This window comes from Neisseria sp. P0008.S004, from assembly GCF_051962755.1.
Taxonomy (GTDB): Bacteria; Pseudomonadota; Gammaproteobacteria; order Burkholderiales; family Neisseriaceae; genus Neisseria; species Neisseria subflava_A.
In genome coordinates this window covers 1-57671 of record NZ_JBQCUZ010000004.1, presented here as the reverse complement: position 1 = coordinate 57671, position 57671 = coordinate 1, and the positions used below count along the sequence as shown (strand labels likewise).

The 57671-nt window shown below is 48.7% G+C and carries 53 protein-coding genes, 1 tRNA gene, 2 pseudogenes and 1 CRISPR repeat array (1 of these 57 running past the window's edge); of the genes and pseudogenes, 26 read left to right on the top strand and 30 right to left on the bottom strand.

What is annotated here, in order from left to right; all coding sequences use genetic code 11:
- Window positions 1-19 carry the start of a YdcH family protein gene (locus ACTHSW_RS05330; RefSeq protein WP_003685475.1) on the bottom strand. Its footprint begins 200 nt before the window's first position, so only the first 19 of its 219 coding nucleotides appear in the window; its start codon is at window positions 17-19; its stop codon lies off the left edge, out of view.
- A gap of 221 nt (window positions 20-240) precedes the next feature.
- Here ACTHSW_RS05330 and ACTHSW_RS05325 point away from each other — a divergent pair, with 221 nt between their 5' ends.
- Window positions 241-615 carry a hypothetical protein gene (locus ACTHSW_RS05325; RefSeq protein WP_070461683.1) on the top strand — a complete coding sequence of 125 codons (375 nt, stop codon included), beginning with the start codon at window positions 241-243 and terminating at the stop codon, window positions 613-615.
- A gap of 133 nt (window positions 616-748) precedes the next feature.
- Complete coding sequence (gene glyA, locus ACTHSW_RS05320; RefSeq protein ID WP_107723412.1) at window positions 749-1999, top strand: serine hydroxymethyltransferase; 1251 nt, start codon at window positions 749-751, stop codon at window positions 1997-1999.
- A gap of 71 nt (window positions 2000-2070) precedes the next feature.
- Here glyA and ACTHSW_RS05315 read toward each other — a convergent pair whose 3' ends face one another.
- Window positions 2071-3381, bottom strand: a complete 1311-nt coding sequence (locus tag ACTHSW_RS05315; RefSeq protein ID WP_440373785.1) for a sulfate adenylyltransferase subunit 1 — start codon at window positions 3379-3381, stop codon at window positions 2071-2073.
- A gap of 129 nt (window positions 3382-3510) precedes the next feature.
- Window positions 3511-4425 carry an aromatic amino acid DMT transporter YddG gene (gene yddG / locus ACTHSW_RS05310; protein ID WP_070646442.1) on the bottom strand — a complete coding sequence of 305 codons (915 nt, stop codon included), beginning with the start codon at window positions 4423-4425 and terminating at the stop codon, window positions 3511-3513.
- A gap of 179 nt (window positions 4426-4604) precedes the next feature.
- Between yddG and ACTHSW_RS05305 the strand changes: the two genes are divergently transcribed.
- From ACTHSW_RS05305 to ACTHSW_RS05280, 6 genes are all read left to right on the top strand, one after another.
- A complete protein-coding gene (locus ACTHSW_RS05305) occupies window positions 4605-5030 on the top strand; it encodes a MarR family winged helix-turn-helix transcriptional regulator (RefSeq protein ID WP_314512840.1) in 426 nt (141 codons plus the stop codon).
- Between the two features lie 11 nt (window positions 5031-5041).
- Window positions 5042-5911 carry an ABC transporter six-transmembrane domain-containing protein gene (locus tag ACTHSW_RS05300; RefSeq protein WP_070461674.1) on the top strand — a complete coding sequence of 290 codons (870 nt, stop codon included), beginning with the start codon at window positions 5042-5044 and terminating at the stop codon, window positions 5909-5911.
- 27 nt (window positions 5912-5938) lie between these two features.
- Entirely contained in the window at window positions 5939-6262 is a 324-nt protein-coding gene (locus ACTHSW_RS05295) for a DMT family transporter (RefSeq protein ID WP_003678624.1), read from the top strand.
- A gap of 190 nt (window positions 6263-6452) precedes the next feature.
- A complete protein-coding gene (locus tag ACTHSW_RS05290; protein WP_440373784.1) occupies window positions 6453-8243 on the top strand; it encodes an assimilatory sulfite reductase (NADPH) flavoprotein subunit in 1791 nt (596 codons plus the stop codon).
- Window positions 8244-8692: 449 nt separating this feature from the next.
- Window positions 8693-9199 carry a hypothetical protein gene (locus ACTHSW_RS05285; RefSeq protein WP_107791809.1) on the top strand — a complete coding sequence of 169 codons (507 nt, stop codon included), beginning with the start codon at window positions 8693-8695 and terminating at the stop codon, window positions 9197-9199.
- Window positions 9200-9289: 90 nt separating this feature from the next.
- Window positions 9290-9877 (top strand): hypothetical protein, encoded by a 588-nt coding sequence (locus ACTHSW_RS05280; protein WP_070461669.1) that lies wholly within the window; start codon window positions 9290-9292, stop codon window positions 9875-9877.
- 53 nt (window positions 9878-9930) lie between these two features.
- Here ACTHSW_RS05280 and ACTHSW_RS05275 read toward each other — a convergent pair whose 3' ends face one another.
- From ACTHSW_RS05275 to ACTHSW_RS05250, 6 genes are all read right to left on the bottom strand, one after another.
- The gene (locus ACTHSW_RS05275) at window positions 9931-10362 is read right to left on the bottom strand and encodes a hypothetical protein (protein ID WP_039406457.1); all 432 of its coding nucleotides are present in this window, start codon (window positions 10360-10362) and stop codon (window positions 9931-9933) included.
- Between the two features lie 15 nt (window positions 10363-10377).
- On the bottom strand, window positions 10378-10782 hold the full coding sequence (locus ACTHSW_RS05270) for a CdiA family toxin C-terminal domain-containing protein (RefSeq protein ID WP_264081763.1): 405 nt from the start codon (window positions 10780-10782) through the stop codon (window positions 10378-10380).
- Between the two features lie 259 nt (window positions 10783-11041).
- The gene (gene cysI / locus ACTHSW_RS05265; RefSeq protein ID WP_070461667.1) at window positions 11042-12799 is read right to left on the bottom strand and encodes an assimilatory sulfite reductase (NADPH) hemoprotein subunit; all 1758 of its coding nucleotides are present in this window, start codon (window positions 12797-12799) and stop codon (window positions 11042-11044) included.
- Window positions 12800-12968: 169 nt separating this feature from the next.
- Window positions 12969-13502 carry an inorganic diphosphatase gene (locus tag ACTHSW_RS05260; protein WP_003678634.1) on the bottom strand — a complete coding sequence of 178 codons (534 nt, stop codon included), beginning with the start codon at window positions 13500-13502 and terminating at the stop codon, window positions 12969-12971.
- 84 nt (window positions 13503-13586) lie between these two features.
- The gene (gene nudB, locus ACTHSW_RS05255) at window positions 13587-14051 is read right to left on the bottom strand and encodes a dihydroneopterin triphosphate diphosphatase (RefSeq protein WP_070461666.1); all 465 of its coding nucleotides are present in this window, start codon (window positions 14049-14051) and stop codon (window positions 13587-13589) included.
- Between the two features lie 137 nt (window positions 14052-14188).
- Entirely contained in the window at window positions 14189-14842 is a 654-nt protein-coding gene (locus ACTHSW_RS05250) for a metallophosphoesterase (RefSeq protein WP_070461665.1), read from the bottom strand.
- Between the two features lie 89 nt (window positions 14843-14931).
- On the opposite strand from ACTHSW_RS05250, the gene ACTHSW_RS05245 reads away from it, so the two are divergent.
- Window positions 14932-15375, top strand: a complete 444-nt coding sequence (locus ACTHSW_RS05245; RefSeq protein WP_070461664.1) for an RpiB/LacA/LacB family sugar-phosphate isomerase — start codon at window positions 14932-14934, stop codon at window positions 15373-15375.
- 32 nt (window positions 15376-15407) lie between these two features.
- Here the strand turns inward: ACTHSW_RS05245 and ACTHSW_RS05240 are convergent, their stop codons facing one another.
- Complete coding sequence (locus ACTHSW_RS05240; protein WP_070461663.1) at window positions 15408-16886, bottom strand: RNA ligase; 1479 nt, start codon at window positions 16884-16886, stop codon at window positions 15408-15410.
- Window positions 16887-16975: 89 nt separating this feature from the next.
- On the bottom strand, window positions 16976-18550 hold the full coding sequence (locus tag ACTHSW_RS05235; protein ID WP_070461662.1) for a vWA domain-containing protein: 1575 nt from the start codon (window positions 18548-18550) through the stop codon (window positions 16976-16978).
- Between the two features lie 1118 nt (window positions 18551-19668).
- Between ACTHSW_RS05235 and rtcR the strand changes: the two genes are divergently transcribed.
- A complete protein-coding gene (rtcR, locus tag ACTHSW_RS05230) occupies window positions 19669-21297 on the top strand; it encodes an RNA repair transcriptional activator RtcR (RefSeq protein WP_070461661.1) in 1629 nt (542 codons plus the stop codon).
- A 152-nt stretch (window positions 21298-21449) separates the two neighbouring features.
- Here the strand turns inward: rtcR and fghA are convergent, their stop codons facing one another.
- The 15 genes and pseudogenes from fghA to pip form a co-directional block, all read right to left on the bottom strand.
- Window positions 21450-22277: an S-formylglutathione hydrolase gene (gene fghA / locus ACTHSW_RS05225; protein ID WP_107810904.1), complete on the bottom strand. Its 828-nt coding sequence runs from the start codon at window positions 22275-22277 to the stop codon at window positions 21450-21452.
- Window positions 22278-22285: 8 nt separating this feature from the next.
- Window positions 22286-23422 (bottom strand): S-(hydroxymethyl)glutathione dehydrogenase/class III alcohol dehydrogenase, encoded by a 1137-nt coding sequence (locus ACTHSW_RS05220; protein WP_070461659.1) that lies wholly within the window; start codon window positions 23420-23422, stop codon window positions 22286-22288.
- A gap of 93 nt (window positions 23423-23515) precedes the next feature.
- Window positions 23516-23776, bottom strand: a pseudogene (locus tag ACTHSW_RS05215) (CRISPR-associated helicase/endonuclease Cas3); the annotation flags it as partial.
- 276 nt (window positions 23777-24052) lie between these two features.
- Window positions 24053-26020: direct repeats of the CRISPR family, unit length 32 nt; unit sequence GTTTCAACACACAGCAGCCCGAAGGCGGCTGG.
- 189 nt (window positions 26021-26209) lie between these two features.
- The gene (cas2, locus tag ACTHSW_RS05210) at window positions 26210-26503 is read right to left on the bottom strand and encodes a CRISPR-associated endonuclease Cas2 (protein ID WP_070460254.1); all 294 of its coding nucleotides are present in this window, start codon (window positions 26501-26503) and stop codon (window positions 26210-26212) included.
- A 74-nt stretch (window positions 26504-26577) separates the two neighbouring features.
- Window positions 26578-27591 (bottom strand): type I-C CRISPR-associated endonuclease Cas1c, encoded by a 1014-nt coding sequence (cas1c, locus tag ACTHSW_RS05205; protein WP_070460256.1) that lies wholly within the window; start codon window positions 27589-27591, stop codon window positions 26578-26580.
- A 118-nt stretch (window positions 27592-27709) separates the two neighbouring features.
- On the bottom strand, window positions 27710-28522 hold the full coding sequence (locus tag ACTHSW_RS05200; RefSeq protein ID WP_070460258.1) for an FRG domain-containing protein: 813 nt from the start codon (window positions 28520-28522) through the stop codon (window positions 27710-27712).
- A gap of 22 nt (window positions 28523-28544) precedes the next feature.
- Window positions 28545-29201 (bottom strand): CRISPR-associated protein Cas4, encoded by a 657-nt coding sequence (cas4, locus tag ACTHSW_RS05195; protein ID WP_070460260.1) that lies wholly within the window; start codon window positions 29199-29201, stop codon window positions 28545-28547.
- A 13-nt stretch (window positions 29202-29214) separates the two neighbouring features.
- On the bottom strand, window positions 29215-30081 hold the full coding sequence (gene cas7c, locus ACTHSW_RS05190) for a type I-C CRISPR-associated protein Cas7/Csd2 (protein WP_070460262.1): 867 nt from the start codon (window positions 30079-30081) through the stop codon (window positions 29215-29217).
- Between the two features lie 11 nt (window positions 30082-30092).
- On the bottom strand, window positions 30093-31871 hold the full coding sequence (gene cas8c, locus ACTHSW_RS05185; protein WP_440373783.1) for a type I-C CRISPR-associated protein Cas8c/Csd1: 1779 nt from the start codon (window positions 31869-31871) through the stop codon (window positions 30093-30095).
- Window positions 31868-32542: a type I-C CRISPR-associated protein Cas5c gene (cas5c, locus tag ACTHSW_RS05180; protein WP_070460266.1), complete on the bottom strand. Its 675-nt coding sequence runs from the start codon at window positions 32540-32542 to the stop codon at window positions 31868-31870. Before cas5c ends, cas8c begins: the two co-directional genes overlap by 4 nt.
- Before the next feature lie 142 nt (window positions 32543-32684).
- Window positions 32685-33551 carry a DUF4231 domain-containing protein gene (locus ACTHSW_RS05175; protein ID WP_070460269.1) on the bottom strand — a complete coding sequence of 289 codons (867 nt, stop codon included), beginning with the start codon at window positions 33549-33551 and terminating at the stop codon, window positions 32685-32687.
- Window positions 33552-33560: 9 nt separating this feature from the next.
- Entirely contained in the window at window positions 33561-34037 is a 477-nt protein-coding gene (locus tag ACTHSW_RS05170) for a TIR domain-containing protein (protein ID WP_440373782.1), read from the bottom strand.
- 12 nt (window positions 34038-34049) lie between these two features.
- A complete protein-coding gene (locus ACTHSW_RS05165) occupies window positions 34050-34454 on the bottom strand; it encodes a TIR domain-containing protein (RefSeq protein ID WP_070460273.1) in 405 nt (134 codons plus the stop codon).
- Between the two features lie 146 nt (window positions 34455-34600).
- On the bottom strand, window positions 34601-36889 hold the full coding sequence (cas3, locus tag ACTHSW_RS05160) for a CRISPR-associated helicase Cas3' (protein ID WP_440373781.1): 2289 nt from the start codon (window positions 36887-36889) through the stop codon (window positions 34601-34603).
- A gap of 122 nt (window positions 36890-37011) precedes the next feature.
- Window positions 37012-37941: a prolyl aminopeptidase gene (pip, locus tag ACTHSW_RS05155; RefSeq protein ID WP_308904227.1), complete on the bottom strand. Its 930-nt coding sequence runs from the start codon at window positions 37939-37941 to the stop codon at window positions 37012-37014.
- Window positions 37942-38065: 124 nt separating this feature from the next.
- Between pip and yciA the strand changes: the two genes are divergently transcribed.
- Window positions 38066-38506, top strand: coding sequence for an acyl-CoA thioester hydrolase YciA (gene yciA, locus ACTHSW_RS05150; protein ID WP_036491440.1), 441 nt, complete (start codon window positions 38066-38068; stop codon window positions 38504-38506).
- A gap of 240 nt (window positions 38507-38746) precedes the next feature.
- Window positions 38747-39538 (top strand): formate/nitrite transporter family protein, encoded by a 792-nt coding sequence (locus ACTHSW_RS05145; RefSeq protein WP_440373780.1) that lies wholly within the window; start codon window positions 38747-38749, stop codon window positions 39536-39538.
- Between the two features lie 154 nt (window positions 39539-39692).
- Here the strand turns inward: ACTHSW_RS05145 and ACTHSW_RS05140 are convergent.
- Together ACTHSW_RS05140 and ACTHSW_RS05135 are read right to left on the bottom strand one after the other, a co-directional pair.
- Window positions 39693-39769: transfer RNA gene (locus ACTHSW_RS05140), tRNA-Pro, on the bottom strand.
- Window positions 39770-39923: 154 nt separating this feature from the next.
- On the bottom strand, window positions 39924-41447 hold the full coding sequence (locus tag ACTHSW_RS05135; protein WP_049323434.1) for a fumarate hydratase: 1524 nt from the start codon (window positions 41445-41447) through the stop codon (window positions 39924-39926).
- Window positions 41448-42299: 852 nt separating this feature from the next.
- On the opposite strand from ACTHSW_RS05135, the gene ACTHSW_RS05130 reads away from it, so the two are divergent.
- The 5 genes from ACTHSW_RS05130 to trkA all read left to right on the top strand — a co-directional run bounded on the left by ACTHSW_RS05130 (window position 42300) and on the right by trkA (window position 48988).
- A complete protein-coding gene (locus ACTHSW_RS05130; protein ID WP_063068720.1) occupies window positions 42300-42938 on the top strand; it encodes a 2Fe-2S iron-sulfur cluster-binding protein in 639 nt (212 codons plus the stop codon).
- Window positions 42938-44566 carry an FAD-binding protein gene (locus ACTHSW_RS05125; protein WP_070585538.1) on the top strand — a complete coding sequence of 543 codons (1629 nt, stop codon included), beginning with the start codon at window positions 42938-42940 and terminating at the stop codon, window positions 44564-44566. Before ACTHSW_RS05130 ends, ACTHSW_RS05125 begins: the two co-directional genes overlap by 1 nt.
- Window positions 44563-45816, top strand: coding sequence for a complex I 51 kDa subunit family protein (locus tag ACTHSW_RS05120; protein WP_070460286.1), 1254 nt, complete (start codon window positions 44563-44565; stop codon window positions 45814-45816). The genes ACTHSW_RS05125 and ACTHSW_RS05120 overlap by 4 nt, the downstream gene beginning before the upstream one ends.
- A gap of 213 nt (window positions 45817-46029) precedes the next feature.
- Window positions 46030-47481, top strand: coding sequence for a DASS family sodium-coupled anion symporter (locus ACTHSW_RS05115; protein WP_070460288.1), 1452 nt, complete (start codon window positions 46030-46032; stop codon window positions 47479-47481).
- Between the two features lie 94 nt (window positions 47482-47575).
- Complete coding sequence (gene trkA, locus ACTHSW_RS05110) at window positions 47576-48988, top strand: Trk system potassium transporter TrkA (RefSeq protein ID WP_070460290.1); 1413 nt, start codon at window positions 47576-47578, stop codon at window positions 48986-48988.
- Window positions 48989-49065: 77 nt separating this feature from the next.
- Here trkA and lgt read toward each other — a convergent pair whose 3' ends face one another.
- The gene (lgt, locus tag ACTHSW_RS05105) at window positions 49066-49926 is read right to left on the bottom strand and encodes a prolipoprotein diacylglyceryl transferase (protein WP_070460292.1); all 861 of its coding nucleotides are present in this window, start codon (window positions 49924-49926) and stop codon (window positions 49066-49068) included.
- Window positions 49927-50000: 74 nt separating this feature from the next.
- Entirely contained in the window at window positions 50001-51131 is a 1131-nt protein-coding gene (locus tag ACTHSW_RS05100) for a M14 family metallopeptidase (RefSeq protein WP_070592169.1), read from the bottom strand.
- Window positions 51132-51305: 174 nt separating this feature from the next.
- Here ACTHSW_RS05100 and argB point away from each other — a divergent pair, with 174 nt between their 5' ends.
- The 9 genes and pseudogenes from argB to ACTHSW_RS05055 all read left to right on the top strand — a co-directional run.
- On the top strand, window positions 51306-52193 hold the full coding sequence (gene argB, locus ACTHSW_RS05095; protein ID WP_070585531.1) for an acetylglutamate kinase: 888 nt from the start codon (window positions 51306-51308) through the stop codon (window positions 52191-52193).
- A gap of 261 nt (window positions 52194-52454) precedes the next feature.
- On the top strand, window positions 52455-53741 hold the full coding sequence (eno, locus tag ACTHSW_RS05090; protein ID WP_107810907.1) for a phosphopyruvate hydratase: 1287 nt from the start codon (window positions 52455-52457) through the stop codon (window positions 53739-53741).
- A gap of 23 nt (window positions 53742-53764) precedes the next feature.
- Complete coding sequence (gene ftsB / locus ACTHSW_RS05085) at window positions 53765-54040, top strand: cell division protein FtsB (protein WP_003679613.1); 276 nt, start codon at window positions 53765-53767, stop codon at window positions 54038-54040.
- A 101-nt stretch (window positions 54041-54141) separates the two neighbouring features.
- Window positions 54142-54633, top strand: coding sequence for a DUF1841 family protein (locus ACTHSW_RS05080; protein WP_070460299.1), 492 nt, complete (start codon window positions 54142-54144; stop codon window positions 54631-54633).
- A gap of 112 nt (window positions 54634-54745) precedes the next feature.
- Entirely contained in the window at window positions 54746-55453 is a 708-nt protein-coding gene (locus ACTHSW_RS05075; RefSeq protein ID WP_070460301.1) for an SIMPL domain-containing protein, read from the top strand.
- 9 nt (window positions 55454-55462) lie between these two features.
- Complete coding sequence (locus tag ACTHSW_RS05070; RefSeq protein WP_141743126.1) at window positions 55463-56092, top strand: hypothetical protein; 630 nt, start codon at window positions 55463-55465, stop codon at window positions 56090-56092.
- 237 nt (window positions 56093-56329) lie between these two features.
- A complete protein-coding gene (locus tag ACTHSW_RS05065; protein WP_070460305.1) occupies window positions 56330-56755 on the top strand; it encodes a hypothetical protein in 426 nt (141 codons plus the stop codon).
- Between the two features lie 35 nt (window positions 56756-56790).
- A pseudogene (locus ACTHSW_RS05060) lies at window positions 56791-57246 on the top strand (IS1595 family transposase); the annotation flags it as partial.
- Window positions 57247-57326: 80 nt separating this feature from the next.
- Window positions 57327-57671, top strand: a 345-nt coding sequence (locus tag ACTHSW_RS05055; RefSeq protein WP_440373779.1) for a hypothetical protein, incomplete at its 3' end; no start/stop codon positions are given.

Here is a 57671-nt window from a genome sequence, read left to right as displayed (position 1 = left end):
CGCGATATTCTGGAAACATTTTGTTTTCCTCTCTTGTTAATTAAATAAAAAAGTACTGCGGTCAAAAACTAGGACGAATCAATCTTTAGCTTCATTATAACAAACACGGGCGTTTTATCCAGTCTTTTTTAAGTCGAAACTGTTTTACATCAAAATTAATAATATCAACATAAGTTAGCGCCAAAATAGAAAGAAACGGCTTTATAGACGGCTTACCGACTTGGGCATACAATCGGGCTTATGCGTTTACACAATGGCCGAACCACCCTATTCCGTCATATCAACGGCATGGACGGACAATTTATCCTGCTTGAAAACCATCCTTCATGGATGCCGGTCAATGATGCCGATTTCAACCATGCCGCCCCCTTGCCCGACGGTTTGGCCGTACACGAAGAATCGTTTTATCCATTTGAAAAAATAGATGCTGCCGAATCGGCAGACAATATCAAAATCTTCAGCGAAGAAGCTCTACGGCTGGAGAAAGAACGATTAAATGCGGTAGCCTTGGTAGAACTGGCAAAAAATCTTAAAGCCGCCCAAGCCGAAGCCGATTTGGTCGCGCTTCTGGAAAAAATGGATTTTCATTTAAAACAAGATGATATTTTCAAATAAACCCTTCAATCTCAGGCCGTCTGAAACCAAACACCCGACACAATTGTTGACAATGCAAGAAAAATAGTTCATCTTGAACCAATTCGCAGCACTCCATCCTATATTTTCAGCCCATCACAAAGGAATCGAGAACATGTTTTCAAAAAGCGTTACCCTCGCACAATATGACCCCGATTTGGCAGCAGCCATCGCCCAAGAAGACAAGCGCCAGCAAGACCACGTCGAGCTGATCGCCTCTGAAAACTACGTCAGCTGTGCCGTCATGGAAGCCCAAGGTTCGCAATTGACCAACAAATACGCTGAAGGCTATCCTGGCAAACGCTACTACGGCGGCTGTGAATACGTTGATATTGTTGAACAATTAGCGATTGACCGCGTAAAAGAACTGTTTGGCGCCGCCTATGCCAACGTTCAACCGCACTCCGGCTCCCAAGCCAACCAAGCCGTGTATGCTTCTGTTTTGAAACCGGGCGACACCATTTTGGGCATGTCTCTGGCACACGGCGGCCACTTGACCCACGGCGCAAGCGTTAACATCTCCGGCAAACTCTACAACGCCATTACTTATGGTTTGGATGAAAACGAAGTTCTCGATTATGCCGAAGTGGAACGCTTGGCTCTTGAACATAAACCTAAAATGATTGTGGCCGGTGCATCTGCCTACGCGTTGCAAATCGACTGGGCAAAATTCCGTGAAATCGCCGATAAAGTCGGTGCATACCTCTTTGTCGATATGGCGCACTACGCCGGTCTGATTGCAGGCGGCGAATATCCTAACCCCGTGCCATTCTGCGACTTCGTAACCACCACCACCCACAAAACCCTGCGCGGCCCTCGCGGCGGTGTGATTTTGTGCCGTGACAATACCCACGAAAAAGCGCTGAACTCTTCCATCTTCCCAAGCCTGCAAGGCGGACCGTTGATGCACGTTATTGCTGCCAAAGCCGTAGCGTTTAAAGAAGCGTTGCAACCTGAGTTCAAACAATACGCAAAACAAGTGAAAATCAATGCTGCCGCTATGGCGGAAGAGTTGGTTAAACGCGGTTTGCGCATCGTTTCCGGCCGTACCGAAAGCCACGTTTTCCTCGTTGACCTGCAACCGATGAAAATCACCGGCAAAGCCGCTGAAGCCGCTTTGGGCAAAGCGCACATTACCGTCAACAAAAACGCCATCCCGAATGATCCGGAAAAACCATTCGTTACTTCCGGCATCCGCATCGGCTCCGCCGCCATGACTACACGCGGCTTTAACGAAGCCGATGCGCGCGTATTGGCAAACTTGGTTGCTGACGTATTGGCCAACCCTGAAGACGAAGCCAATCTCGCCAAAGTCCGCGAACAAGTAACTGCTTTGTGCGATAAATATCCGGTTTACGGCGCATAAACATTTCGCCTTGGATAAAATAACAGGCCGTCTGAAACTTCAGACGGCCTTTTTTTATTTCAACTTTTCTTTTAAATTTCAAAACTGTTTGCTTTGCTGACTTTGCGTATCATGCCTGCCGCGACAGTATGGTTGGTGGCTTCGTCAATCAAAATAAACGCGCCTTGTGCATGGTTGTCTTCGTATGCGGCAGCAGCGAGCGGCTGTTGGGTTTTGAAGCTGATGCTGCCGATATCGTTGAGCTTAAGCGTTTCGGTGGATTCGACGCGGCTGAGGGTGTTCACGTCCCAAACGTAGGCAATTTCGCTGATTTTTACGGGCGTGGTTTGGGTAGTGTGCTTCAGCAAATATTTGCGGCGCAGATTAAGCGGAATATCGTCAAACCAGCAAAGCGCGGCTTGAAATTGTTGTTCGGGAACAATGGCGCTGTCTGCTGAAACAATGCTGTTGCCGCGTGAAATATCGATGTCGGTATCCAAAACAACAGTCAACACCTCCCCTGCCTCGGCAGATTCGGTTTTACCGTTGGCATTATAGATTTCGGCAACTTTGGCAACATGGCCGCTGGGCAGGACTTTAACTTCATCGCCCACTTTCAGACGGCCCGCTTCCAATCTGCCTTGATAACCGCGGAAGTCGTCACTGCTACTGCCATCTTGGCGCGCCACGCGTTGCACGGGAAAGTGCGCGGCTTGGTCGGCGGCATTTTGACGGTTGACAGGCAAGCTTTCAAGCAAAGGCAAAAGCGGCAAACCTTGATACCACGGGGTTTGGCTGCTGGCATTGACGATATTGTCGCCTTTCAAGGCGCTGATGGGCAGGAAGTGGATTTGTGCTTGGAGGCCAATTTGTTCCGCCAGTTTGCGGTAGGCTTCGGTAATGGCTTGATATTTGGCTTCGTCAAAGTCGAGCAAGTCGAGTTTGTTGACGGCAACGATGATGTTGGGGCAGCCCAAGAGTTTCAGAATTGCGCTGTGGCGTTTGGTTTGGGGCAGGAGGACAGGTTCATTACCTGAAAAATCGACGCGTGTGGCATCAACCAAAATAATGGCGGCATCGGCAGTCGATGCGCCGGTAACCATATTACGCGTGTATTGCTCATGTCCCGGCGTATCGGCAATGATGAATTTGCGTTTGGGCGTGGCGAAATAACGGTAGGCCACGTCAATGGTAATGCCTTGTTCGCGCTCGGCGGCAAGGCCGTCTGTCAGGCTGGCGAAGTCGGGCGTTTCGCCGTTTTCAGCAGCGCGGTTGAGCTTGTCAAGCTGGTCGGTCAGTAAGGTTTTGCTGTCGTAGAGCAGGCGGCCGATGAGGGTGGATTTGCCGTCATCGACACTGCCGGCGGTAATGAAGCGTAAAAGCGGAGCGGAAGCTGCAGTCATGATTCTTTCCCATTTCTCGTGATTTCTCAAACTGACTGCTACTTTAAACAGGCCGTCTGAAAATGGGAAAGAATGTTTGGTTGTTAAAAAAGCTGTTTTCGTTATATCGCGAAGCTATGGGATATTGCCTCACGCCATCTGTTTTCTCCGGGTCGCCAACCAACATACAATCGACCCTAAGCACACCATTCCCGCCCCCTGCCAAAACGTCATGGACAAAGGCGCGCTAATCAAAAATGATGACACTACCGCAGACAATACCGGAATGAAATAAGATGCGCCTGCCAATACGGTCAGGTTGCCGCGTGAAATACCGATATTCCACACTGCATAGCCCAAACCCATGCAAGCTGCAGCGGCAACGGCATAGCCGAGCGATACGGAATCAAAACTCAACGTATCCGCGCCGCTGAGAAAATACTCTATCCACAATAGTATCGACACCAGTGCAAAGAAGAAGCCGACGCTGCTGCCTTCTGCTTTCACGCGCGCCGTCAGCGTACAATATGCCGCCCAAAACACCGCATCCGCAAATGCCATGATGTAGCCGCCGGGATTGGTGCGGACATTGTGGTAGATGCCGGAAATCGACAAGCCGACATCGCCGCCCAATACAGTGGCAATCCCTAAAAACGACAGCACAAAGCCGATGACTATCCACCATTTTGACGGCTGTTTGTTGAAATATACCGCTCCGACGATGGTAAACGTCGGCCACAAATAATTGACCATGCCGATTTCCACCGCCTGTCTCGCGTTTTGCGCAAAACCGACCGAGAGCGACAAACACAGTTCGCAGCCGACAAAAAACACACTCGCCCAAAACAGATAGCTGCGGTTGTAATTGCGCAAATGCGGCCGGCCGAAAATCAGCCAAATCAATACGGTGGACAGGGTGTACATCATTGCCGCGCCGCCCACTGCCCCCATATGCAGGCTCAAAGAGCGTATCAGAGAAATGACAAAGCTCCACAAAGCAACGGCAAGCAGCCCGATGGCAGTGGCTTGTTTGGATGAAATATTTTGAGATAAGAAATGAATCATGGCGTATGTGTTGAAGATGTTATTAGGTTTATCGTAGTTTGAATATATCGTTTCTACATTAATTATTTTAACGGTTTCAAGGCCGTCTGAAAATGATTGTTTCAGACGGCCTTCTATTTGCAATTAGTCCTAAACATGACTATAATCCGCATCCAATTAGTCAATATTGAGACCAATTTATAAATCAGCTCGATCAACTCGGTATGCGCATCAGCCACATAGACAGCGCATTTGACCAATGGATTAAACAGCAAAACACCAACTACAATACCTTCGCCGTGCTATATACCTTAGCCACCGAAGGCAGCCGCACTCAAAAATACATAGGCGAAGAATGGAGCCTGCCCAAGCAAACCGTTTCCGGCACATGCAAAACGCTGGCGGAACAAGGCTTGCTGACATTTCACGAAAGCGAACAAGACAAACGCGAACGCTTATTATCGCTGACCGAGCAAGGCAAGGAATACGCCACACCATTGGTGCAAAACATGCAGGAATTCAGCAAACGAATTTTTACCGCCTTCGGTGAAAAACGTGCAGCACGACTGTTTGCCGATTTGGACACGTTGGCCGAATTAATGGCACAAACCCTCAATACTAAATAAGGAGGGCAACCATGTGGAAAATGTTGAAACACATCGGTCAAACACACCGCCGCAAACTCATCACAACCTTCTCTCTCGTCGGCTTGGATAATCTGCTCTTACTGGTATATCCCGTGTTTGGCGGCTGGGCGATTAATGCAGTTATGGAAGGCAAAGTCTGGCAGGCAATGTTGTATGGTGTGGTGGTTTTATTAATGTGGATAATCGGTGCCGCCCGCAGGATAGCCGATACGCGCACATTTACCCAGATCTATACTGAAATAGCCGTCCCGGTTGTCTTGGAACAGCGCAAACGAGAAGTACCGCATTCCGCCATTACTGCACGCGTCGCCCTATCGCGTGAGTTTGTTAGTTTTTTTGAAGAACACCTTCCCATCGCTGCTACTTCGCTGGTCTCCATCTTCGGTGCATGTATGATGTTGCTGATACTGGAATTTTGGGTGGGCGTATTGGCTGTCGCGATACTTGCCTTGTTTTTATGGTTGCTGCCGCGTTTTGCCGCCATCAGCGAAAACCTATATTTCCGTTTAAACAACCGGCTTGAACGCGACAACCACTTTATCCGCGACGGCAACGAGCATCAGCTCTACCGCCACTATGGCTGGGTTGCCAAACTACGCGTGCTGATTTCCAACCGCGAAGCCTTAGGCTATCTCAGTATCGGCATGGCGATGAGCGTATTGTTCGGCTTCGCCTTTATACACATGACGCTTAAAGGCTATGGCAGCGCCGGCCATATCTATTCCGTCAGCACTTACTTATGGATGTTTGCAATGAGCTTGGACGATGTACCGCGCTTGGTCGAACAATACTCCAATCTAAAAGATATCGGACAACGTGTTGAACTCTCGGAAGAAAACAATCTTTCCAAGGCCGTCTGAAACCTTAACACACCATCAGGATATATTATGAGTTGGTTTTATTTAATCTTAGCCGGTATGCTGGAAATCGGCTGGCCATTGGGCTTAAAATTGGCACAACAGGAAGGCTACCGCTGGCATGGCTTTGCAGCCGCGCTTGCCTGCATCGTCGGCAGCGGATACTTTCTTTACCTTGCCCAAAAAAGTATTCCAATGGGTACAGCCTACGCCGTCTGGACAGGCATAGGCGCGGCAGGAGCGTTTTTGGTAGGTGTTGTATTTTTCAACGATGCCGCCAACATCGGCCGCTGGCTCGGCGCATTTCTCATCATCTCCGGCGTCGTAGTGATGAAACTCTCCAGCGGAAACTGAAAATCTCGTTTCTATCCAATCCAAGGCCGTCTGAATGAGCATGTTCAGACGGCCTAATACCTTCCCGAATATAACGAAATCATCTTAAATTAAAACCAAGCATTCTTTCCTTTTTTCAGACGGCCTGTTTAAAGTGGCGACTGTCCATTATTCAAACAATCGGTTATAGCCGTCCAACAAAGGAATCCAAATGAGCCAAGCCAATCCGCTTCCCCCCGAACTCTCCGCCCAACTCTCAACCCTATCCCCTACCCAACTTGCCTGGCTCTCCGGCTATTGCTGGGCGCAAAGCCAAAGCGTATCCGGAGCAGCAGCCGAACCATCTACCCTGCAAACAGCCGCCTCGACAGTCAGCCGCCGCGTATTAGTCCTCTCCGCCTCACAAACCGGCAATGCCCGCAGCGTTGCCGAATCATTACACGCCAAACTTCAAGCCGCCGGCGTAGAAGCCCGCCTCAGCAGCGCAGGCAATTTCAAAAGCAAAACCCTGCCCGACGAAGACATCGTCCTTTTGGTTACCTCCACCCAAGGCGAAGGCGAACCGCCCGAAGAAGCCCTGCCCCTGTACAAATTCATCTACGGCAAAAAGAAACCTGATCTCAGCAAACTGACCTTTGCCGTCTTGGGCCTTGGCGATTCCTCCTATCCCAACTTCTGCCAAGCAGGCAAAGACTTTGATGCCAAATTTGCCGAACTGGGCGCAGGCCGTCTAAACGACTTGGGCATTTGCGACTTAGAGTTCCAAGCGAATGCCGACGCATGGGTAGCCGCCGTCGTACCCAAAGTCGCCGAATTGACCGCCCAAGCAGCAAGCCCTAGTGCAAACACCGCAGCACACAGCCCGGCCCCCCCAAGCAGCGGCACCGCATACACCAAAGAAAACCCCTACACAGCCACCCTCTCCGTGCGCCAAAAAATCACCTCCCGCACCGCAGAAAAAGACGTCGAACACATCGAAATCGACCTCAGCGGCTCAGGTTTGTATTATCAGGCAGGCGACGCACTCGGCGTATGGCCGCTGAATGCCGCCGACCTCGTTCAAGAAATCCTCGACCTCAACCAACTGACCGGCAGCGAAACCGTCCAACTTTCAGACGGCCGCGAAACCGACATCCGCACCGCCCTGACCGAATCCGCAGACATCACCCAAAACACACCGGCATTCGTCCAACAATACGCCGAATTAACAAACAACGAAGAACTCAAAGCCATAGCCGCAGATAAAGCCCAACTGGATGCCTACCTCGCCGCCACACCGCCCGTAGGCGTATTCGCAGCCTATCCGCACCCACTGGACGCACAAACCCTATACAGCCTCTTCCGCCCACAAACCCCGCGCCTTTACTCCATCGCCTCCGCACAAGACGAAGTCGGCGAAGAAGTCCACCTCACCATCGGCGTCGTCCGTTTCGACCACCACGACCACACCTACACCGGCGCAGCATCCGGCTACTTGGGTGAACGCCTCGAAGAAGGCAGCGAAGTCCGCGTCTTTGTCGAACCCAACCCCAACTTCCGCCTGCCGCAAAACAGCGATACACCCATCATCATGATCGGCGCAGGCACAGGCGTCGCCCCCTTCCGCTCCTTCATGCAACAACGCGCCGCCAATGGCGACAGCGGCAAAAACTGGCTCTTCTTCGGCAACCAACGCCTGGCTGACGACTTCCTCTACCAACTCGAATGGAGTGATTGGCGCAAAGACGGCCTCCTTACCCGCGCCGACCTCGCATGGAGCCGCCAAGGCGAACACAAAGTCTATGTCCAACACAAAATCACCGAACGCGCCGCCGAAGTTTGGAACTGGCTGCAACAAGGCGCACACATCTACGTCTGCGGCGACGCAGCACGCATGGCGCGCGATGTCGAAAACGCCCTGATCGAAGTCATCGAAACCCAAGGCAAACTCAGCCGCGACGAAGCCGAGGACTACCTCAACGACCTGCGCGAAGACAAACGCTACCAACGCGACGTTTATTGATTGGACAAGCCAAAATAAAGGCCGTCTGAAAGCTGAATTTCAGACGGCCTTTTTAAGGAACTTGCTCGGATTGTTATCAATTTATCTTGTCTTGCATTATAATTATGCAAATTTGACTCACTCGAAAGAAAATAAATTGGAAGGATTACAACAACTTGTAGATTTATTGGTGGGTTTTATCGATTGGATATTGAAATTACTGGCCTTCTTGTTTTAAACTACGTTCCATACTTTTATACATTAAAGACGTATTTTCATCATGCAAACCGCGCAATGCTCCGCTACTTTCTTCTATTGGTACCACACAAACGTGCGGTACTTTTTTGCGCTTGTCTGAAACAGACCAAATTGAAAATACGCAAATCAGAGCCGCCTCATTTGAGCGGCTTTTTTTATACCCACCATGGCCGCTTAAATCCACCCATTTTTAAGAAATAAGGAATACAGCCATGACCGCTTCAACTAAAATCCACAGCCAAACTCAAATGTTACACACCTGCCGCATGGTCGTTGACAGCAACAGCCACCACAGCATGTCCAACACGCTCACTTTGCCTGATACGCCCGACAACCTCATCAGCGAAGCCTTAATTCCGCAAGTACGCACCATCGCGACTTTGATTGCCGCAGAGCGTCACGATTTCAATCAAAGCAGCCCCAGCGTTTTTACTGATGAAGCGGATTTCTTCGCGGCGCGTATTTTGGTTTTGGGCGTACGCCGTTTCCATTTGGACATTACCCTGTTGCCCATGCTCAAAACCGCCAACAAACGCGCCGAAGCCTTCGCCAAACGCCATCACATGCCCTTCTCTCCCGCTGAAATGCAAATGTCCCTGCACACCCGCCGCCCTGCCAACCTGCTGATTATCGAAACCGAACACGAGATGCCTACACTGGGCAATCTGGCCGCCAACAGCCGTGCATTTGCCGCGCAACTTTCCAATATTATTTTGTAAAACCACTTGAAAAACAGGGAAATGGTTTAATATTAGGCAAACACACTCCGCCGAAATCTCGGCAAAGACAAACTTCTCTCAGGAAAAACAATGAAAAAACTGATTGCCTTAGCCGCCCTTTCCACTTTTGCCCTCGCTGCCTGCAAAGACAATACCCAAGCGCAGCTTGAGCAACAACAAAAACAAATCGAAGCATTGCAACAACAGTTGGCACAACAAAACGGCCAACAAGAAGACAATACGGTTTACCAGCTCACGCCTGAAGCCGTGAAAGACACCATTCCTGCCGAGGCACAAGCCAACGGCAACAACGGCCAACCGGTAACCGGTACAGACGGTCAACAATACATCTACGACCAATCCACCGGCAGCTGGCTGCTGCAAAGCTTGGTGGGCGCGGCAGCCGGTGCATTTATCGGCAACGCATTGGCCAACAAATTCACACAGGCGCGCAATCAAAACAGCCCGATTGCCCGTCAAGCCCGTACCAACTATTATCAAACCGCACGTCCAAACGGACGCACCAGCCAACAGCTGAATACGCGCACCCTGCGTGCCCAACAGCAAAATGCGCAACAACAAAACGCTCAACAGCAACAGCGTTACCGCGAAACCGCGCGTCAGCCTTCCAACTACCGCCGCCCAAGCATGGGTCGGGGCTTTGGCCGCCGTCGCTGATTCGGTTTAATATTCCATCTTTCGTGCTGAAGCACACACTTTACGCATGGATTTTAGGTTTCATGCAGGCTACAGTTTGTTTGAGAATATGTTTTTTGTATTTCTTTACACTTTTTTTGATATTCAGGGTGAGCTATTAAGAAATCAGATATTGCAATATTAAAGTAATGATATGCTAAATTAATAGGTATAATTAATTCTTCAGGATTGAAATCATCTCCAACTGAAAAATAAATAGAAGGAGCTTTATCAATATACTCAAATCCATTTACCTCTTCATAATCTCCAATCCATCTGGTAGCATCTATTTTTTCATATTGAGCACCTATTACTCCAAAATGTCCGGTAGTTGTAATATTTTTAAAACACTCTAAAAGCGTATCTTTAGTTTCAAATTGGTAAATTGTTTCAAAAAAAATCGAAATAACAAAATGGTTGTTATTTATAGATTTTTTCTTTAAGTTTAGAAAAATATTATTTTTCATAATTTTTCCTTTAAATTATTCTGGGTGAATGTTTGTAATTCTTCCTGTATTTACATCAAAATATGATCTAAATTTGATTCCGTCAAAGGTTTCTGAGAATTGAATGACATTTTTTCTTTCCGATATTGATTTAGTTCTTTCATTTTGAGCAATTTTAGAGGCTTTTGAATATCCTTGTGAAGCAGCTTTTTGAGCCATTTGAAGTATTTTATCATCAGAAAATTTTTTAGGATCATAAACAGTTTTTATACTTGAAATTTCCTTAAATCCACCATCAGGTTTACCTGTCCTGTCTAGTGTAGGAATCTCATATTTAATTCGGGTAATGCCTTCAATATCAGTTTGGGTTTCAGATTTTACGCGTCCTCCTCGTGAATTTAGTTCTGCCATAAAATTGGTGCGGTTATGGGCTCCTTTAATGCCCTGTTTTTGACTAAAACCATCAGCATTTGCCAGATGTCTTTTTAGGTTTGTATCGAAACTGATGCCTTCCGGGTATTTGACATTAGTAATAGGTGTATTTTGTTTTACAAACCCTCTTGGTATTGGAATGAATCTAGGATTAACTCCTGGATATAAACGCTCCCAATATAAAAGGCCGTCTGAAAATCAGATTTTCAGACGGCCTTTGGTTTTCTCTATTTTCTTATTGCAGACTTGTCAGGTCTGTTTGTATGCGTTATGCCCAAAAGTCTCGCGGAGCGTCCAATACAGGTTTGACGATGCCGGTACGGATGGCGAAATCGCCAAAACCTTCATCATCTAAACGGTTTCGAGACCAATCTGCTACCCAGCCTTCGACAATTTCAAGGATTTCAGGTTCGGTAATGTTTTCTTTAAACAGACGCGGGATGCGTGTGCCTTCACGGTTGCCGCCTGCGTAAAGGTTGTAGCGGCCGACGGCTTTGCCGACCAACCCAATTTCCGCCAGCATGGCGCGGCCGCAACCGTTGGGACAACCAGTTACGCGCAAAACGATGTATTCGTCTTCCAAGCCATATTTGGCGAACATTTCGTCGATTTTATCGGAGAATGTTGGTAGGAAACGCTCAGCCTCCGCCATCGCCAGCGGGCAAGTCGGCAAGGCAACGCAGGCCATCGAGTTCTCACGCTGGATGGTAATCGATTTGCTGATTAATCCATGCTCTTTGGCGATTTTATCAATCGTATCTTTTAATTCCGGCGGCACGTTGGCAACCACCAGATTTTGATTGGCCGTCAGACGGAAGTCGCCGGGATGGATTTTGGCAATTTCGCGGATGCCTGTTTTCAACGGTCTGTCGGGATAATCGAGCAGGCGGCCGTTTTCAATAAACAAAGTCAAATGCCAGTTACCTTCATGCCCTTGCACCCAGCCGATATGGTCGCCGCGATGGGTAAACTCGTAAGGGCGAATGGGCTCAAACTTAATGCCCATGCGCCTTTCGACTTCCTCTTTGAACACATCTACGCCGACGCGTTGCAGCGTATAGCGTGTACGCGCTGCTTTGCGGTCGCTGCGGTTGCCCCAGTCGCGCTGTGTGCTGACGACGGCTTCGGCGGCATTGAGGGTGTATTCCAGCGGAACGAAACCAAATTCGTAAGAAGTGTTCGGATAAGTTTTGGTATTGCCGTGTTCGCTGGATAAACCGCCGCCGACCAATACATTGAAGCCCACCAACCTGCCGTTTTCTGCAATCGCCACGAAACCCAAATCATTGGAATGAATGTCCACATCGTTATCAGGCGGAATCACAACGGCAGTTTTGAACTTGCGTGGCAAATAAGTTTTACCCAAAATCGGCTCGACCTCATCGGCAATTTCTTTATTGCGCGGCTCGGTCGGCTCGGTCGTGAACACTTTTTCACCGTCCAACCATACATCGGCATATGCCATGGTGCGCGGCAGAAGGTGCATACTGATGCGCGCCGCCCATTCATAGGCTTCTTGATGTAAAGTGCTTTGCACAGGATTGCTGGTACACAACACATTGCGGTTGACATCGCTGGCTGTGGCAATGGAATCCAAACCAAGTTTGTGCAATGCCTGATGCGCCTGTTTTAAATCGGTTTTCAGAATACCGTGGTATTGGAAGGTTTGACGGTTGGTCAGGCGGATGGAGCCGTAAATCGTGTTTTCACCGGCAAATTTGTCGATACCCAGCCACTGCTGCGGCGTAATGATGCCGCCGGGCAAACGGCAACGCAACATCATGTTTTTTAAAGGCTCAAGTTTTTGTTCGGTACGCTCGGCACGAATATCGCGGTTGTCCTGTTCGTACATGCCGTGGAAGCGGATAAGCTGAAAGTTGTCGGCAGTAAAGCCGCCGGTAAAGTCGTCTTTCAACTCTTCCTTAATCGTGCCATGCAGATAATCGCTGCGCTCTTTCAAGGCTTCGTTGCCGGACAAAGGCGTCTCAGGCAGCTTGGCTCGTGGGTCGGTTGTGGTAGCAGTCATTGAAGCACTCCTTATTTTTGGTATAGGCGTTACTTTAATGAGGCCGTCTGAAAATGAGAAAGAATGGTTTGTTTGTTTTAAAGACGATTTTGTTATATCGGTTTGAAACATAAAAAGGCCGTCTGAACTTTGCTTTCAGACGGCCTTTATATTGGACGGGACAAACCGATTAGGCTTGTTTGTTCCAACGTTCGATGGATTCTTTGATGACTTGTTTCGCTTCTTCTACATCACCCCAAGATTCAACTTTAGTGGTACCTGCTTTTTTCAGGTCTTTGTAGTGGTTGAAGTGGAACTCGATTTGTTTGATCAGTTGTTGCGGCAAATCGGCCAAAGTTTTGTAGGCGTTGCCGTTGTTGCGGTCGTCGGCCGGAACGCAGACGATTTTGTCGTCCACTTCGCCGTCGTCAACGAATTTCATCACGCCGATAACGCGTGCTTCCAGGAAAATACCGGTTGCCAAAGGCTGCTCGGTCACCAGCAATACATCCAATTCGTCGCCGTCTTCGTCCAAAGTTTGCGGAATGAAGCCGTAGTTGGTCGGCTTGGCGAAAATTGCCGGTTCAACGCGGTCGAGTTGGAAAGCGGCCAGTTTGCGGTTCCATTCGATTTTGTGGTTGCTGCCCGCTGGGATTTCGTTGACAACGTTGATGATGCCGCCATCCACATCGCCCGGGGTCAGGATTTTGTTGAAGTCTGCCATGATGGTTTCCTTTGATTTTAAAGAGAGTCAAACGGCGAAAGTATAGCAAACCCAAGGCCGTCTGAAAATGTGAAACTGTCGTATTCAGACGGCCTTTTTGGCATTCAGCCTTTTAATCAATTCTAAAATTGCGCGTTTATTGGAAGGCGAAAACACTTTTTCCGCCGCTTCTTCCGCACCAAACCAACCGTAGGCAACGTGTTCGTCCGGTTGCAGGACAATGGGCGTATCACGCGGAATTTGGGCGGAGAAGATGTGTTCGCGGTTTTCAAACACACCTTTGGGATAGCGATGGCGCCAGTGATGATAGATTTCATAAACGGTGCTGTCGTGCCAGTTTTCCAGCAGACCGTCTGCAAGGCGGATACCGGTTTCTTCCCACACTTCGCGCCATGCGGTTTCTTCGATACGCTCGCCTTCTTCCAAGCTGCCGGTAACCGACTGCCAAAAACCTTGCGGCGCCGTGCGTTCAATCAGCAGGATATTGCCGTCTTCATCATGCAAGACAACCAAAGCGGAAACGGGATACTTCAAAGGCTTACCGCTCATGACTTGTCCTTGCCGGTTTGGTTGGGGAGGCTGATTTTTTGTAGTAAGTAAACCAAAAGGTTTTCCATGTATCACTCAAAAATGGGAAATTGATATTCAGACGGCCTTTGCCGTAAATCCGCAAAGGCCGTCTGAAATTATACCTGATTTAATTGCGCCAGTTTCCGAGACACCAGCTCTGCTGCTTCTTCCGGCGACTTGGCCTTCAACCCTGCTTCGCCAAAATACGAAATTTTAGGCAAATCACACAAAAACTTATCGACATCTTCTGCCGTCAAAAAGCGGCCGTGCAAATCGAATCCGACATTTAAAGCACGCCCTTTGATTTCCGCCACCCTGTCATGCAAATGGCCATACAAGTGATACCAACCCTGATAGCAGCCGTCCCATTCCTGTATCGGATAGTGAAAGAGAACCAGCGTATTCTTAATTTCCGGCAATTTGAGTTTCAAATACGGCCGTATGGACGACAGCAGCGGATGGCCGTCATGCTTGGTTTGGCTGCGGAAAAAATCGGCATGCTGCCGAATCACATGATCATGATTGCCGTAAATCAAGTGATGCTGCCCGTTCAAACGCGACAAAACGCGCTCTATCTGCTTATGGTCTTGGGCAAAGGAAAAATCGCCCAAGTTGTACACCGTATCTTCAGGCGTAACGGTTTCATTCCACGTTTGGATTAAAAATTCATCCATCTGCTCCACGTTATCAAACGGTCGAAATTGCGGGCAGAATTTGGCAATGTTTTTATGTGAGAAATGTAGGTCTGATGTGAAGTAGGTTTTGCTCATGCCGTGCTCTCTGCGTTGCAAGCTTGAATCGTATCACGCGCGGGCGTATGCTGAGGAATGTTTATTATTATATGCTTCAAGGAGTTTTTATGCGTTTGGTTATTGCCGCGCCGGCCAACGGCGCAATATTGAAAGACGCGCTCAAAGCGCATCTGCAAAACGACCCGCGCGTCAGCAGCTTGGTCGATTTATCCTCGCCAGAAGAAACCTATCCGCAACTCTCGTTTGCCGCGGCCGAAGAAGTCGCGGCAGGACGTGCCGACCGTGCGCTGTTGATTTGCGGCACCGGCGTGGGCACGGCAATCGCCGCCAATAAGGTGCGCGGCATACGGGCAGCAACGGCGCATGATTTGCTTACTGTCCGCGGCTCGGTGGAAAACTATAACGCGCAAGTTTTATGTATGGGGCAAAACGTGATTGCCGCTCCGGCCGCTTGGGCATTGGTCGATATCTGGTTGGACTTGCGTCACGACACAAACAGCGGCTATGCACCTAAAGTCGGCGAAATTGAAGCATACGAGCGCGGAAAATAAATACATGTTGCTCCATATATTTTCAGACGGCCTTACAGTTGCCGCAAGAATGCTTGGATAAACGCAATCTTATCCAATTCCGGTATGGCGTTGAACGCTTCGCGATGCTCGCGGATGTGGTCGATTAAAGGGTAAAACTCTTCGTCGACGTGGCGTTTGTCGAGCTTGCGTCCGATGTTGCCCTCGTTGCTTCGTCCCAGAAACTTGGAAATCAGGTAATACGGCGATTTGAGTTTGAACAGCATTTCGCCGTTTTGTGCATCAAATACCATAAAGCCTTCGTGTTCCACATTTTTCAGACGGCCTTTCAGCTCGCCGAATGTGATGTTTTTCAACATTTCAGGACGGCGAACGCCGTATTGCTTGCCAATTTCGTCCAATTCGGCTTCGGTAAACTGACGGCCTGTCGCCACGTCAATGCAGCCGATTAAGGTTTCCCCCAATTCTTCGCGGATGATGTGCACGTCTTTTGCGTCTGTGATTTCAAACAAAAAAGTGTGGTTCGGATAAGCGCGGAACAGGGTTTCGTATTGCGCACAGTGTGCGGCGGTCATGTCCGCGAACGCGCTATCAAGCGAACCGGTAGTCGAATACAGCACTTTGCCGTCAAACGCCGCGCCGTGGGACGGGTGGCCGTCTGAAAGCGAGACGAAAGTGCAGCAGCCAAGGAAGCCGTTTACTTTTACGACCGCATCCACCAGTCTCTCATCGCTGATTCGGATCGGATAACGGCTGCCTTTGGCAATACGTTCCGAATAATTGAACACTTTTTTAAATGGGCGCACGATGATTCGATTATGCGCATCGATAATCAAACCGCGCATTTCCAGCAAAGCATCATCAAAGCGATTGTTGTAGAACACGCTGCGGGCGTATTTCAACACGCGCAATTCGGGATAACGCTTGGATGCTTTGGCAGTAAAGTTACGGCTGCTGTGTTGCAGATAGTGATCGGTCACAAAGGTTTGCTGCGCCTCATCAAACACCAGCGGCTTATGCTCGATAGCCTGCATCTGTTCGATTTTTTCTAACTGCTCCGCATTTGCCGGCTGCTCGGCATCGACGTGGATTTCGTTTGCCACGCGGTTTTGGTTCAACTTGATATAAGCCGCCAACACGTCATGCTCTTTCACACCGTGCAGGTTGGGATAGAAATTGTGCATACGGTAGATTTCTGTTTCAAAACCGCTTTTTTTCGCCAAATCCAACAAATGGCGGCAACGCGAAGCTTTTTGGTTGGTATTGGAATTAATGATCAAAATATTTCGATTCGGATTTTGGCGTCCAAGTCTCAAGGTTTCAGTCATCAAGGCATTGCCGCATTTCTGCGCCTTATCCACCGCTTCGCCCGACCAACGATATTCACCGTATTCATCGGTAATAAACAAATCGTTTTCAATACGGACAACTTCCGCATCCTGATACTGCGCTTTAAATTCGGCGGCTTTTTGTTCGGCAAAAGTCGATTTTCCCGAACCCTGATGACCGCGTATTAAGATAAATTTTTGCATTTTGTTTCCTTATTCTTGTTCTCAGCTTGTCCTGAATAAATAGGCCGTCTGAAAAAATATTTCTACCCTTTTTTCAGACGGCCTTAGCTTCAGTTCACAGCTGCCAGCGGCGTTTTCTCAATCTCATCTACCCAGAAATCTGTACCCATACCTCGTTCGGCAAAGGAACCAATCAGGGCAAACACTTGGTCGGAGAAGCCGCCGATGTTCAAGATATCGTGACGGTTTCGTGCTTGAGCCTTGGTGTAAGGCTGGATATCCAGGCAAACGAGTTTGGCTTCGGGACAGCGTTTTTTCAGGATGTCCCATTCTTTCATCAGACTGGTTTTACCACCCCATCGTTGGCTGTCATCTGCCCAACTTTCGTTGTCTGACACGATGACGACCAAATCCACTTCAGCTTTTTCACGGTTCAACATGGCAAGCGGTGCGCTACATGCTGTTCCGCCTCCACCGATATTGGCGAGTTTTTCGGCGTTGGTCATGATGCTGTCGCGTGGGTTGAGCTTCACGTTTACCGTGATTTGCTCAAACGGTATCACGCGGGCTTGCGGATTAGTACGCAACATGGCAGCGGACACAAGTGCGGCAATGTCGATACAGCGGGTTTTGGTGGACGCACTGCCGCGATAGCCGGTAACCGGGCTGTGCATGGAGCCGGATACATCCGGGCAAACCACGACTTTGCCTTGGATTGCCGGTACGTTTTGTACGGCAGTTTCCATCGCATCTTGCAGGGCTTCGCGGATTTCAAACGGCATTTGGTCAGATGTTGCCTGATACGCGGTCAGCAATTGGTAAGGCAGGACGCGGGCGCGGGCAATGGCGGTTTCGTCACGCAGTTTTTCTGCCACCATTTTGATGTTTTTGCTTTTGGCAAATACTTCATGGCGCAGGAAAGTGTTCAGGTTTTGGCGAACCTGCTGCCATGAGCCGTTGCGGGCGATTTGCGCCCAGTCACCGCAGTTCAAGTCTAAAGCTGTAAGCATTTGGAAAGGAACGTTGGGCAATTCGCCTTCTCGGCTTTGTTTGTAATCTTCAAAAGCACGGGTAATGGGCGACAATGCTTCGCGATCGTAAGGTTTGCCGATCAGCCATGCAAACCATGCGGCACGCCATGCCTCTCGCGGTTTGGGGTGCACCATTTTGACCACGTCTGCCAGCGACGGCGAATTGCCGATGGCGGCGTTCAACAGTTGTTTTTCGGTGGCAGTCAAAAGCCAAGTCTGCATCAGCTTTTTCGGACGGTTGCCGAAAGATTTTCTGCCGACTGCTCCGCTACGGATAATTTGTGCGAAGTTACGCAACATTTTACCGTTGTCCACTACTTGGTCGAATACGCGGGCGAGCATGTTCACGTCTTTTTGCGCCAACACGGCAAGCAACAGCGCAGGCATATCTTTCATCAAACCTTTTTGACGGGCATATACGGCAGTTTTGGCGATAAACTCGGCATCCAGGCTTTCTGCCAATTTCAACACTTGGTCAAGCTGACTTTGGGCATCGGCATAGTAGGTATTGTTCAGACAACCGGTAGCGGCAAGTTGGGCCAGCTGTTGTTTGGACGTCAGCGTGTAGGCGATGCCGCCGGCTTCATTATAGGTATCGGTTTTAGTAAAACGGTTTTTAATCGATTGAAACAAGGTAGTATTAGCCATTTTCATTTTCTTTCATATTGTTGGTTTGAGGCCGTCTGAACTTGTTTTAGCTTTGTTTTTCAGACGGCCTTGAATGGGTGGCAGTGTGGCGGCTAAAGATGAAGAGAAGCGTTTTTAACTGAAAGCTAATGTATTCTCTTCCGGGCATCCGCCTACTGCCGTAGGGCGACCAGTTTAATTAGGATCATTCGGGTTTGTAGCAAGGAAGGAATGTAATCCTAATGGCATTCGCCCATAAGGGGTGGTACATTGGGCAACAAAGAGTGGAGAAATTTTTACGCGCTCTATCCACTGAACTACTCTGCCATAGTTGGCGGCAGAGACGGGACTCGAACCCGCGACCTCGCGCTTAGCAGGCTTTAATTCCTCCGGCATTTGCCGTTTGCACCAAAAACAGTTTTTATATCAGCCCGCCTGAATATTTCAGACGGCCTTGCATGGGTGGCAGCGTAGCGGCTAAAAGTGAAGAGAAACGGTTTTAACGTGATAAGTTAATGTACTCTCTTCAAGCATCCGCCTGCTGCCGTAAAAGTAATATGGCACGCAACAAGTTTTTAAGGGAAACATGCCTTGGCTCTACCAACTGAGCTACTCTGCTATTTGGAACAACAGAGACAGGACTCGAACCTGCGACATAAGGATATCCATGTTGTAGTTTCCCCAGGCATTTGCCTGCCATATTGGAAAAGGGTGGGCGACTAAATAAACAAGACGTTCAACGTCTATCAGACGAGACAGGATTCGAACCTGTTAATCCAAATGTAGTCTTGTTGGCATTCGCCCTGTAACCACACAGCAACTAAATTTACGGAAAATTTTTCTCCGGTAACTGTATTTCCCGAAGCATCTGCTGTATCGTTACATTCACAACACAGCCAACAGTGTGCCAAGAATAAAATTTTTATAAAAATAATTTTTAATTGATTGAATATAAAGAAAATATATTTTAAAGTAGCTTTTATCGACAAGAAGCGTAGAATACTAAAAAATATATTTATAGATAGTTATATAGAAAATAAAATATATAAGGATATATAATGAGATTCGATGATTTGGACAAATGCTTGCGGTTAAATAAACAGCAAATTTGTATTGGAAAAAATAATTTAAAGGCCGTCTGAAACATGAATACTATCCCTAAAAAACAAGTCGCCGTCAGCTTTCTCGGTACGGTATTGGACAGCGGTTTCGGTCAAGGGCGTTGGCAGAAGTGGCGGCCGAATGTCGCCATGAATCAGCGTCAGGATTTTCATCTTGACCGCATGGAGCTGTTTTATGCGGAAAAATACCGCGAACTGGCTGATCATGTAAAAGCCGATATTCAGCAGGTATCGCCGCACACAGTCGTCAATCTCGTGCCTATGGAGCTGGCAAACCCGTGGGACTTCTCCGAGGTTTATACCAAGCTGCACGATTGGGCGGCGAGCTATCCATTTGATACAGAAGAAGAAACCTATCTCACCCACATCACGACAGGTACACACGTTGCCCAAATCTGCCTGTTTTTATTGGTGGAATCGCGTCAAATCCCCGGCGTACTGTTACAAACCGCCCCTCCCAAAAACCAAAGACGCAGTATGGAGGACGGCAATGTCGGCAGTTATGAAATCATCGATTTGGACTTGGCTCGTTACGATGTACTGGCCGAACGCCTTGCCGCCGTACGCGACGATGCAGTGCGCTACCTGAAAAGCGGCATTTCCACCCAAAACGCCGCCTTCAACCGCATGATTGCCGAAATCGAACAAGTCGCACTCAACTCCCCTTCCCCCATTCTGCTTTCCGGCCCGACAGGCGCAGGCAAATCCATGTTGGCACGCAGGATTTTTGAATTGAAAAAAGCGCGCCATCTGATTAAAGGCACATTTATCGATGTAAACTGCGCCACCCTTCGCGGCGACGGCGCGGCATCTGCCCTGTTCGGCCACAAAAAAGGCGCCTTTACCGGCGCCGCAGAAAAACGTGAAGGCTATCTAAAAACTGCCGACGGCGGCGTATTATTTTTAGATGAAATCGGAGAATTGGGCTTAGACGAGCAAGCCATGTTGCTCAAAGCCATTGAAGAAAAACACTTTTATCCCGTCGGCAGCGACAGCGAAGTCAAAAGCGACTTCCAACTCATCGCCGGCACCAACCGCGACCTGCGCCACGAAATCCGCGCCGGACGCTTCCGCGAAGACCTGTTCGCCCGCATCAACATCTGGAATTACCCACTGCCTGCACTCGCTAATCGTCGCGAAGACATCGAGCCCAACGTCGAACACCAGCTTGCCCTAGCCTCGCAAGAACTCGGCCGAACCACCCGCTTCAACAAAGAAGCCCTGGCCGCCTACCTCGACTTCTCCCACTCAGACCAAGCACCATGGCGCGGCAACTTCCGCGACCTCGCCGCCAGCATCATGCGCCTGGCCACACTCGCACCTCAAGGCAGGATACAGGTAGAACAAGTCCAAGCCGAAATCGAACGCCTCAAATGGTTATGGTCGGAAGAACCCTTTTCAGACGGCCTCCTACATAAAAGGCCGTCTGAAAAAGCACAAGACTACCCCGATAAAGTCGATTGGGACACATTGGATTTGTTCGACAAACTACAACTGCAACACGTTATCGATGAATGCCGCAAACACCCCAACATGGCCGCTGCTGGTCGTGCATTGTTCAACGTCTCCCGAACAGAAAGGGCAAAAGTCAATGACAGCGACCGATTGAGAAAGTATTTGCAACGGTTTGGACTGGAATGGGGGGATATTTGAATAGAGTGTGCAAGCTAGCTCATTTTGATAGCATCATTTTTCATCATTTATAAAAAAATAAAAGGCATCAATCCGATGCCTTTTATTTTCGTTAACATAAAAAATTAACGTTCATACCAACGTTTGGTCGATTCACGAATCACTTCTTTGGTTTACTTCAAAAATGCCGCATGATAGGCAATATGCTCGCCAATAAAACTGGCGATGAAGTAATAGCTATGATCATAGCCTTTGTGGAAGCGCACATCGGCCGGTTGATTTGCCGCACGACAGGTTTCAATAAAATCTTCGGTACGCAATTGTGTCGGCAAAAACTCATCTTCCAAGCCCTGATCAATGCGCATACCTTGCACTTTATAGCCTTGTTGAATGAGCGAGTTGGCATCATATTGCTGCCATTTTTCGCGATCTTTTCCTAAATAGGCAGAAAAGGCTTTCTCCCCCCAAGGCACGAGACTTGGCAACAAAATGGGCGAAAAGGCAGAAACACTTTGATAACGTTCCCGGTTTCGCAGTGCCAATACCAATGCGCCATGTCCGCCCATTGAATGTCCCATAATGGAACGTTTGCCGTTGGTAGAGAAATTTTCCTCAATCAGACCAGGCAACTCATTCAAAATATAATCATACATTTGATAATTCGTCGCCCAAGGCTGCTCGGTCGCATTAAGATAAAAACCCGCACCCTGCCCTAAATCATAAGCAGCATCGTTCGGCACTTGCTCTCCGCGAGGGCTGGTATCGGGGGCAACCACAATCACTTGATGTTCTGCCGCATAACGCTGAAAGCCCGATTTGGTAATGAAATTTTGTTCCGTACACGTTAAGCCGGAAAGCCAATAAATCACACCAAGCGGTCGATTCTCTGGATTATCCGGCAAATAGACGGCAAATTTCATTTCGCATTGAAGCGTTTGGGCATCATGTGCCCAAACTTGTTGCGAACCACCAAAAATTTGATGTTGTTCAATCAGTTTCATCGCATACCTTAGTAATGAATAACAGCGCGGATCGATTTACCTTCGTGCATTAACTCAAAGGCTTCATTGATTTGATTGAGTGTCATTGTGTGGGTCACAAATGGTTCCAACTGGATGTCGCCTTTCATTGAATCTTCCACCATTTTCGGAAGTTCAGAGCGACCTTTCACGCCACCAAATGCCGTGCCTTTCCAAACACGACCTGTTACCAACTGAAACGGACGAGTTGAAATTTCTTGTCCCGCACCCGCTACGCCGATGATAATGGATTGTCCCCAGCCACGGTGCGCACTTTCTAATGCTTGACGCATTACGTTTACATTGCCGATACATTCAAAGGTATGGTCAATGCCCCATTTATTGATGTCTAACAACACATCTTTGATCGGTTTATCGTAATCGTTCGGATTTAAACAATCCGTTGCACCGAACTTTTTTGCCAACTCGAATTTTGAAGGATTGGTATCAATAGCGATAATGCGACCCGCTTTGGCTTGACGCGCACCTTGCACCACCGCCAAACCAATCGCCCCCAAGCCAAACACGGCAACAGAGTCGCCTTCTTGCACTTTTGCCGTATTATGTACCGCACCAATACCTGTAGTAACGCCGCAGCCGAGCAAACATACTTGTTCGTGGTTGGCTTCTGGGTTGATTTTTGCCAGTGAAACTTCGGCAACAACTGAGTATTCGCTGAAGGTCGAACAGCCCATATAGTGATAGATCGGCTGACCTTGATAAGAAAAACGCGTCGTACCGTCCGGCATTAAACCTTTACCTTGTGTATCACGCACTGAGACGCACAAGTTAGTTTTACCTGAACGGCAAAACTCACATTCGCCACATTCAGCGGTGTAAAGAGGAATGACATGATCACCCGGTTTTACGCTTGACACACCTTCGCCCACAGCAACGACCACACCCGCACCTTCATGCCCAAGCACCACAGGAAATACGCCTTCCGGATCGCTTCCTGATAACGTAAATGCATCAGTGTGGCACACGCCAGTGTGCGTGTTACGAATTAACACCTCGCCTTTGTGCGGCATTTCTACGTCGATTTCCACAATTTGTAAGGGTTGATTTGGGGCGAATGCCACCGCCGCACGCGATTTGATGGTTGAATTGGTTTGTTTCGTTTCCATTATTTTTGCCTTTTAATTCATTAATAAAGTTATCTAGCCTAAGTAAGATAACCACAGGTTATACTTTGACCTCCACTCTAAAGCAAGCATTTTTGCAATTTTCGCTCCGGCGGTAGCATGATCACCTGAAGGATCGCCATGCAATCGATAATTAAAGGCTTCCGAATATTTCCCTAAGTCATGAATCTGTCCCGTTTAACAGGTAATTTCCTGTGCCCCAAAAACTCGGGCAAACTCCGCCACCATTTCGCCAACATTTACCGAATCGCTTTATAAGGTTTGCCAATGTTCGTAAGGTAAGAGATTGCCGAGTTCATATTGGACGGAATGGACGTAGTAAATTAGGGGTTTCATATTGAAATTCTAAAAAATTCAAATTGATACAGATACAATGATAATATGATATTAAATTTAATATGTAAATAGAAAAAATGCCGTCTGAAACTTTTTCAGACGGCATTGTTATTGATTAACCTTTATAACTTGCTTCTAATATCCTCTACTGCTTTCACTAAGGCCTCGGAAAGCGAAGGATCAAAAGAAGAGCGGCCTGCTTGGACGATATTTGAACACACAGCCTCCCGAAGGCTGCTGACGGGATAGGTCGGCATAAAGTTTGTAGCTGCTAGAGTTTTAACACACAGCGACCCGAAGGTGGCTGTCAAGCTTTTCCAAGGTTGCTTTAGCATCATGGGCGGTTTCAACACACAGCCACCTGAAGGTGGCTGGACGGTTGGAAATCACGATCATATCGCCCTTGCGGTTTCAACACACAGCCGCCCGAAGGTGGCTGGGTTCACGCGCATCGGCACGCGCCTGATGCGCGAAGTTTCAACACACAGCCGCCTGAAGGCGGCTGACTCTATAAGCTGGTTAATTTGCTGCAACAATTAAAAGTTTCAACACTCAGCCGCCTGAAGGCGGCTGATTGTCTTTTGCGGTTGTTCTTTAGAGGAATCACAAGTTTCAACACACAGCCGCCTGAAGGCGACTGGGTCCATTTTTATATCTGGCTTTACCTCTAAATGACGTTTCAACACACAGCCGCCTAAAGGCGGCTGGGTGGAGAAACTGCAAAATCTGCCTTCCTCCGCCCCGTTTCAACACACAGCCGCCTAAAGGCGGCTGGTCAGTTAAAAACGCTTCTCTTCATCTTTAGCCGCCCCCGTTTCAACACACAGCCGCCTAAAGGCGGCTGGGAAATGTTTAAAAAATGTGTTTGCGGGCTATGTGTTTCAACACACAGCCGCCTAAAGGCGGCTGGGGGGATATATTGCGCATGTATAAACCCTATATTAAGTTTCAACACACAGCCGCCTAAAGGCGGCTGGGGGGATATATTGCGCATGTATAAACCCTATACTAAGTTTCAACACACAGCCGCCTAAAGGCGGCTGGCTTATATTGCTGATACGCAAAGCACTGAAGCAACTTGTTTCAACACACAGCAGCCCGAAGGCGGCTGGTTGTACGCAATCTCGTTTCAAAACATACACACCTTGTTTCAACACACAGCAGCCCGAAGGCGGCTGGGTCACTGGCCACATCTGCTTATGCTGCTTTGCCTGTTTCAACACACAGCAGCCCGAAGGCGGCTGGCAAACCATAGCGAGTTGACAAACCAATTTTTTGAGTGTTTCAACACACAGCAGCCCGAAGGCGGCTGGCCGGCTTAGTCGATAAAGCTGCTTTCGAGCATTTGTTTCAACACACAGCAGCCCGAAGGCGGCTGGGATTTTTGTAATGCGTATTCAGGCTATCTTGTTGCTGTTTCAACACACAGCAGCCCGAAGGCGGCTGGCGTTATCCGGGCCAAGTTGGTAACAGCTTTTATAGTTTCAACACACAGCAGCCCGAAGGCGGCTGGACAAATCAGCTATGAACCGCTCTGCGTTTTTATGGTTTCAACACACAGCAGCCCGAAGGCGGCTGGGTAAGTGAAATTATGAGTAAGGAGAATCTCCAATGTTTCAACACACAGCAGCCCGAAGGCGGCTGGATATCTCTTAACTGCCGACCTTTGCACCATTTTGGTTTCAACACACAGCAGCCCGAAGGCGGCTGGGCGGGATTATCCAGGCTCGTTACACACTTATACCAAGTTTCAACACACAGCAGCCCGAAGGCGGCTGGGGGATTATCCAGGCTCGTTACACACTTATACCAAGTTTCAACACACAGCAGCCCGAAGGCGGCTGGGGGATTATCAAGGTTTGTAACACATTTATACCAAGTTTCAACACACAGCAGCCCGAAGGCGGCTGGTAGTCTCCCCTGCAAGGCTTTTACTCTGCACGCCCGTTTCAACACACAGCAGCCCGAAGGCGGCTGGGCTATTTGTCAAAACAGACTGTAAGTGCAACTGTTGTTTCAACACACAGCAGCCCGAAGGCGGCTGGGATGCCCGATGGCGAATCAGTCGGTACGGATTGGGTTTCAACACACAGCAGCCCGAAGGCGGCTGGTTGACGGATTCCTTGTTCAGCATGGCGTTGACAGGTTTCAACACACAGCAGCCCGAAGGCGGCTGGCACACCAACATTATAACCGCCACGAATCAATGCTTGTTTCAACACACAGCAGCCCGAAGGCGGCTGGGGCCTCTCTCAAAAGCCTTGCTCCATCAGGTTTCACAGCACCAATTTCGCTAAGCTCCCAAGAAAAGCAGAAATGCGAGTATAACACAGCCTTTTCCGTTGCGTCCGTATTCGCAATATCCTGATTGTTAAAGAACAATCCCAGTTCGCCAACCCTGCCGCATTTTCATGAGAACCGCAGGTTGGCGATTCACACAATCAACGTATCCTTAAACACATCTACTGCCGGTCTTGCGCCGTGGTGTTCTACTTTCCGCCTCCATTTGCTGCCTAAATGGTAAAAACGCAGACTGTCGGTTTCAGGGTTGTAGATTTTCAAGAGTTTGTCTTTTAAAACAACCCACTGGTCGGGCGCGATGTCGCATTCGAACACCGAATACTGCACGCGCACGCCGTAGTCCAAACACAATTTCGCCACGCGCCGTAGCCTTGCCTGTCCGTCCGCGTCTTCCAACGAAATATCGTAAGTAATCAGCATTAGCATTTTGTATTCCCATATACAGGCTGCTTTAAAGGCCGTCTGAAAATATCCGATCCGTTTTCAGACGGCCTGCAAACCTATCTCATCAAAAACGGCGGATATTCCGCCAAATCTCCTCGCAAGTGCCGCGCCAACAGCATCGCCTGAATATACGGCAGCAGCCCGATTTCCACTTCCTCGCCCAAAAACGGATGAACGATTTTCTCCTGCTTTTTCGCCTGCAAAGCTTGGAACAACAGCTTACGCGCCTCTGCTTTTAAGCTTACCGCGCCGCTTGCCTCGGCAACAAAATCCTGTGGTTTTATTTGCCCGCGATTAATCAGTGACAACACCAACCTGTCCGCCCACCACGCGCGGAATTCTTCCAAAATATCCTGCGCCAAACTGTCGCGCCCCGGTCGGTCGGCGTGTAGAAAGCCCACCTGCGGGTCTAGCCCCACGCCTTGCAGCGCGCCGCTGATGTCCTTGCCCAACAGACTGTACACAAACGACAACAGCGCATTCACCCCGTCTCTGGGTGGACGGCGGTTACGCCCGTCAAAAGAAAAGCCGCTTTTTTCGCTCAAAAGCTGCCCGAACACGCCGAAATAACGCGCCGCCGCATCGCCCTCAATACCACGCACCACGTCCAGCTCCGCCGCGCCCTTCAACTGCCGCAGCGAAATGTTCAAAGCATCGACTGCACTTTGAATCGCCGCATTCTCGCCATAATTGCGAATCTGCCGCTGAAGCACCCGTTTACTCGCCTGAATCTTTGCCGCAATGATATTGCGCGCAATCGGCACGGGGTTTTGTTCCGACACCCGATACTGCGCCCGACGCAGCAACACATTACCACTTTGCCGTCCCTGAAGCCGCCCTAAGAAACGTCCGTTTTCGGTAAAAAATGCCAAATTCACATTATTTTCGCCGCAAAACCCCAGCAAAAACGGCGACACCAGCACATTCCCAAAACAGAAAATATGCCCGATGGAATGCACCGGCAACTGCGCCACCTTCTTACGCTCCTGCTCCACCACCAGCGTCTCCCGCTCCTTATGCAAATAACTGCCTTGGGTGGTGATGTAGAGCGTGTTTTGCAGTTTGCGCATGGGAAACTCCTTGGATTTTGACCGCACTTTTGGGACAAATAGTTCGTGTAGGCTACCTGAAAAAATAAATAAGTAGGATTAGGCGGAATACCGTAACCAAGTATCACATCTTGCTTAATTATTTGTATAACACATGATCTTTCAGCTGCTCATCATTTTTTTGTGAAGATACATGATTCAGCATTTCTAATTGTGATAAACAATATTTTGAAGCTCCAATTAAATCTGGATATATGGTTAAATGACTAATATTCATCATGAATAGACCTTTCAAAATTTTCTCTCTTTCACAATCTGGAATATTAATTTTAAACATTGAAGGACGTTTTTCTTCCCCCTTTAGTTCATTTTCAACCCATTCCCGAACATTAAAATTTAATGGCTGTTTAGTAAATATCCCTGATTGAGACAGAAGTCTAGAATTGGAATTTGTCATCAAATCAACAAATTTAAATTCAGAATATTTATCTTTCCCTTTATTAAAATTCTTCATTCTTTCAGCTAAAAAATGATGTATTCCCCAAACTGTTCTGTATCCAGTACTAGATGGTTTTTTTTCCTCAAAGGCAAAAAATAAAGCTATAAAAATTGCAGAAGTCCAATCTAAAAATGGTGTTGCTAATCCATTATGTTGCCCTAAAGCCCATATTTCATCCTCATCATCTTGAGAAATTACAACCTTTCCACGGATTGCCTTCATGAAATCATTAAAAATCTTGTCGTATGTACCACCAATCCTTGGATCCAATGTTGCTGAAAATCTATCTAATGTGGTTGTTAGACCCCAGCTAGAATCTCTTTGTCCACGGAAATATACTCTACTCATGTTATCTGAAAAAAATGTACTGAATTCTAAAAATTCAAACCAATTATTTAAAGTTACTTCTAATACCCCATTATTAGTGGTTGCACGAGACCATACATCGCTCATAAGAATCTCCTAAAAATATTTATTAAATTTCATTATTAAACAACCCTGCCACATATCCCACACTCCTATCCCGTTCCCCCAGCAACTCAGGCTGGCAAATCTCCACCAGAGAGCAGGCTTTGCAGCGTTTTTCGTAGTTGGGCGGCGGGGTTTGACCGCTGTTTAGAAGTTCGCGCACGGCGGCGATGGTGGCGTGTGTTTGGGCGCGCAGGTCGTCTGAAAACACGACGGGGACGCGGTGACGGGTTTGCATATACCACAGCGCGCCCTCAGAGACGGTTTGCCCCGTCATTTCTTCCAAGCACAAACCTTGGGCGCAAAGCTGGATTTCGTCCATCGGGTCGGGTTTGGGCTTGCCGCGTTTGTATTCCACGGGTTTCAGACGACCTATTTTCGTGTCCACTTCCACCAAGTCCAACACGCCGCTGATGCCAAGCTTCTCCGCCGACACATGCACCGTTCGCTCAAAGCGCACACCCTTGCGCGTTTCCGGCTCACCCGAATCCACCCGCTCATGCAACGCCTTGCCCTGCGCGGTCAAATAGTTCTCCGCCCACGCCTGCTCGTTATGAATCAACGCGCATTGGCGCGGGCAAAAAGCGTAGTGTTGCAGGGCGGAAAGGGGAATCAGGCGCGTGTCCCGATTTTCCCCTTGGGTTTCGGTTAAAAGTGCGGTCATTTTTTTAAGTGTTTTAAAGCAATTCTTCCACACTCACGCCATTCAGGCCGTCTGAAACCACGCTGATTTTGTAATCGCCAAAACCGCTTGCGGGCGTACCTGATTCGCCGTTTACGCGTTCGACTTTCACGGCATCAAACAATTTATGTGCAGGCTGGCTGCCGAGCGCGCTGTCGTGTTTGAAAACAATCAGTTTACGTGCTGCCATTTCGCCACGGGCGGCGGAGCGGTCGTGTTCAAACATCAACGTCAGGGCTTGCCAGAGTTTGGCTAAGTCGTCGTCTGAAAAACCGGTTTTAGCGGCAAGGTTGGCGGAGATAAAGCCATGCACGCGGTAGAGCGCATAAGGGACGATGTATTTGCGCCCCATGGTGCGTTCTTTTTCCAAGTCTTTTTCGTTGGTTACCGCCATGCGGGTGATGGAAACTTCCAGCGGCACAATCGGATCAATGGATTGGGCAAATGCCAGTTGCACCGGGCCGCGCACTTGTCCGCTGTTGACTTCGGTGGTCATCACGGCGCCGAAGGTGCGGATATCAAAGAAGTTTTTGCACATCCACGCGGTAATATCGCGGGCTTTGGCTTCGTCTTTTGGCAGTTTTTTGGCCTCAGATTCAATGCCGAGCGCTTCATAAGCGCGTTTGTTTTGCAGGTTTAACACGCTCTTTTCTTTGACGTAGATTTCGTAACCGGCTTCGTTTTCACTGCTGATTTCGACAAAATTACGAATTTTGCGTTTCAGGCAGACATCGGTTACCAAGCCTTTGCTGGATTCGGGATCAAGACGCGGCATATTGCCCGCGTCGGGATCGCCGTTGGGGTTGCCGTTGATTACGTCAAAAAAGTAAACAAATTCATAGCGGTTTTGAATGGCAGACATTTTCTGGCTCCTTAGTTTTCAATGGTTTCAGCGGTTTCTTTTTTAGCAAAATAGCTTTGTTTTTGATGGTAATAGCCGATGGCGAAGCGGCCTTGTTCGTCAATGCTCAAATGGCGCGGAAAGGTTTCTGGCAGTTTGGCAATGATTTCACCCAAATCTTTATCCAAATTCACCGCCATACCGGCCTTGTCTTTACGCAGGCGCGATAAATGGTGTTTTGCACCCGACAAAAGGCGCGGAAAAACGGAAAACGGCACGGCGGATGCAGAGCCGTAATAGCGGTCGGCAATGCCGGCATTTAATTCGCCCAACGCCTGATATTGAATGCGCTCCAACACGGCAAACAGCCGCCCTAAAAGATAGGCGCGATTCGGGCTTTCATTGTTCAAACTCATAGGAACTCCTTCTTCGATAAAACCTTTTCTAAAACGCCGCTCTAATACGGCTTTCATCATTGCCACGCGCAGACCGTTTACATCGCCATCGGCGCGGATTCGGGTAATCAGTTGCGACAGCAAACTTAAGGGATACGGCGTGCCACAAATCACGGCGCGGGTCATTTCACCTGCCAGCACAGGCGAGATGTTTTCGCTTTTGCCCAATACGGCAGTTTGCAATAAGAGCCGCCAAATAGACGGCGGCGTTTTCCATGCACACGGCTCAAGGGCTAAATCTTGCCAATGCTGCGCCAAATTTTCCGCCAGCTGCCCAAACGTAGTATCCAGCCAAAACCGAACAGAAATCCGCGCGGCATTGGGGGCAAGCCCCAAGATATAAAAACGGGTATTGGGAGAGAGTTCGGGTGCAATTTCTTGCAGCGGACGACCTTTGCCCATTTGTTCCAATACGTTGAAAACTTTGGCACTTTCTTGTTCATCATCCGGCGGCGTAAACACTTGCGCGAAGAAGCCTTCGGCAGCCTGCGCCATGGCGCTATCGTCCGCTTCCGCCCAAAAGACCGTGCTGGCATCGCCTATGGTCAGGCAGTGATCATTTTCGCGACGCAACAGATAGTTCAGCGCGGTGGTGTAGGCAAACGCGGATTGTTCGGAAACAGGCGAATTTGCGCCTTGCTCTTTGCCAAAAGAGGCAAAGGCTTCTTTGTTGAATGAAATAATCGAACCGCCGGAGCTTTGCCCGCCAAACACGCCTTTAATCGCCGGATGCAGCCGTGCAATCGGGGCGGTGTCGCCGCTAATCAGGCACAAGCCTTCTTCAGCCTCATCACTTTTCAGACATTTAGCCCATATGGTCTGTGCTGCTTCTCGCTTATGAATACAAGCGGTCGGTTTTTCAAAAGAAAATGCAATATTAGCATCGAGCATTTCGGCAGGCAGATTTTCGGTAGCGAAATTATCAGGCTGCCAGTTTTGCAGAAAACGGCACAAGGCTTGCAAGCCTTCATCTTCGCTGTTTTGCAGTAAATCGAGATGGTATTGCTTAAAGGCGTCAAAAGTTTTTTCAGACGACGTAAAGGGTTTTTCTTTCGCTTCGGCTTTGTTTTTATTGGCTTCCACGCCAAGCGCGTAAGCGGTTTTATCCCACAAAAAATTCGGTTTGATACCCGACGTGCGTTTTTCAGGGCGCGGCACGCTCATCAGCTTCGGCTGCGGCTTTTTATCGGCGGTCAGATTCGGCACAACGGTTTTCAGACGGCCTTCTTTATCCAACACCAAAATCCAGCCGATTTTTTCCTCGCTAAAGCCATAAGGCGGCACTTTCGGGTTGCCCATTTCATCGGTTTCCGCTGCCAAACGGCGGTAATAGCGGGCAAGGGACGCAAGAATCATGCTTTCACCTCCTCGGCGTAAAACGGCGGCACATCAATCACGCCCTCTTTCATTTGCGCGCGGAAAAAATGCGGCGTGTTGCCATGGTCAAAATCAATATCGTGCAACATCCAGCCTAAATCACGGTTTGCCTCGCTTTCCAATAATGCCGATGGCGGCAGCGGCTCGCCTTCGTCAATCAACGCAAAATCGGCAGGAAATTCACGCACGCCCAAACAAGGTTGCTGAAAACACTGCCCCTTTTTCGCTCGGCGTTTAAACATCTCGATATGCTTGGTAACGGTCTCATCCGCCCCCGCTTTTGCCGTCAGCACCGCATGAGCTTCAATTACATAAGCCACGTCTTTAAGCACCGTTGCTGCGCGCTGCTGGCGGTCGTCTTCAATCAGCGTATATAAATCGGCAACGCTCTTACGCTTCATCGCGCCGCTGACCTTACCCACTGAAATCTTGCCGCCTAACTCATTGCGCCGCACCGACTCAAACCGAATCGGTTTCAACACATAAATCCGGTCTATCACCCACCGAATCGCCGGTTTCCAATGCACCGCCGCCAAAATCCCGCGCGCCGCCGACGGCGTGATGACATCATAAGACACCCGCTCCACCTTCATCTCCGGACGGGTAAAGCAGGCATAATCGCCCCAAATATGTAGGCAGATTTGGTTCATTTGGTTCTCCTTTTTGTACACACGCCCCTTCACAAAGAAGGGGCGGATTAGCTGACTAATCTAACTACTTTAGTTTCAATCCACGCACGGTTAAGTGCGAAAAGGGTCCAGACAACGTTAGCAATTAACAACTCTCAAAACTCTAAACATCTCTCCGTGCAGCCCATTGAGTATGTTCTCGACTAAAAGCATTTTCTGCATCGCCTACAAATTTAGAAAAATCTTCTTCACTTTGTATTGTTGCAGATTTCTCATTTATAAATCCTATTTCATGAGCAGTGAGTGCATAGGATGCTGAAAGCTCAGTAAATCGTTTTGCTTGGATCCAACTTAAAACACCTGCAGCTAAAGCGATTGTTACATCGACAGGAAGATACGCAGGATTGATACTGCTTATTATCTTTAAAATTGCTAAAAAAACTGCCATGGCATTGCTAAAAACTAATCCTAAAAAGAAGTAATTTCCCATTCTTTTATTGTATATCGCTTTCTTGGCATACCAATCACGTTGGTTTTTAATCCTATTTTCAAAGTAATTATTTTTACGTTCCTCTAAAGATGAACATCGCATCTGATTCATTGCTGCTGTAAATTGCTCTTCATTAGAATGATCCGTCAATTTACTGCATACATCACGATTTTGTTCAAAGATGAGCTTAAGGGAATTCTTAAACTCATTTTGAGCAAAAGTATCTTCAGTATGGAATGGCTCAGCTTTACTAATATATCGCCAAGTAATTGTTTTAACTGATTCAGCAACCGCACGCCCTGCATACCAATAACGATCAGGTCGAAAAGCCCATAAATAAATGGAGCAACCAAATGCAGCAAGAAGGGTGATCAATTGTGCAGCGGTCCCCAATTTTATAGAAATAGGAACAAAGGAAAATATAGCTGCAATTACCAATACCGTCAGATGGGCTAATAGTATTCGGAAAAAATGCTTCTGTGAATCCAGTGATAATTTATCTGCCGAACGATACAATGCAGGAAAATCTTGTTCTTCCATTGATACCTCCTAAATTTTGTAGCCTAAATTTTGATATACAGAATCCTTATAGTGCCAACTTCCACTATCATGCATTTGATAATTATCCAAAGCATACGCAATAATTTGAGGAGAAAATGGTAAAAAGATGGCACCAACATCCTGAATGATTTTAGGACAGGTATTTGGATTCATGTAACGAGAACCATCAAGATTGACACCGATAATCCGGCAATTTTTTTCCAAGGCAACTTCTAATTCCCAACGTACATACTTATGTTTAGATTTTGTATCTTGCCCAATTAAAGAAATAAAAGTTCTAGCCATATTGATACGCTCTCTACATTTCTTTTTAATATACGCTTCATTTGCAGAATTAATTTCTTGAGCTAACTGACAATCAACAAAATTGAAATCAATTTTTGAATTATTTTTCCAGGCACACATAAGCCGATAATAATGAATATCTGTGCTACTGAAACCAACAAATGTTCTAGGCAACCCCATTTCTTACCCCTATCATTTGGCGTAACTGCGAATAGCTTGAACAATTGATTCAGTATTCCAACGAATATCTATAATCGAATTATCAAAAACAACTTTAGAAATTCGTTCTTGTCCACGAGGAATAATGCCCACAATAGGGATGCCTAACGCTCTTGCCGTTTCTATTTCCCACTTCATCCAATCACTATGGCTTGCATAGATTCCAGCAAGAGCAAGAAGAATATCTGAATTTTTTATTCTCTCTCTCAATCGCTGCTTAATATAAATTGCATTTTCAGAATTGATAGGGTTATTTTTAGTAACCTCTTGTGGATCATAGTAAAAATATCCTCGGCTACTTAATAAGTTATGAAGACTAACAAGATCATTTGAATGATCCCAAGAATGACTAACAAAAATAGTATATGTTTTGACCATAATTAGTTCCTTTTATTAATTATCTAAACGTTATTTAGCCACTATGTATTCTCAAACAGCTCTAATGACTTTATGGATATATTACTCTTGCATTTTTCAAAAATCAACTTCTAAAGAAGTTAAATTATTTACATTATAGACCAAACTTAAAACACCAAACTCTCCCCCTTCAAAAACTCCGTATCCTCCCAAGAAAGCCCCGCCACTTCGTCATACAAATCTAGCCCGATCAGCGTATAAAACTGTTTTCCGAAGTTTTTCTCGTTAATCGGTTCGATACGTCCTGCTTTATATAAAGCGGCGAGGGCTTTTTCGGGGATTTGGACGGTGTAGGGTTGCAGTTTGCGCAGTAGTCCACCAATGTGATCGGCGTGGTGCAGGCTGCTGATGAGGCTTTCGGCATCAACATCGAACGGAATAATCAGCGGCTGCATATGGCTTTCAATCATGCGGAACTTGTCAGCGATGGTTTGGAATGGGAAATCGAGGCTTTGCCCTGTATCGTTGTGCATTTTCAGGATTTTTTTATTGTCCAGTTCGCTGCCTTTTAATTGATAAAGCTCAGCGAAATAGGCGGCGACGGCTTGGGTGGATAAGAGGTCGTCTGAAAAGCTGTCGGCGGTCAGGCGCATAACGGCGGCTTGGGCGGCAAGTTCAGGTGGGGCTTTCCATTGTTCTTCGGGCGCAAATATCCAGACAAAGCTGTTTTCAGACGGCCTTTTGCCTTCGCGGTTACAGCGTCCGGCAGCTTGCGCAACGCTGTCTAAACCTGCTTCGGCGCGCATCACCAGCGGAAAATCCACATCAACGCCGGCTTCAATTAAAGAGGTGGCGATGACGCGGCAGGGTTCGCCCTTTTTCAGACGGTCTCGGATTTCATCGAGCTTTTGGCTGCGGTGTTTGGCGCACATTAAGGTAGTCAGGTGGAACGTGCCGTCAAGGTGTTTGGCTTGGTCGTATAGGCTGCGGGCATGGCGACGGTTATTGACGATGACGAGCATTTGCGGGTGTTCGGCAAATTTGGCGAGCAGGTCGGCGTCGGTTTGTGTGCCGATGTGTTGCACGGTGGTGCGGCGCAGTCTGTCGAAAAGTGCGGTCGGTTTTGGGGCAATTTCGCGCACGTTTTCAAAGCCGCGATAGAAGCCGTTTTCGGCTTGCACGGCTGGCTGGGTGGCGGTGCACATGACGATGCTGCAGCGGTAGTTTTGCGCCAATTCTTTGATGGCTTGCATGATGGGCAGCAAAAGATTGAGCGGCAGCATTTGCGCTTCGTCGAGGATGATGACGGAGCCTGCGATGTTGTGCAGTTTGCGGCAGCGCGAGGAGCGGTCGGCAAAGAGGGATTCGAAGAATTGCACGGCGGTGGTCACGATAATCGGCGCATCCCAGTTTTCCGAGGCAAGGCGCAATTTGTCTTTGGTGGCCTCATTTTGCAGTTTGCCGTCGTCGAAGGTACTGTGGTGTTCCAGCACGGCTTGTTCGCCCAATTCGCCAAAGGCTTTGCGGAATTCGGCGGCATTTTGTTCGATGATGCTGGTGAAAGGGATGACGTAAATCACGCGACGCATGCCGTGATGTTTGGCGTGTTCCAGTGCGAATGCCATGGAAGTGAAAGTTTTTCCGCCACCGGTAGGCACCGTGAGCGTGAACAGCCCTTGCGCTTGTGTCGCTTGTTCTACGGCGTAATCGAGAATTTCACTGCGTAGGCGGTTTAAAGCGGCATTGCGTTTTTCGGCTTCGGTTTTCTTTGGAGTTTGAGCGATACGTCGTCTGAAATCGTTGATGAATTGATTGAAATTGTGTTGTAAGGCGTTTAAATCGGGATAACCGCCTCGCTCGACGGCTTTGTTTTCTAGGTTTGAATAAAAGGCTTCGGTGTCGAGATAATCGGCATCCACCAAGCAGGAATAGAGCATTCGGGTGAAGAAGGCGTAGGAGAAAAAAGGATGATGCGCGTCGGCTTTGAGTAGCGGTGCGGACAGGGCTTGAGGGAGCTTGATTTCTTGTTGCCACAGATTATCGAGAGCGGGAATATCTTCGCCAAATTGCAAAGCTAGACGCTGTTTCAAAGTACTGCGGTTATCGCCCTCACCACATCCATTAGCCAACCCTGCATGATGCCCCGCAATGCAAAACGCCATTAACTTACCGATAACATTTCCCCAAAGCTCAACGGCAATTTTGGCTCCGGCGGTAGCATGATCGACTGATGCGCCGCCATGCAATCGGCGGTTAAAGGCTTCTGAATATTTCCCTAAGTCATGCAGCTGTCCCGTCTGGCAGGCCTGTTCCTGCGCCCCGAATACTCGCGCAAACTCCGCCGCCATTTCGCCAACATTTACCGAATGGCTTTGCAAGGTTTGCCAATGTTCGTAAGGCAAGAGATTGCCGAGTTTATCTTGCGCGGAATGGGCGTAGTAAATTAGGGGTTTCATATTGAAATTCTAAAAAATTCAAATTGATACATATGCAATGATAATATGATATTAAATTTAATATGTAAATAGAAAAAATGCCGTCTGAAACTTTTTCAGACGGCATTGTCATTTATTAATCTTTATAACTTGCTTCTAATATCCTCTACTGCTTTCACTAAAGCCTCGGAAAGCAAAGGATCAAAAGAAGAATGGCCTGCTTGGACGATTCTCAATTCCGCTTCAGGGAAGGCTTGCGAGAGCTCCCACGCGCTTTGCATCGGGGTGCATAGGTCGTAGCGGCCTTGGACGATGATGGTTGGGATATGGCGGATTTTGTCGATATTTGCCAAGATGGCTTTATCGCCCTGCAACCAGCCTTCGTTCACGAAGTAATGGTTTTCCATTCTTGCGATGGCAAGGGAGGCTTGCGGATCTTCATCCACGTCTTTAGGTTCAAACTGAATAAGGTAGCTTTCCCAGTCTGCCCATGATTTGGCTGCTTTGAGGCGTGTGGCTTCATCTTCGCTAAACAGCATTTCATGGTAGGCTTTAATTAGGGCTTGGCGTTTGTTTTCGGCCACGGGGGCAATGAATTTTTGCCATTGGGCCGGATAAATTTGGCTTACGCCGCCTGCTTCGTTCAACCATGCCATTTCAGACGGCCTGCACAGGAAAATACCGCGCAAAACTAAGCCGCTGACGCGCTCGGGATGGGTTTCGGCATAAGTCAGCGACAAGGTGCTGCCCCATGAGCCGCCGAAAACCAGCCATTTTTGAATGCCGAGCATTTCGCGTACTTTTTCAATATCGGCAACCAAATCCCATGTGGTATTGTCTTCGATACAGGCATACGGTTTGGAGCGTCCGCAACCGCGTTGGTCGATGATGACGATGCGGAAATGTTCTGGATTAAAAAAGCCTCGGCAGGCCGGTGATGCGCCTGCTCCGGGGCCGCCATGCAGGAAAATCACGGGGTGGCCATCAGGATTGCCTGATTCCTCCCAGTAGATTTCGTGAATGTCGGATACGCGTAAAAGGCCGCTATTTCGTGGTTCTTGAATCGGATGCATGAGCTTTCTCCTTTGTCTGATGAATATATTTAATTGTAACACTTTACCTGCTGATTTTTCAGACGGCCTACATAGGTTTATCGCCACAAATGGCGTAAAATACCACTTTTTGACAGGATTTTTTATGGCTGACAACAAACAAACCCATGCTGCACCCGAAGGACAACTTTTATTGCGTACGGTAGCCATGCCACGTGATACCAATCCTAATCAGGACATCTTCGGCGGCTGGATTATGTCGCAAATGGATCTGGGCGGCGGTATTTTGGCGGCAGAAATCGCACAGGGACGAATTGTCACCGTGGCCGTTCAAGAAATGAATTTCATCAGACCGGTAAAGGTCGGCAACGTCGTATGCTGCTATGGTCATTGCGTCCGTGTAGGCAATACTTCTTTGCAACTGAAAATCGAAGTGTGGGTGAAGACTTTGATGAACGATATGGTAACGGAAGACCGCCAACTGGTTACCGAAGCCGTATTCACTTACGTCGCTATCGATGCACAAGGTAATCCGCGCCCTATTCCTCGCGAAGGCAATGCAAAGCTGGCTCATTTGTCAGTTTAAAAAATCAAAACCAGGCCGTCTGAAATTTCAATGTTCAGACGGCCTTTTTGAATATGGAGACAAAATGTAATAATATTTCTTTTGAGCTAAAGCAAGGCGAAGTATCTGTTGTTTAGGTTTAATTCAGGCTAATTGATAAGACAAAGACCGTACACCGGCTCCCTATAACACTGCCCTACCGCGACAGTTTGCGCCACTTTTGAAACGGCGTTTCCTCCTCAACCTACTTTAAGGAACATCATGGCTTCGCGCGATTTATACCCACAGGAAATTTTACAGGTTGTTCTCGACAAAAGCTGCGCCAAAGCACAATCCAGCATCCCCACTCTGGCAATCTTGAGCATTTTGGCCGGCGGATACATCGGTTTCGGTTATCTTGCTTATTTGAAAGTAGTCAGCGGCATTCCGCACGAATGGAGCGGTTTTGCCACTTTACTCGGCGCCGCCGTGTTCCCTATCGCCTTGATTTGTATCCTGCTTGGCGGCGGCGAGCTGGTAACCAGTAACATGATGATCATGTCTTTAGGCAGATTGGCCGGACGGATTTCCTCCAAAATGCTGCTGCGCAACTGGGTTATCGTCTGCATGGGCAATTTGGTGGGCACGCTGGCAATGGCTTTTTTCCTCGGATACTATGTCGGCATGATTGAAGGCAGCGTGGCAGAAAAAACCATTGTCGTGGCGGAAGCAAAAGTCCATATGGATTTCGGCCGCGCTTTCGTATCGGCAGTCGCATGTAACTGGATGGTATGCATGGGTGCATGGCTGCACTTTGCTGCTAAAAACACAACCGGACGAATGCTGGCCATTTGGTTCCCTGTCATGATTTTCGTATTAAACGGCTTCCAACACCTTGTCGCCAATATGTTCGTTATCCCAGCAGGTATTTTGGCAGGTGCAAACATCACGTGGGGGCAATTTTTCTTCAACATGATTCCCGTATTCCTGGGCAATGTCATCGGTGGTGCATCCTTTGTCGGCGCGTCTTATCTTTATACTTATAAAGACACGCTGAAAGATAGTACCGAATAGCCCTGCTTTAGAAACAACAAAACCTGCTTTGAGAAAGCAGGTTTTGTTTCAGACGGTATTGGTATTAAGTTTTAAAATCCATTCGGACACATTATCCAGATAAATCATCCAAACGAAAAAAGAGCCGTTTTTAAAACGGCTCTTTCCAATTCTTTGGTCGGAGTGAAAGGATTCGAACCTTCGACCCCTTGCACCCCATGCAAGTGCGCTACCAGACTGCGCCACACTCCGACTCGATAAGCTGTGAATTCTAGTTTCAAACGCTGATTTTGACAAGTGCTTTTTAGAAAGGGAAATTTACTCGTTTGAAAACATTTGAATTATTTGTAAACAAAAAAAGGCCGTCTGAAATCGTTCAGACGGCCTTTGATTATTCAGTCAAATATCAAGCTTCAACCGGAATAATACCGATTTTGGCCTGCCATTGTTTTGGCGCAATAGCGTGAACCGATTCGCCGTTGCTATCCACCGCAACGGTCACAGGCATGTCTTTGACTTCAAATTCGTAAATCGCTTCCATACCCAATTCTGGGAACGCCAAGACTTTAGATGCTTTAATGGCTTTGGCAACCAAATATGCCGCGCCGCCGACAGCCATCAGGTAAACGGCTTTGTTATCGGCAATGGCTTGGCAAGTTGCTGCGCCGCGTTCGGATTTACCAATCATACCCAAGAGGCCGGTTTGTTCCAGCATTTGGCGGGTAAATTTATCCATACGGGTGGAAGTAGTCGGACCAGCCGGACCAACAACTTCGTCACGGACTGGATCAACCGGGCCGACGTAGTAAATCAGTTTGTTGGTGAAATCCACCGGCAACTCTTCGCCTTTGTTGAGCATGTCAACCAGACGTTTGTGCGCAGCATCGCGGCCGGTCAGGATTTTACCATTCAGCAACAATACGTCGCCGGTTTTCCATGTAGCCACTTCTTCTTTGGTCAGATTGTTGACATCGACACGTTTGCCGTTGTCAGGGCTATAAGTCAGATCCGGCCAGTCTTCCAAAGACGGGGCCTCCAGTTTGGCCGGGCCTGAACCGTCCAATTCAAATTCGATGTGGCGGGTTGCCGCGCAGTTTGGAATCATAGCAATCGGTTTGGAAGCCGCGTGGGTTGGGTAATCAAGGATTTTGACATCCAGCACGGTGCTCAAACCGCCCAAGCCTTGGGCACCAATACCCAAGGCATTTACTTTTTTGTAGAGTTCCAAGCGCAGGGCTTCGGTAGTAGACAATTCTGCACCGGAATCGGCTTTTTCTTTGAGCTCCTGAATATCGATATGGCTCATCAGGCTTTCTTTGGCCATCAACACTGCTTTTTCAGGCGTACCGCCGATGCCGATACCCAAGATGCCCGGAGGACACCAGCCTGCACCCATTTGAGGAACGGTTTTCAATACCCAGTCCACGATACTGTCTGAAGGGTTGAGCATGGCCACTTTGGTTTTGTTTTCAGAACCGCCGCCTTTGGCCGCGCAAGTAACTTCGACTTTGTCGCCTTTCACGATTTCCATGTGTACAACGGCAGGGGTGTTGTCTTTGGTATTTTGACGTTTGCCTGCCGGGTCGGCCAATACGGAGGCACGCAGTTTGTTGTCAGGATAGGTATATGCGCGGCGTACGCCTTCGTTGACCATTTCCTGTACGCTCATCTCAGCATCCCACTGTACATCCATGCCCACTTTCAAAAATACGGTTGCAATACCGGTATCCTGACAAATCGGGCGATGGCCTTCGGCACACATACGGCTATTGACCAAAATCTGCGCCATCGCATCTTTGGCGGCAGGGTTTTCTTCTTTTTGATAAGCCTTGTACAAAGCCTGAATGTAGTCTTTAGGATGGTAGTAGCTGATGAATTGGAAAGCATCGAAAATACTTTGGATAAAGTCTTCTTGCTTGATGACGGTCATGATTGTGTTCCTTTTCGGAGTCATGGTAGGGAGGGTTTGTTTATTTCTTAAGAGACCGATTTTTTCAGACGGCCTTCAATAGTGTAATAGTGCTTTCAAATGATTGACCCAGACAATATCATTTTCATACCCTATTGATTTAAATGAAATTTAATATCGTATTAAATTACTTGGTTATTGATAATCTATATCTACTTACCATTCACCTATATAGAAATAAAATTACATTGTTTTTAAATGATAATCTTATTCCAAGGCCGTCTGAAAATGCTTGCCTTAAGTATCTGATAAAAAATTTAGTATACTGTATTTAAAAGGAAACTACCTAAATTTTAGACGGTCTTTCTTATTCTCCAATACAATACACAATTGTAAAATCCGTGTCATTTTCTCCCTCAATCTTCTTGACTGATATCAAACTTGTTTGATTTTCTGAAATTTTATAACAATTTTTTCACTGCTTGCCTATCAGAACATTATTCAATATATACAATAATCTATGCAAAATTTTCTAACATATAATAATGATTTTTACTAGTAAATATACGAATATTTTAAAATTTATAATAAAAAAGTAATTTTATTTTACTTTTAAAATCAAATTTTTGTAATAAATTTGTCTAAATAATAGGCATGTTTTGTTTGTAATCCTCCTTCTATAAAACCTTGGATTACCCCTATCATCAAAATCACTAAATTCTGACACACTTCAACTCATAAAGATAAACATTGATTTTAAAAGAATTTCTGAGTAAATCACTTGGATATTTTCCTCATACGCAATAAATGTAATAAAAATACAATTAACCAAATTATCCACTATTCCAACTTCCAATTTCACAGGAACAAACCATGAGTGAAAATTTGTTAACCCTGACCATAGACGGCCATGAAGTCAAAGCTTCTGCCGACTCGTCAATCATCCAAGCCTATGCCCGTTCAGGCAATGCGATTACTGCCAATGTCGGCTGTATGGGTCAAGGCGTATGCGGTTCCTGTCGCTGCATGATTCGTAAAGAAGGCGAGCGCGAAGTAACCACTGCGTTGGCATGCGAGACCAAAGTTGAAGAAGGCATGCAGGTCAGCTTCTTGGACTACTTTATTCCGGAGCACATCCAATATTACGACGTCAGCGAGATTGGTGATGGCTGGAACTGGTTGGACGATACCGCCAAAGCCTTCCCTGAAGCGCAAAACTGCCGTCATTGCGGCGGCTGTAATCGCGCCTGTCCTAAAGGTTTGCAAGTGGAAAACGGCGTAGCGCAGGTAGTTTCCGGTGATTTCGGCGCGGCTGCGCTGACCTTTGACCAATGCGTGATGTGCAACCTCTGCACCCTCTCCTGCCCCGAACACATCCGTCCGAACCACTTGGGCCTGTTCGCTCGCCGTATGAAAGCAGCGCGCACATTGCGTCCTGTGGATTTGATGCGCCGCCTACGCGAAATCGACAGCGGCAAAATGAAAGTCGAATTTGAAGAGGAGTCAGTGTAATGGTTAACAAAATCCAAGGCATAGACTACGAAACCGCCCTTGCCAACCTGCGTGCGTCCTCATTGGAGCTGCGCGGCGATTTACCTGAAAAAAACGAATTACTGAGCCAATTTCACCCTGACTATCAGGCAAATGCCCGTGTGAAACTGCCTATCGGTCCAAACCAAGGCGATTACTGCCATCCTGATTTAGCCAAACTCTTAATCAGTCAGCCTCTGATTGACGACTATAATTTGTCAGGCGCTGAACATTTAAACACTGACGTATTGGTAATTGGCGGCGGCGGTGCGGGCGCAGCGGCGGCATTGTCTGCGACTGAAGCCGGCGCACGCGTCATCATGGCGAACAAACTGCGTATCGGCGACAGCAATACCGTGATGGCCGAAGGCGGCATTCAAGCAGCGGTCGGCGCAGAAGACAGCCTGCAACAACACTTTGACGACACCATCAAAGGCGGCCACAACGTCGGCAAAAAAGAATTGGTGGCACAAATGGTTACCGATGCACCATCTGCCATCCGCTGGCTGATTGGCTTGGGCATGACTTTTGACTTGACTAAAGGCGCAGACAGCAACGGCATGTTGAGCCGCAAGCGTGCAGGCGGTACGACCGTGCCGCGCATTCTGAGCTACCGCGACTTTACCGGCCTTGAAATGATGCGCGTACTGCGCGAGGCAGTCGAACTCGACGAAAACATTACCCAGCTCAACCGCCACCCCGCCATCGAATTATTATCAGACGAACACGGCCGCTGCGTCGGCGCGATTTTGTACGATTTGGAAAAACGCTCTTTGGTGTTGGTTCACGCCAAAGCCGTGGTATTGGCAACCGGCGGCAGCGGACGCCTGCATTTGCAGGGTTTTGCCACTTCCAACCATTATGGCGCGACTGCAGACGGCCTGGTGATGGCCTACCGTATCGGCGCCAAACTGCGCGATGTCGATTCTTTCCAATACCACCCGACCGGCGTTGCCCACCCTCCACACTTGGCAGGCGCGCTGATTTCCGAAGCCGTGCGCTCCGCAGGCACCAAACTGGTCAACGGTTTGGGCGAACGTTTCGTTGACGAATTACAACCGCGCGACGTTGTTGCCGCTGCGATTCTGCGTGAATGCCGCGAAGGCCGCGGCGTGGTACGCGACGGACAAGTCGGCGTATTCCTCGACACCCCGCGCCTGATTGCCAACGATCCTGACGTATTAAACCGTTTGGTAACACTCGGCCACGTTGCCCACAAATGCGGCATCGACCCTGCCGTTGAGCCGGTCATGATTCATCCGACCCTGCACTATCAAAACGGCGGTATCGAAATCAACGGCGACGGCGCAACCTGCGTTGAAGGCCTCTATTGCGCCGGCGAAGTAACCGGCGGTATTCACGGCCGCAACCGCCTGATGGGCAATGCGCTTTTGGACATCATCAGCTTCGGCCGCCGTGCCGGTAAAGCCGCCGCAGGTTGCGGCCTGCCGCTGAAAAAAGTACGCGGCGGTGTCGGACACGTCCATGACCTGCAACGCGAAATGACCCGCGCCGGTCTGACCAGCGACATCAAAGCCCCCGTTTTATATCCCGACTACGGCAAATTCGATTTGCGCGAACACGCCGGTTTGCAGGAGCAACAATCATGAACCAAGCCAATCAAAACTTACTGCATCCTTCCCGCCAAGTCGGCGCAGATTTAGCCGCCTGGCGCAAAGTCGGTGGCGGCGAAGGCTTGCTGGCTGCGCTTGCCGATCCTCAAAGCATTGTTTCCAAACTGCAAGATGCCAATCTTTGCGGTATGGGCGGTGCAGGTTTCCCGACTTGGCGCAAATGGGAGGCCGCCGTTGCCGCCCAAAGCAAAAATGGCGATAAATACGTTGTCTGCAATGCCAACGAAGACGAACCGGGTACATTTAAAGACCGCGTACTGCTGGCAAATACCCCGCACCAAGTCATCGAAGGCGTCCTAATTGCCGCCGTTGCCTGCCGTGCCAACAAAGCGATTCTGTACGTCAACCCTCATCAAACCGAATCCATCGCTTCCATCACACCGGCCATCGAGCAATGGAAAAACAGCGATTTGTTTATCCGCATCGAAAACTACTTGGGTAAACCTTTGGACTTGCAACTGGTTGAAACTTCAGGCCGTTATATCGGCGGCGAAGAAACTGCCGTGATTTCATGGCTGGAAGGCGGTTTCCCCTTCCCTCGCCGCAAGCCGCCTTTCCCTGCCGAAAGCGGTGTCAACGGTGAGCCGACCCTTATCAACAATACCGAAACCTTCGCCAATATTCCGCAAATCCTTGCCAAAGGCGCGGAATGGTACAAATCTTTGGGTTTGGGCGATGCGGCAGGTACGAAACTCTACTCGCTCTCCGGCGACGTATTGAATCCGGGCCTGTACGAACTGCCGATGGGTACGACCCTGCAATCGCTGATTTACGATCACGGCGGCGGTATGCTCGAAGGCCGCACGTTTAAAGCCGTATTTACCGGCGGCCCGTCCAATACGCTTTTGACTGTAAAAGATTTGGATGTGCCTTTGGACTTCGTTTCCGTACGCGAACGCAAATCCAGCCTCGGTACCGGCGCGATGATTGTGATTTCCGAAGGCACCAGCGTGGTGCGTAAAGTGGCCGAGTATGTGGAATTTTTTGCTTCCAACTCATGCGGTCAATGCCCGCCGTGTAAAGGCGGCACATTCCAGCTTTCCCGCCTGCTCAACCGCGTGGACACCGGCATCGGCACTCCCGACGACCTGCGCGCCCTGCAAAGCCTGTGCCAACTGTTGCCACGAAGCGGCCGTTGCGGTTTGATTGACGGCGCGGTTACCGTGTTGCAAAGCTCGCTGCGTACCTTCCCCGAAGAGTACGGCCTGCCGCAAGAACAGGAGTAAAACGGCGTTGTTTTCAGACGGCCTGTTTCTGTAAAGGCCGTCTGAAAGACGATACTCGACTCCCATTCTCTTCTTTCCAAGATTGAAGAGAAACCCAATAAGAAAAATACCTTCCGAACCTACCAAAATACGTTCAGACAGGCTTTAGCAACACTCAGGCCGTCTGAAAACAGATTTCCCAATACTTTAAATCCTCAAATTAGGAGATTCAACATGGGCTTCAAGCCAATTCCTGCGGCGGTCGCACTTGTGCTGACGCTGCTTATCTGGTTCGTTATCCCCGTTCCTCAAGGCGTATCGCCTGACGCATGGCATCTTTTGGCATTGTTTGTCGGCATCATTGCCGGCATCATCGGCAAAGCCATGCCTATCGGCGCAATGGCGATTTTGGGCATTACCTTGGTTGCACTGACCGGCGTGACCAACGAAAAAGCTGCAGACGCAACCAAAGACGCTTTGAGCAGCCTCAACAACCCACTTATCTGGATGATCGGTATCGCCATCATCATCTCGCGCGGCCTGTTGAAAACCGGCTTGGGTATGCGTATTGGCTATCTTTTGATTTCTCTCTTCGGCAAACGCACGCTGGGCGTAGGTTACAGCTTGGCATTGGCCGACTTGGTCATCGGTCCGGTAACGCCGAGTAATACCGCGCGCGGCGGTGCCATCGTACATCCGATTATGAAATCCATTGCCCTGAGCTTCGACTCTGACCCTGAAAAAGGTACGGAAGGCAAAATCGGTAAATACCTTTCACTGGTCAACTTCCACTCCAACGTAATTACCTGTCTGATTTTTATCACTGCCACCGCACCCAATCCGCTGGTAGTCGAATTGGTTGCCAAAGCCACCAATTCACAAATCCAACTCTCTTGGGGTACTTGGTTCTTGGCAATGGTAGTACCCGGCCTGCTTGCCATGCTGCTGATGCCGCTGGTGTTGTATTTCCTGTATCCGCCTGAAATCAAACAAACCCCTAACGCCACTGCATTGGCAAAAGAGCATTTGGCTGCCATGGGGCCGATGAAGCGTGAAGAAAAAATCATGCTGGGTATTTTCCTGGTTCTGCTGCTGTTGTGGGCGGGTATTCCCGAGATGCTGTTCGGCGTGAAAGTTGACGCTACCGCCACCACCTTCCTCGGCTTGAGCTTGTGCCTGTTGACCGGCGTACTGACTTGGGACGACGCGCTGAAAGAAAAAAGCGCGTGGGATACCATTGTTTGGTTTGCTGCCTTGGTGATGATGGCAAACTTCCTCAACAAACTGGGCCTCATCAGTTGGTTGTCCGACTCCATGCAAAACGGCATCGCCCACATGGGCTTGGGTTGGGAAGCCGGTTGCGCCCTGTTGATGCTGGCCTACCTCTACTCCCACTACGTTTTCGCCAGCGGTACGGCACACGTTACCGCCATGTTCGGCGCATTCTACGGCGCAGGCTTGGCCTTGGGCGCACCACCGATGCTGTTTGCCCTGATTATGGCAGCCGCTACCGGCATCATGATGTCGCTGACCCACTACGCCACCGGTTCCGCACCTGTCATTTACGGCTCGAACTACGTCAACATGACCGAATGGTGGAAAGCCGGCTTCATCATGAGCGTGGTCGAAATCCTGATTTTCAGCACTGTCGGCATCTTGTGGTGGAAAGCCTTGGGCTATTGGTAACCCTTTAGCCGATTGAAAAATCAGGCCGTCTGAAACTCCAATTTCAGACGGCCTTTTGTTACAATTTCATTTTTACCGAACACACTCAATTACCGTGAAAATACTCATTCTCGGCAGCGGCCAAGTCGGCTCGACCGTCGCCCAAAATCTCGCCTCCGTTCCCAGCAACGACGTTACCATCATCGACATCGACGAAAAAGCGCTCAACCGCATCAGCAGCCGCCTCGATGTCCAAACCATCGTCGGCAACGGCGCATCGCCCTTTACCCTCGAACAGGCAGGCGCGGCGGACTCCGACCTTCTGCTTGCCCTGACCCGCAGCGACGAAACCAACATTGTCGCCTCCAAAATCGCCGCCGACCTATTCAACATCCCCAGCCGCATCGCACGCGTGCGCTCAAGCGAATACCTCGAATATCCGGTTGACGGCAGCGATAACCCCGAAGAAGGCAGCCTCAACATCTTCGGCATTACCGAAACCATCAGCCCCGAACAGCTAGTTACCGAACAACTCGTCGGCCTGCTCAACTACACCAGCTCATTGCAGGTACTCAGTTTCGCCAACGACCAAGTCCGCATGGTGATTGTTCAAGCACGCAAAGGCGGTTTGCTGATCGGCCGTGAAATTGCCGATATCAACCAACACCTGCTCGAAGGTGCGGACTGCCAAATCTGCGCCATCTACCGCAACAACCGCCTGATCGTCCCAACGCCGCAAACCGTCATCATTGAAGGCGATGAAGTCCTGTTTGCTGCCGACATCAACAGCGTTGAAGCCATCATGCGTGAATTGCGTCCGAAAGAAGCGCGTACCCGCCGCATCATGATTGCCGGCGGCGGCAACATCGGCTACCGCCTCGCCAAGCAGCTTGAATCCAAATACGACATCAAAATCATCGAATACAAACCCCAGCGCGCCGAATGGCTGGCCGAGAATCTGGACAACACCCTCGTCCTGCAAGGTTCCGCCACCGACGAAACCCTGCTGGACGAAGAATACATCGACGAAATCGACGTCTTCTGCGCGCTGACCAATGATGACGAAAACAACATCATGTCCAGCCTGTTGGCGAAAAACCTTGGTGCCAAACGCGTGATTACCATCGTCAACCGCTCAAGCTACGTCGATTTGCTCGAAGGCAACAAAATCGATATCGTTGTTTCCCCCCATCTGATTACCATCGGCTCCATCCTCGCCCACATCCGCCGCGGCGACATCGTTGCCGTCCATCCTTTGCGCCGTGGTACAGCCGAAGCCATTGAAGTGGTGGTACACGGCGATAAAAACACTTCCGCCATCGTCGGCCGCCGCATCAGCGGCATCAAATGGCCGAGCGACTGCTACATCGCCGCCATCGTCCGCGGCGCAACCGGCGAGGTCATCATGGGACACCACACCGAAACCATCCTCCAAGACGGCGACCACATTATCTTCTTCGTCTCACGCCGCCGCGTCCTACCGGAGTTGGAAAAACTCATTCAAGTCAAAATGGGCTTTTTCGGTTAAACCCAAAATCCGTTTTCTTAAAGCCATAAAAAGGCCGTCTGAAAACCTTTTCAGACGGCCTTTATTTCTTGTTTTATTTATGCTTTGGCAACGCTGTTTTTACGGCCAAACCAAACAAAACCAATCACACCCAATACAATCATCGGCACGCTCAACCATTGCCCCATGGACAAACCCAAAGTCAGCAGGCCGAGATAGTCATCAGGCTGACGGGCAAATTCTGCAATAAAGCGGAACAAACCGTAACCGCCCAAGAACAATGCTGCCGTTTGTCCGGCCGGACGTGGTTTTTTCGAGAAAATCCAAACGATGACAAACAGGCAAATGCCTTCAAGGGCAAACTGGTAAAGCTGAGACGGGTGGCGCGGCAGCATGCCGTATTGTTGCAGCCACTCGGCCCACAAAGGATTGTGCGCCGCAGCCTCCGCATCTTCGTAACGCGCTTGCGGGAAACCCATCGCCCAGAAAGCATTGAGTTCGGTCACGCGCCCCCAAAGTTCGCCGTTGATAAAGTTGCCGATACGGCCGGAAGCCAAGCCCAGCGGCACGAGCGGTGCAACGGTATCCATCAATTTTAAAATGCTGATGTTATGCTTACGGCCAAACAGCCACATGGCAACGACCACGCCCAAGAAGCCGCCGTGAAACGACATACCGCCTTCCCAAACTTTGAAAATATCCAACGGGTTGGCCAAATAGTCGGAAAATTTATAAAACAAAACGTAGCCGATACGGCCACCCAAGATGACGCCCAAGATACCCCAAGTCAGGAAATCGTCGAGTGTTTCTTTGGTAAACACAGAATTGCCCTGCGTGATACGGCGGCGGCCCAAAATCGTAAACAGGATAAAGCCGACAATATAGCTCAAGGCATACCAGCGGATGGCAAGCGGGCCGATGCTGATCAGCACCGGATCAAACTGGGGATGTATCATCATAATGTGTGTTCCTTATCTCAAAGGCCGTCTGAAAGCCTGAACTTTCAGACGGCCTGTATGCAGTGTCGGACGGTTTAACGCAAATCGCCAACCACATTCAAAATAGCAGACAACATGGCCTCGCCCAAGCGCAGCGAGCGTTGGCCGTTCCAGCCGAAATCGTCGTCCGGCAGGTTGGCATTGTCTTTAAACGGCATTTCCAAAGTATAGGCAAGGCAGTTGAAATGATTGCCGACCCAGTTGGTCGCCAAAGTCATGTTTGCCTGACCCGGCGCATCTTTGTCATAGCCGTAATCGTCTTGGAAATCGGGGCTGGCATTGAGCAGCGCAAGTTTGAATTGGTCTTCCAAGGCTTCGATGCGCTCGTTGTAGTTCGGCACGCCTTCGGTACCGGCCACAAAGACAAACGGCAGGCCTTCATCGCCGTGAATATCCAAGAACAAATCCACGCCGGTTTCCATCATTTTTTCACGGACAGCAAAGACTTCGGGGCTTCGCTCCAAAGTCGGGTTTTCCCATTCGCGGTTGAGGTTGGCGCCGGCGGCATTGGTGCGCAGATTACCCAAAACCGAACCGTCCGGATTCATATTTGGCACAATATAGAAAGTCGCACGGTCAAGCAGCATACGCGCGGTCGGATCTTGCGGATCAAGCAGGCGGCCCAGCAAACCTTCGACAAACCATTCCGCCATGGTTTCGCCCGGATGTTGACGGGCGATAATCCAGACTTTCATGTCGCTTTCGACTTGGTTGCCGATGGTCAGAAGATTGATATCACGGCCTTGAACAGTGCTGCCCAAATCGTCAATACGGCACAAACCGCTGCCCTGCGCATCGCCCAAAAGGTTCAAATGCTGCTCGTTGGAATAAGGCTCGAAATAGGCGTAGTAAACGCTGTTGGACAGGGGCGTATGGTTGATGGTCAACACGCCGTTTTCATAGCTGGTCGGCACGCGGAACCAATTTTGGCGGTCGTAAGAAGCGCAAGCCTGATAGTCCTCCCAGCCCAAAGGATACGCAGCGTCCGCCGCATTTTCAAAATGCATCACGCAGTTTTGATAGGCCGCACCCTGCAAACGGAAGTAAAACCATTGGGCAAACTCCGAAGCATTGTCGGGACGCAGGGCGAGGCGGATATCGGCAGGGTTGCTCAAGTCTTTGACAACGACCGAACCGGCATCGAATTGGGTGCTGATTTTCATCATGGGTATCCTTAGTAATCGGCGAAGAGGCCGAAGCAAACCGTCATTTTACCGTTTGCATGAGGCTGGTTTCAACCATTTAACTGATTTAACAGGATTTCAAGCGCTTGGAAATATTGTTTCAGACGGCCTTTGGGATTAAGATAAAGGCCGAAATTATGAAACAAGGTTGAAACCATGACTCAGCAACAATCTGTCTCCCCTGCCATCAAAGCGCGCGTCCTTGCCGAATCTTTACCTTATATCCGCCGTTTTTCCGGCTCCATCATCGTCATCAAATACGGCGGCAATGCCATGACCGAGTCGGCCTTAAAAGAGGGCTTCGCACGCGATGTCGTCCTGCTCAAACTGATCGGCCTGCATCCCGTCATCGTTCACGGCGGCGGCCCGCAAATCAATGAAATGTTGGAAAAAGTTGGCAAAAAAGGAGAGTTTGTTCAAGGCATGCGCGTGACCGACAGCGAAACCATGGACATCGTAGAAATGGTTTTGGGTGGACACGTCAATAAAGAAATCGTTTCCATGATTACCACCTTCGGTGGCCGCGCCGTCGGCATTACCGGCCGGGACAACCACTTCATCAAAGCGGAAAAACTCCTGATTGACACGCCCGAACAAAAAGGCGTGGACATTGGGCAAGTCGGCACCGTGGCGGACATCGATACCCGTTTGGTGGAAGGCTTGGTCGAACGCGGCTGCATTCCGGTCATCGCACCCATCGGCGTAGGTCAAAACGGCGAAGCGTTCAACATCAATGCTGACTTGGTTGCCGGCAAACTGGCGGAAAAACTTCAAGCCGAAAAACTGCTGATGATGACCAATATCCCCGGCGTACTGGATAAAGAAGGCAAATTATTGACCACCCTGACGCCAAGCCGCATTGACGAACTGATTGAAGATGGTACGCTGTACGGCGGTATGCTGCCTAAAATTGCCTCTGCCGTCGAAGCCGCCAAAAGCGGTGTCAAAGCCACGCATATCATAGATGGCCGTGTTCCCAACGCCCTGCTCTTGGAAGTACTGACCGATGACGGCGTAGGCTCGATGATTTTGGGCGAAGACTAATCCGTTTTTCAGACGGCCTTATGCCTTATTTAATCAGCTTTTCACCCTAAAAAGGGTAAAAAATGTTACACTATACGGCTTATGTTTGTTCGAGCGATATTGACGTGAAACAAACTTACAGTCGGTTTCATACCGACTCCGATGCCATACCTGGCAAAGACGGTATAATGTCTGCATTCATCAGACTTTGGCAATCATCCTTAAGGCCGTCTGAAACGTAACAAAGCTACTTTTCTTTTACCATCCTATTTGGAGATATTCATGAGCGCAATCGTTGATATTTTTGCACGCGAAATTTTGGACTCCCGCGGCAACCCTACTGTAGAGTGTGACGTATTGTTGGAATCCGGCGTTATGGGACGCGCGGCCGTACCAAGCGGCGCATCAACCGGCCAAAAAGAAGCTTTGGAACTGCGTGACGGCGACAAATCCCGTTATTTGGGCAAAGGCGTATTGAAAGCCGTTGACCACGTCAACAACCAAATCGCGCAAGCCCTCATCGGTATCGATGCCAGCGAGCAATCTTATATCGACCAAATCATGATCGAATTGGACGGTACTGAAAACAAAGGCAAATTGGGTGCCAACGCTACTTTGGCTGTTTCTATGGCCGTAGCACGCGCAGCCGCTGAAGATGCAGGCCTGCCTCTATATCGTTACTTGGGCGGCGCAGGCCCAATGGCTCTGCCAGTTCCGATGATGAACGTTATCAACGGCGGCGAACACGCCAACAACAGCCTGAACATCCAAGAATTCATGATCATGCCTGTCGGCGCAAAATCTTTCCGCGAAGCCCTGCGTTGCGGTGCCGAAATTTTCCACGCACTGAAAAAACTGTGCGATAGCAAAGGCTTCCCAACCACCGTGGGCGACGAAGGCGGTTTCGCACCCAACCTGAACAGCCACAAAGAAGCCCTGCAACTGATGGTGGAAGCCACAGAAGCCGCCGGCTACAAAGCTGGCGAAGACGTATTGTTCGCCCTGGACTGCGCATCCAGCGAGTTCTACAAAGACGGCAAATACCACTTGGAAGCCGAAGGCCGCTCTTACACCAGCGCAGAATTTGCCGAATACTTGGAAGGCCTGGTTAACGAATTCCCAATCATTTCCATTGAAGACGGTATGGACGAAAACGACTGGGAAGGCTGGAAACTGTTGACCGAAAAATTGGGCGGCCGAGTTCAATTGGTCGGCGACGACTTGTTCGTAACCAATCCAAAAATCTTGGCTGAAGGCATCGAAAAAGGCGTGGCAAACGCATTGCTGGTTAAAGTAAACCAAATCGGTACTTTGAGCGAAACCCTGAAAGCCGTTGACTTGGCCAAACGCAACCGCTACACCAGCGTAATGAGCCACCGTTCCGGCGAAACCGAAGACAGCACCATTGCCGACTTGGCAGTTGCCACCAACTGTATGCAAATCAAAACCGGCTCCCTGTCCCGTTCTGACCGCATGGCGAAATACAACCAATTGTTGCGCATCGAAGAAGAATTGGCCGAAGCCGCTTACTACCCTGGCAAAGCCGCATTCTACCAATTGGGCAAATAAGCAGAATATAGGATATTGATTGTATGAAGTGGGTGACTTTTGTTTTAACCTTCGCACTTTTGTGCTGTCAGTACAGCCTTTGGTTTGGTAAAGGCAGCGTCGGGCATACGGAAGAATTGCAGGAGCAGCTCGTCCGTCAGGAGGAAAAAAACCAAACGCTCACTTTGCGCAACAATTTCCTCAATGCGGAAGTTGAAGATTTGGCACACGGACAAGAGGCTATCGCCGAAATTGCCCGCGTCGAATTGGGCTATGTCCAAGACGGCGAAGTGTATTACCGAATCATCGACCGCCGCTAAACCCTGCAAAACAAAGGCCGTCTGAAAACATATTTTTCAGACGGCCTTTTTTATCGCAATCGCTATATAATCACATATCCCAAAATCAAATCACACCCATCATGTATGACGTAAACACCCACGATGTCCGCCGATTCTTTGCCAACGTCTGGCAACACAGGCTCGCACCGCTCCAATTGGACGGCCTGCAACAAAAAGCTTTGCGCATTATCGAAGCCCATCCCGAATACGGACACTATCTCGAAGACATCGAACAATATTTAGATAAAGAATGGTTGCCCGAAGACGGCGAAAGCAACCCATTCCTGCACATGTCGCTACACCTTTCCCTGCAAGAACAAAGCGCCATCGACCAGCCCCCGGGCATCCGTGCCATCCACCATCAGCTTTGCGCCCGTTACAACGGCGACTGGGTCAAAGCCGAACACGATATGATGGAAGCCTTGGCAGAAACCATCTGGGAAGCACAACGCTACGGACGGGGCCTTGACGTCAATGCCTACATGACCCGCTTGCGGAAATTGGTCGGCTTAGGCCAAGAAGAAAAAGCCCGCCTCAATCCCCATGAAGTCGGCTTGATGGATACAAAGTAACTTCTTTTCAGACGGCCTCAACCCAGACAAATCCTTACGCTTGTCAAAGCCAACGTTTCCATCTTGCATGCTAAATTACTTTTTTAAAATCCGCATTACAAGGAAAACCAAAATGCTCCGCCCAGCCCTTACCGCCCTACTGCTAGCCGCCTCCCTGCCCGTTGCAGCAGAAAGCCTCAACTACAACATCGTTGAATTTTCCGAATCCGCGAATATGGAAGTGCCACGGGATACCATGACCGCGCATTTCAGCGTCAACGCCGAAGGTAAAGACCGTCAAGCCGTCAACCAAGCCTTCATGAAGAAATTCAACCAGTTCAACAAAATCTCCCAAAACAGCAAATTTAAAGCCGAGCTGATGGAGCGCAACGCATCCCCGCGCTATCAATACACCAACGGCAAACGCACCCAAACCGGTTGGGAAGAACATGCCTACTTCAAAGTAGAAAGCAAAGACTTTGAAGCACTCAACCGCCTGATTGCCGACAGCATCAATATCGCCGTTTTGGAAAGCTCCTCATTTTCCGTATCCAAAGAAAAACGCGAAGAAACCGTCGACCAACTGAGCAAGGCCGTCATCCTACGCTTCAAAGACCGCGCCCAAAACCTCGCCCAAACACTCGGCTTCTCCAGTTACAAAATCGTCAAACTCAACCTGGGCCACATCGGCAACCGCCAAATCGGCGGTGATTTCGCACGTGCCAAAATGTTACGGACAGCCCCCGTCGCAGAAATGGCTGCAGGAATAGAAGATGGCGTACCAGCCTCCCCAGGTTCGGAAGAGATCAGCCTGACCGTCAGCGGCTCGGTGCAAATGTAGGATTTTCTTTTGAATCATTTGAAAGGCCGTCTGAAAGTATATTTTTCAGACGGCCTTTTATATTACTCAATGATTAAAATGGCATTTAATCCCGAAAGAAGGCAGGCTCATAGCGAAGAGTTCGGCAAAACCGATACTGTTGTGTTAATGTCTTACGGCAAATCACCGGAAGAAATTGCCGCCAATGCAAAAATGATGCGGATTGGCAGCGAACTGCTTACCGATATGACGGTTGTCGGAACGATTAAAGATTTCAAACAGGCCGACACGTTTAGAGATTATGCTGTTGCAACTATTTTTGCCATTCCAGGAGTGAAAGTAGCTAAAAAACTAGAAACCGTCCGCGATTTCAGAAAGGCCTACGAAGCTGCCAAAGAAGCGGGGGATTTGCGCACAGCCAAGAAATTGTTTGAATTAGCCAAAGATGCGAAAGGCTCGCCTAGAAGATTTGAACAACTTGAGGTTAAAGTAAGCAAGATACAAGAAGAGTTGGCAAGATTAGAAATTGATTTTGCTAAAATTCCTAAGGAATTTCAAAAAGCATCTTGGAACCCGCAAAGATTTTCTTTAGCCGATAACCAATTTGGTCGCAAAGTAGGAAAACATGCTACTGAACATGGATTTGATATGAACTTCTAGCGGAAGAGAAAGTTTTAAAAAATTTATTTATGAAATTGCTAAACGGCCAGATGAGTTAAGGGTAGGAACTTTTAACGGGCAGGGAATCAGGCAAGGTGCAAATCATGCACGTGGATCAGTTTTATTTAGAATTAAAGGAAATAATGTAGTAGTAACATCTCCTGAAGGAGAGTTTATAACAATTTTGAAAAATGGCTTAACTAATCCATCAGTAAAAGAAGGGATAAGGGTAAATAAATGAATGAGTTAAATGGAAGGATTTTATCAGTAAAGGAGCTTTTCTTCATATATGACGAAACGGATCTTGATATTGATGTCCAACGTCCCGATGAAATACAGTTTGATTTGGAAGGGATCCCTGTTTTATTTAAGTGTAATGGCAGCGAACCGAATCTGTCTTATGAAATCAACAAGGAAGCTGAAAACGTATCTTTAGGTAGTTATGGAGAGCTTAAAATATTCGATTTAACCGATTTTGATTTTTTTGGTTTCCTTAAAGATGAAGACCTATTGGAAATGAGAAAACTATATCTTGATGATGATGAAATCGGGTTTCGGCTAATTTTTTCCCAATCAGTGTTGAATATGATTAATTGGGGAGATGAATTTTTTTTGTTTAAAAACTTACCCGAATTTTTAATAAATGAAAATCTCCATGAATAAAAATTTAGGGGCTGTACTAGTGTTAGACTGCAAAAATGAAGATAACCCATTGTAAACTAAAAAAGAGTATTCAAAAGAAACTGCTCCAGTTTTTTGTACTCGAAGTTACCGCCCGTTCAGCAGCTGATTTATCGGGCATCCACCCCAATTCGGCAGTGCTGTTTTACCGCAAGATTCGCGAAGTCATCAGCCATCATCTTTCACTGGAAGCCGATACGGTTTTTGACGGCTCAGTTGAGTTGGACGAGAGCTATTTTGGCGGACACCGCAAAGGCAAACGTGGATGCGGTGCGGCAGACAAGGTGGCAGTTTTTGGTATTCTCAAACGCGGCGGCAAGGTTTATACCGTGGTTATTGAGAACGCTAAAAGAGAGACGTTATTTCCTGTTATCACAAAGAAAATTATGCCTGACAGTATTGTCTATACGGATTGTTTGAGTAGCTATGATGTGTTGGATGTAAGCGGATTTACCCACCACCTCATTAATCACAAGACAACCGCTACCAGGATTGGGAAAACCACGAGCGCAAAAAGTCCGGCCTCACCGGCAGCCTGAAAAACGGCGTGGCGATGGCCGGTTACGGCAAAACCCAAACCAAGCTGCAGCAAAACAGCGTATCGTCTGCCGTAGTCTCCTCGCAGATAGGCAGCCTGAAAGGCGATACCACCATCGCGGCGGGCGGCAAACTGACTACCGAAGCCGCACAACTGTATGCCGGCGGCGATCTGCATCTGCAGGGGCGCGAAGTTTCCCTCGGCGAAGCCTACAAACGGAACGAGCGGCACAGCGAAGGCAACATCACCATCGGCGGCAAAAAAACCAGTGCCCGCGCCCTCCGCATCCATACCGATTCGGCCACTGCCCATCACGGTGCCGACAGCGTTCCCGATCTGCAAAATCTACTCGACAAACAG

Coding starts and splice junctions, on each gene's coding strand:
- yciA (WP_036491440.1), top strand. CDS start 38,066: ATGGCTGACAACAAACAAACCCATGCTGCACCCGAAGGACAACTTTTA.
- ACTHSW_RS05245 (WP_070461664.1), top strand. CDS start 14,932: ATGCGTTTGGTTATTGCCGCGCCGGCCAACGGCGCAATATTGAAAGAC.
- ACTHSW_RS05240 (WP_070461663.1), bottom strand. CDS start 16,886: ATGCAAAAATTTATCTTAATACGCGGTCATCAGGGTTCGGGAAAATCG.
- ACTHSW_RS05220 (WP_070461659.1), bottom strand. CDS start 23,422: ATGGAAACGAAACAAACCAATTCAACCATCAAATCGCGTGCGGCGGTG.
- ACTHSW_RS05250 (WP_070461665.1), bottom strand. CDS start 14,842: ATGAGCAAAACCTACTTCACATCAGACCTACATTTCTCACATAAAAAC.
- cas7c (WP_070460262.1), bottom strand. CDS start 30,081: ATGTCTGCCATTCAAAACCGCTATGAATTTGTTTACTTTTTTGACGTA.
- ACTHSW_RS05120 (WP_070460286.1), top strand. CDS start 44,563: ATGAACCAAGCCAATCAAAACTTACTGCATCCTTCCCGCCAAGTCGGC.
- eno (WP_107810907.1), top strand. CDS start 52,455: ATGAGCGCAATCGTTGATATTTTTGCACGCGAAATTTTGGACTCCCGC.
- ACTHSW_RS05065 (WP_070460305.1), top strand. CDS start 56,330: ATGAATGAGTTAAATGGAAGGATTTTATCAGTAAAGGAGCTTTTCTTC.
- ACTHSW_RS05285 (WP_107791809.1), top strand. CDS start 8,693: ATGACCGCTTCAACTAAAATCCACAGCCAAACTCAAATGTTACACACC.
- ACTHSW_RS05300 (WP_070461674.1), top strand. CDS start 5,042: ATGTGGAAAATGTTGAAACACATCGGTCAAACACACCGCCGCAAACTC.
- rtcR (WP_070461661.1), top strand. CDS start 19,669: ATGAATACTATCCCTAAAAAACAAGTCGCCGTCAGCTTTCTCGGTACG.
- ACTHSW_RS05170 (WP_440373782.1), bottom strand. CDS start 34,037: ATGGGGTTGCCTAGAACATTTGTTGGTTTCAGTAGCACAGATATTCAT.
- ACTHSW_RS05115 (WP_070460288.1), top strand. CDS start 46,030: ATGGGCTTCAAGCCAATTCCTGCGGCGGTCGCACTTGTGCTGACGCTG.
- ACTHSW_RS05280 (WP_070461669.1), top strand. CDS start 9,290: ATGAAAAAACTGATTGCCTTAGCCGCCCTTTCCACTTTTGCCCTCGCT.
- ACTHSW_RS05075 (WP_070460301.1), top strand. CDS start 54,746: ATGCTCCGCCCAGCCCTTACCGCCCTACTGCTAGCCGCCTCCCTGCCC.
- ACTHSW_RS05100 (WP_070592169.1), bottom strand. CDS start 51,131: ATGATGAAAATCAGCACCCAATTCGATGCCGGTTCGGTCGTTGTCAAA.
- ACTHSW_RS05275 (WP_039406457.1), bottom strand. CDS start 10,362: ATGAAAAATAATATTTTTCTAAACTTAAAGAAAAAATCTATAAATAAC.
- cas4 (WP_070460260.1), bottom strand. CDS start 29,201: ATGACCGCACTTTTAACCGAAACCCAAGGGGAAAATCGGGACACGCGC.
- cas8c (WP_440373783.1), bottom strand. CDS start 31,871: ATGATTCTTGCGTCCCTTGCCCGCTATTACCGCCGTTTGGCAGCGGAA.
- cas3 (WP_440373781.1), bottom strand. CDS start 36,889: ATGAAACCCCTAATTTACTACGCCCATTCCGCGCAAGATAAACTCGGC.
- cas5c (WP_070460266.1), bottom strand. CDS start 32,542: ATGAACCAAATCTGCCTACATATTTGGGGCGATTATGCCTGCTTTACC.
- ACTHSW_RS05325 (WP_070461683.1), top strand. CDS start 241: ATGCGTTTACACAATGGCCGAACCACCCTATTCCGTCATATCAACGGC.
- ACTHSW_RS05260 (WP_003678634.1), bottom strand. CDS start 13,502: ATGGCAGACTTCAACAAAATCCTGACCCCGGGCGATGTGGATGGCGGC.
- ACTHSW_RS05165 (WP_070460273.1), bottom strand. CDS start 34,454: ATGGTCAAAACATATACTATTTTTGTTAGTCATTCTTGGGATCATTCA.
- ACTHSW_RS05200 (WP_070460258.1), bottom strand. CDS start 28,522: ATGAGCGATGTATGGTCTCGTGCAACCACTAATAATGGGGTATTAGAA.
- ACTHSW_RS05130 (WP_063068720.1), top strand. CDS start 42,300: ATGAGTGAAAATTTGTTAACCCTGACCATAGACGGCCATGAAGTCAAA.
- glyA (WP_107723412.1), top strand. CDS start 749: ATGTTTTCAAAAAGCGTTACCCTCGCACAATATGACCCCGATTTGGCA.
- ACTHSW_RS05295 (WP_003678624.1), top strand. CDS start 5,939: ATGAGTTGGTTTTATTTAATCTTAGCCGGTATGCTGGAAATCGGCTGG.
- ACTHSW_RS05145 (WP_440373780.1), top strand. CDS start 38,747: ATGGCTTCGCGCGATTTATACCCACAGGAAATTTTACAGGTTGTTCTC.
- cysI (WP_070461667.1), bottom strand. CDS start 12,799: ATGACTGCTACCACAACCGACCCACGAGCCAAGCTGCCTGAGACGCCT.
- ACTHSW_RS05135 (WP_049323434.1), bottom strand. CDS start 41,447: ATGACCGTCATCAAGCAAGAAGACTTTATCCAAAGTATTTTCGATGCT.
- ACTHSW_RS05175 (WP_070460269.1), bottom strand. CDS start 33,551: ATGGAAGAACAAGATTTTCCTGCATTGTATCGTTCGGCAGATAAATTA.
- nudB (WP_070461666.1), bottom strand. CDS start 14,051: ATGAGCGGTAAGCCTTTGAAGTATCCCGTTTCCGCTTTGGTTGTCTTG.
- pip (WP_308904227.1), bottom strand. CDS start 37,941: ATGCATCCGATTCAAGAACCACGAAATAGCGGCCTTTTACGCGTATCC.
- ACTHSW_RS05125 (WP_070585538.1), top strand. CDS start 42,938: ATGGTTAACAAAATCCAAGGCATAGACTACGAAACCGCCCTTGCCAAC.
- ACTHSW_RS05315 (WP_440373785.1), bottom strand. CDS start 3,381: ATGACTGCAGCTTCCGCTCCGCTTTTACGCTTCATTACCGCCGGCAGT.
- lgt (WP_070460292.1), bottom strand. CDS start 49,926: ATGATGATACATCCCCAGTTTGATCCGGTGCTGATCAGCATCGGCCCG.
- cas2 (WP_070460254.1), bottom strand. CDS start 26,503: ATGCTAATGCTGATTACTTACGATATTTCGTTGGAAGACGCGGACGGA.
- ACTHSW_RS05080 (WP_070460299.1), top strand. CDS start 54,142: ATGTATGACGTAAACACCCACGATGTCCGCCGATTCTTTGCCAACGTC.
- argB (WP_070585531.1), top strand. CDS start 51,306: ATGACTCAGCAACAATCTGTCTCCCCTGCCATCAAAGCGCGCGTCCTT.
- ACTHSW_RS05290 (WP_440373784.1), top strand. CDS start 6,453: ATGAGCCAAGCCAATCCGCTTCCCCCCGAACTCTCCGCCCAACTCTCA.
- ACTHSW_RS05235 (WP_070461662.1), bottom strand. CDS start 18,550: ATGAAAATGGCTAATACTACCTTGTTTCAATCGATTAAAAACCGTTTT.
- cas1c (WP_070460256.1), bottom strand. CDS start 27,591: ATGCGCAAACTGCAAAACACGCTCTACATCACCACCCAAGGCAGTTAT.
- yddG (WP_070646442.1), bottom strand. CDS start 4,425: ATGATTCATTTCTTATCTCAAAATATTTCATCCAAACAAGCCACTGCC.
- ftsB (WP_003679613.1), top strand. CDS start 53,765: ATGAAGTGGGTGACTTTTGTTTTAACCTTCGCACTTTTGTGCTGTCAG.
- fghA (WP_107810904.1), bottom strand. CDS start 22,277: ATGAAACTGATTGAACAACATCAAATTTTTGGTGGTTCGCAACAAGTT.